We start from the raw sequence: 41,728 nt of genomic DNA, 5'->3' as shown, positions 1-41,728 counted from the left end.
ACATAGCTGGGCTCGCTGGGATCATCCTGTTGGGGCTCGGGGTGTATCGCTCGGTGAATGGGGAAGCTGACGCAAGGGCTGACAATCGGTAGCGTATCCTTTTGCGGACCTGGTTTCGGCTCGGCCACAGATCTCACTCAAGGCCACCAACCGCACTCCTATCGTAGAGTAACGTCGAATCATGTGCTGGCCACTCAGCGTACGATTAGTGTCCGATTTATCGAAAGACAGTACAGCGAATCGGCTGATTACGCAGTTCAAAAATGACAGGATACTTGAAGAACTCACCGAGAAAGAGCGGAATTGATTCTACTGGGCAAACAGAGTCTTCAAAATAATCAGCAAGCCGCTCAACCGACTCTGACGTACTGAGCAAAACAGGGTGTGAGGCGTATGCATTGAGAGCGCCAGTCTCAACTACTGTTCATATTGGAAGTTGAGACTACAGCGGGTTTAGCGGGGCTATGATGCGTGTTTTCGGCCGAATCGACGAGTGGTATCTGTTTCAGACCCCCTCTCCAAACGGGGATTCTTGATGAACTGGAAACTAATCCGAGACATTTCCGAGCCCTTGGATAGTGTAGCCACTCAGACGCCACGCTAACACAGCGAGAGCCACCTCACTATCCGATACCCGTTTCCTTCTTCAACAGCGTCAGCGTATTATCTGCCGTCACCATCTGAGAGTGTTCGTACTCACCAGTCAGTTCAGGGTATCTAGAATCGGTCAGTACTGTGGTATTGGACAGCAAAAGAGTGTGGTTCGGGCTCTGGAGGGCGATTCACAGTAGAATAAAAACTATGATGCCACACAGACAATTTTGGATATGGCTATCTTCCCGCTCACACAGCAAGAGCTCTGGATACTCCGAGCCCTCTTTGTGATTCCTGTTCTCGTTGGCATCGGTGGACGTGTGTTTGCCGGAGGCTCGATACTCGAAGTTGTAGTTGGTGGCGGGGTAATGGGAGGCCTCTCTTTCATACCGCTGGCATTCATTTACTTTATATACTTGTTTGGAAAACGCCTCTCGATCCAACACGCATAACAGCTGTGCTTAGTACGCACTCCTACTGAACGGCTGTTTCACTCCAAATCCGCTGGTGAGAACTCGCCTCAATGTGATAAGTCGCTTCGGTCAGTACAGATAAAGTACTTATCAATTAATGATAACGCTTAGTTGTGAATTCCGATATCGTAGCTGTGATCTACGTCGTGATGGGCTTGCTCATCATTGGAATTTCTGTGGCGACGCTTTCACCGGTGAGCGAACGGACGGTGGTTTCTGAAGTCGTCAGTGAAGGAGATTCACCGCCTAGTGCGACAGTAATCACTTTCCCATCTTGAAATCCGTCGTAATCACTAGCTGAACCCGATCTATATTCTCCAGTCCAGTAATCGCGGTAACCGTTTGTTCGGTAAGCGTTCCGACGTACCCATCGATATATTTCGAGGCACATTCAGAGAGTTGCTCGTAGTATTTGCGAATTGCTTTATTGGGTGCACGTTCATCAGAAACATACGTTGACTCGGGAACCACCATTTTTGTAGTTAGTTCGACACTGTGTGCGTAGGCAAGGCTGAACAGTGGCGCAAGCCGATTTGCCTTCCCGATAGTTGATGTGCTGCTCCTGATCTGCCGAAGAGCATTCGTTCCAGCGGGGGTACGTTTGAACTGGGACCCATCGACGTGCACCCAGTCGTACTCGCTGAATGCGTCCAAACATCGATGCACAGTGGAGCGGGAGGCAGATACTGTGTCTACAATGTCACGTTTCGTGCATAGGTCGGTCGGTACTGCTTTGAGGATCTCATAGCGGTGAAAGGAGCGAAACAGATTGCTCAACTCTTCCCAGCCGACGCGTACGGCAGCAGTTTCCGACATTAAATTGAATATCCATAGACAGTCGGTAGCGCATCGGCAAAAAGGGCGTTTTCGACGACTGTTGGAGGCGCAGCGAGACGATGTTGGAGTGTCCTGTGTCGTTCAACCCCACTGGCGAAGTCGTCTTGGTCCACTGTAACAAGTACGCCATCTGGCCCAACGAAGTGAATGGCATCCTCTGAGATAACCGGCGAACAGTCAGCGTTTCCGATTGCGAGTCCAGGGAGGTCTGCCACTGATTCTGCCCGAATAGTTTCAATGATGTCGCCCGTTTTGAGATCGAGAGCGTAGAGACGGCCATCTGAATCAGTGACGTAGGCTGTTGTATCTGATACTGCCGGCGAAAAGGCATGTTTTGTTTCAATTGATTGCCGCCATCGCTGTGATCCACTTTCCACATCAAGCGCGATGACTGCCCCATCGCCCGTCCCAGTGACGATAGTCTCGTTCGTCACAAGTGGGGCATCACCAGGCCGACCGTCGCTGATTGCTTGAGAAACCCACAGTTTCGTTTCCGCAATTAGGTCCATCCCCATAATGCCATTAGTTGTACGCACGACGACATTTTCACCGTTGGCAGCTACATTTCGCGGAGGTCTAGCGGTCTTGATGGTTGTTTGGTCCTTCTTTGGAGCATTTTTATCAAGTAATACAAACCGGTCCTGTTCAGAATTATCGATACCAACACCGACAGAGTCATCTATTAGGATCGGAGTTGTTGATATTGACCCTGTACCCGGTCTGTAGACAGTTTCCCGTCGTCCCTTCGGAAGCACAAACCGGTAGACAGCGCTTCGAGTGGAGAGGTAAAAAGAATCACCGAGCGCTGACGCTGACCCACGTACACGCTCTCCATCCGGAAGTTTGTGGCTCCACTGTCGCTGTCCTGTTTTTGTGTCCATCGCGGTCACAGAGGTTCCGCGAGTTTGCACTACGAGTCCACGATGAACGAGCGGTTGTTCAGGCGGGGACGTCACAGCACCGCTGAGCCTCTGCGACCAGCGGTACTCTTCGAGCGTTGGTGGCGAAGGAATCGTACCCCGGCGAGTATTAGAACCTAGCCTTGTCGGCCACGACCCACCCACTGATTCGATAGCGCTGGAAGTCGGCAACTCCCAGGAACCATTAGACAAGTTTGTAGCCGATGGCTCGGATGTTGTCTCTGGATTGGAATTGCTGGAAGAAATAGTACTACAGCCGCCAAAGGTTGTGGCAAGTGCTGACAGGAGGGCACGTCGTTGCACAGTTACTCAGTAGGATTTATGAACTATATGTCTATTTATTATTCATACTTGCCAACAATCCAAAATAGGCCGACTAATGCGTGGGATTTCAGGCGTCTCAGTGGTTGCGGTGGGTCGAAGATAACGCGAAATCGGCGCGTGATGAGTCTGTCAGCCGTGACGTGCCAATTGGAATCGACGACTGCCGGAAAATCCTCATAGACGGGCCAGCGGCAGCGCTGGCCCGCCGGGCAAACTCTACGGGAATCAAGTGATTATTCTGGTGGTCCGAGGCCAAGACCCTGCTTGGCGATGAGTGCGACAGCCACTGTGAACAGCGACAGACGGCCCTAGACCGCTCAATACTATCGAAAACAAACGGCTCAGTTATTTCATCCCGTAGCCCATCTTCCGGAGTTCGTCTTCTACGGTCTTATCGGGCTCACCAGCCGCGAGGATGACCGCCTCAAGAACGTCGATCTTATACACCGATTCGTTCTGGAAGGTCTCGTCCATCCGATCGACCAACTCGTCGACGTGAGTTTGGGCAACATCTCGGAGGAAAATGTTCCCGTGGTCACGGTCGTCCTGCACACCGTCGCGACGGTACTTGTACGGGAGATTAGAGGTCGTGTCGGCGGTATCAGTAGCTGACGAACCACTAGCGAGGCCGGCGTGGGACCTACCGGCCTCCTGAGATTCGTCGGCCGTCTCGGTTTCTTCAGCGCTCTCATCATCGTCGAAATCGTCTTCAAACGGAGAGCCAGCGCCAGACTTCATGCATCAAACGCCTCCTCGATGTCCGCTGCGAGGTCGTCATACTTCTCCAGAGTCGCGTGTTCTCGGTCGGGAACGCGTCGGACCCCTTTCTCACCGTCCTTGTAGGCGTCTTCCGCAACCTGATACGCGGTCGCGCGAGCGTCCCACATCTCCTGCATGAGTGACTCGCGTTTGCGGAATACCGCTGGCACGTCGTAGTCGACATCCTCTTCGAGCGTTGCGAGATGTTGCTGTTGGCCGGTCGTGTCGCCGAACGCGACGGGAACGATCCCCAGAACGCCGACTTCGATGCCGAGGTTATCCTCAAGCCCGTCGACGAGCTGCTCCAAGCCGTCGATACTGAGTGAGCCCTTGCCAGACAGTTCGACGGGGATGAGCACGGTCTGTGTCACCATCACCGCGTTGTAGAGGCCCTGCCCTTCGGACGCCTGAGGGTCGCAGATGATAGCGTCGTATGCTTCGTGGATGTCATTGCGGCCCAAGAGCTGGTACAGTTGTTCCTCTTCGACCCACTCCGCGTCAGGATTCATTTGTTCCTCGGTCTCTTTCGCGCGGCGCATCGTCGTGTCCAACGACGAGAGCATGTTGTGGGCCGGAATCACGTCAAGGTTCTCGACGCCGGTGTCTTCACGGATGAGGTCCACAAACGAGCCTTTGCCACGACCGACCATGTGCCGAACGAGGTTATCCGCGGCGCCGTCGTCGCGGTCGTCGTCGACGCCGAAGATGTAGGAGATGGACGCCTCCTGCGGGTCGAGGTCGATGACGAGTGTTTTCAATCCGTTCTGAGCGTGCGCGTGTGCGAGATTCGCCGCTGTCGTCGTCTTGCCGACGCCGCCGGCCTCACTATACGTCGTATATGCCAGCATGTGTTATTACTGTATGTTGCCACCACTAATAATTACCGTATGTTACTAACGCTCGTTACTAACGTATGTAACAAACAGTAGTAGTTAGCATTAATGGTCTATAGTAGTAATTAGCGCTAGTAGCAGATAGTAGTACCATATGGGAAGCGGAGGGGTCTGAGAACACATCGATAGCGGGGTGTTCGAGCTAACCAACACAAAGGCTACTTTCTCGCTCACTGTTGGTTAGCGTATGAGCGACGAAGAAAATGCCCACCAAGCCTTGTCGGCGCTGGAGCAGATCGACGCCGACGCGCTCGACCAGGACGCTCGCGATGCCCACGAACAGGCGGTCGCCGCCGTGGACGAGTTAGTCGTTGCGCTCGGAGAAGACGAGACCGGCGACGGAGTTGCCGTCGATGTGCCAGAGGAGTGGGCCGACGACGTAGAAGAATGGGAAGAGAAAATCGACAGGGCATATGAAGCGGCGGAGATCCCGCTCTCCAAAGGAACGCTAACGACGAAATCAATTGATGACCGGGAGTACTACTACCTACAGTGGCGCGAGGGTGAGAAAGTGAAGAGCCAATACGTCGCGCCTGTCAGCCCAGCGTAGGCAAGTTACTCCGGAAACAGTGGGGTATTTGCTCATTACATCGTGGCGAACTCCTCGCCAGAGTCGGGCAGGTACTCAATGATGCTTTGATGGGCTCCAAACTCACTGATAATCGTCTGGAGGGCATCAACGACAGTTGCGATATCGCGATTGAGTTCATGCTGGCGGTATGTGCCACCGTCCTGCCCGCGATGCTCCATCTCAGACAGTGTGAGGTTGAGGATTTCGAAATCTGAGAGGAAACTGCGCATTCGGCGCGCAGTCCGTGGTTCTCGGCCCTGGAACTCACAGAGCTCTTTGTATCGCTGATAGACGATTCGGGAGCGAGCTGGTGTTTCCCCCTCTGCAGCAAGCGTAGTCAGCGCGTAGAGGGTGAGTTGCTCATGTTCGGTGAGGTCGCGCATAATGTCCATGCTCTGTTGGGCTTCAAGTTTCTCTTGGGCGCGTTCGACGTGATCAGTCGTAACCGAGTTTGCGTTTTCAGTACGGGCGAGGTCGCCGGCCTTTCGAAGGAGCGTGATCGCCCGTCGAGCATCACCACCGTCTTGACGACCGAGCGCGGCACACAGCGGAATGACGCCATCCTCAAGGGCACTCTCGTGGAAGGCTATATCGGCCCGTTGTTCGAGGACCTTCTGGAGTTCTTCGGTGCCGTATGGCGGGAACGAGATTTCTGTCTCACACAGTGATGACTGAACCTTGGCATCGAGCTGTTCGCGGAACGTCGAATCGTTACTGATTCCGATGACACCAAGCTGGATGTTGTCGATATAGCCGTTGTTGTCGGCTCGGGTGATCTGGTAGAGGAAGGTGTCATCCGTGATGTGGTCAATCTCGTCGAGGACAATGATAACACTGCCAGAGAGCTTGTTGAGTTCATTCCAGAGGAGACGGTACACTTTGGACTGGGGGTGGCCAGTCTCGGCGATATGGTTTTCGTGGCCGCGGAGATTATTCACGAGGCTGATTGCAGCCTGATAGCTCGTACTCAGCCCATCACAATTCAGCGAGATGACGGTGAGATCGATTTCGAAGTGGTCCGCTGATTCCTGAAGTTCGTTGAGTAGAAAGTTCGTGACAGCGGTCTTCCCGACACCGGTCTTGCCATAGATGAAGATGTTATCGGGGTACTCACCATTGATGATTGGCTGCAGCGCGGCTTCGTATTCCTCGATTTCGTTGTCCCGGCCGACGATATCATCCGGTACGTACTCGACCTTGAGCGTATTCCGGCGTTTGTATAGCGTGTCGTCCGGTTGAAATCGAGGACCCATATTATGCATGAATGAGTCAGGCTACCACAATAGTTGTTTCGACCACCGTTTCCGCTATTTCCAGTATAACCAGTGCTGGGTAGCCCTTCCACTATAGAAGGGGCACCCCAGTATTTCCACTGAATCAGCTGTGCTCTGTCGCGGTGGGGCCGAAGTCCGACAGGATAGGATCAGATGGCTACGGGATACCTGCTACTTGGTTCGATGTGGAGCGATGTTACCCCACCATTTCCAGTAAATAGTGTGTCGTGGATATCTGGACACACCCCACCGTTTCCAGTAAACTGCAGTCATTTCGTAATGAGTGGTGACAGCTGGGGTGAACCACTGGGTTCCAGTATTTCCAGTAATCGCTTCTTTATATGAATTGGACACCCCACCGTTTCCAGTATATCTGCGGAGCGACTGTAATCACAAGATGGAAGTGGGAACGGTTTGCGTAGATCATCGATAGACCCTCCCCCCACTGTTTCCAGTAAAGAACAGTGAAACAGCGACAGCTGTAGAGAATGAACTTTGAATAAGAAAAAAGTTTATACATATGCCGTTATAGCTAGACCGTAGTAGAGCTAGAGCGGTGTTGTTGTGGGGACTAGTCTTGGTGGAAGAAACTGATAGTGCAGTCCGCTCCATTCATCTGCCTAGTTTTAGTGGAAATAGTGGGGGGTGGGTGCCCATTCCTAACTGTTCTATCCCGATGTGTCACCCTAATAGTGGAAATGGTGGGGTCTGACGCCCGTCTGACGATAGGGTTGTGACACTCTTCCGCAGGCTTCAACGATCTACTTCGCCGCATCATGAAGGTCGTCATGGCCGTCCAAATCTGCCCTCTTAACGCTGACCCGGATCTTGATCACTTGGTCCTCGGTGCACACGCCATGACCTGCAACTATGAGGGCAAAGATTGAGAGAACCAATCGGCGGTTCATGAGCATGCTGCCTGAAGACTGAAATAATCCTTGTCTATACGTACCGATACAGCCGTTTCAGGGGTTCACGTAAATCACGAAATCGCGCCGAGTACTACTACTAAGAGCAGTATAAGATACTTTCTCTCTACAGGCTGACAGGGCCCATTGGAAGAAGAAAGCCGCCACGGCGGGGATCGAAATAGCCGATATTCCGTCTTGTAAACGATGGTTCCAATAACCCAATGTCTAGTTCGGAGTCTTCCGCCAGAACTGCCCCTCGCAGCGTGTATTCCTCAGTCAGTGTGGGGTAGTCCTCGCCGAACCGGTCAAGATACATGATTAGCTGACCGAACGCTTCGTGAATGTCGTTGACGCCCTGAATCCGTTCATTCCGTGTTTTGACCTCGAAGATATCAATCGTGTCCTCTCGAACCATAATGAGGTCAGCGCTGCTAGTGTATGCTTGCCGCCCAAAACCGTGGTCTCGAGAAATGTCTTTACTTGTTGGGAAACCCTCAGGTTCACCTCCGTAACGCTCACTGAGAATTTCGTCTTTCGAGCGGTCGGAGTCAATCTCAATCCCGAATGCATCAGCAACACGCTGGAGTCCGAGTGGAACCTCGCTCTGAATGAACTGGTACGTTACAGGGTCTACATCAGCTTCGGCAAAAACCCACCTAACGCCCGCTGTTCGTTCTCGTTCGGCCTGTGGTGGGCCAACATTGGCACACCTTCCCAGTCACTCATGTTTACTCGTTCTGCCGAAGATTTCGCATGACTTCCTTTTGCCGTCTTTTTGCCTCTGCTTTGGCTATTTGCTCGAATCCTTTTTCCATTACATCTGCCTGCTCAAAAAACTCCAGATGCTGTTTACTAGGCTCATGGAGAATGCCCTGTTCTATCATGTCTTCGAGCAACCACTGTGCTCGATCGATGTTGCCACCACTGGCGAACGCCAACGGGATATCAAGACACTTCGGTACTCGCTCGATTTGACGGTTGGTGTCTATGCGTTCTTGTCGCTCCTCCCAGGTTGCTCCATTTAGTTCAGCAAAAAGCCGTTGAGCTGTAACTACTTCCAAATCTGGTGCCTCTTCACGATACTCACCTTCCTCAAGCCCATTGTAGATACGGTGTGCCTCAGCGATGGCTTCTAAGCTCACGCGGTCTCCCGCCTTGTTTGCGACTAAGTGTAGCGGTAGTTCAAAATTCTGCATATGATTGACTGCTGATGTCTCTATATACCTTAACATTACTATTCATATATTCCTTTTCGAACTACTTTATTAATCCACTTAAGATAAACTCGCGAGATATCTGGAAGCTAGTTCAAGCTCCGCCATGAGTAGAGAACTCGATTCATTGTCGTCGAAAACGGATACCGGATGTCTCCAAATGTGAGGTTCCGCGATTAATCTGTCTCAGTATTATGATAGGGTGCGGCTCATCCCACAGCGAAAAACCAGCTTTGATCAGAGGATTTCACACCTGCACAGAAAGCAAATAATGCCACCCTACATTCAGTTAGGAACACTAATATCTCAGTCGCTCTATCGACCCTTGTATCTATTTTGTTCTGCCTGTATTGTTGTTTATATAACCTCGTCTGCAAGAGTGGGTATGACGACGAGTGTCGAGGAAACGGACGTGATGGACCGCTCGCTTGGTGTCTTTCTCGGGTTGGCCTGTGGCGATGCCCTCGGTCGTCCTGTCGAATTCCGAACGTCCAGTGGTATCGAAGATGAGTACGGAACATTGACTGAGATGCGTGGGTACGGTACCCACAATCAACCTGCTGGGACCATTACTGATGATACCGACCTCGCGCTCCGTATCGCTCGGTCACTCGCTGAAAATGGTGGGTTTAATGGAGCGGATATCGCTGATCGATTCGTTGACTGGTATGACGATGGCCCATTCGACATTGGCGGAACAACGTCTGGCGCAATCCGCCGGCTCAAGAGCGGTGAACCATGGGATAGTGCCGGCCACAGTGAGTGGGAACAGAGCAGTGAGGGGAGTAACGCAGGCAACGGGAGCCTGATGCGAACGGCCCCTTACAGTATTGCCTACGCTGATGATATCGACCCGATCATCACCCACTCCCTCAAATCGAGTGCAATCACTCACGCCGACCCTCGATGCCAGGTCAGCTGTGCCATCTACAACATGGTCCTCGTTGATTTCATTCAGGGGAGACCTCCACTTGATATGGCGATAGGGGCGTACAATCTTGCTGTGAGAAATGGTGATGTCCCCGAATCTGAGGAGGTCATGGACGCTGTAACCAGCGTGAAGACAGGTGACATCCAAGGAAGTCCGCTAGAGAATTCCGGGTACGTCGTATCCACGCTCCAGACAAGTCTCTACCACGGCCTTACTGCCGACACCGCCGAAGATGCCATTGTGAACGCCGTCAATATGGGTGGAGATGCTGACACAATCGGTGCCGTCACTGGCGCTCTTGCTGGTGCTCGGTTTGGTGCGAGTTCACTTCCTGACCGTTGGCTCTCCGAGATCGACGAAACTGATGAAATTCGAGAGCTAGTCCATACTCTACATGAGCTCTGAATAGAAGAAGTGGGGCGGAGACGGTAAGATCGAAGGCCAGCACGGTAACCGTACCATTTTCTTCTCTTCAACAGACTACCTGTACTAGTCTGCTCTCTCCCGTCTCTCCCAGACGTAGTCCAGTCAGTATCGATGCGATTCCATCTTACACTTGTAGTAAGACCATATCACGTCGTGGATGTACGATACAGAACCGCTGCGGACCGCTTGTGGAATACCCACTTACAGCTGAACTAACTTCGGCGAGAGCGCAACTCTCGTTGTCCTACGGCGGCGGTTTTCGCCCCTGTTTACCGCCTGTCGTGATGTTCTGACGTGGCATCTTACACCCATCACCGTGGATTGGGCTTACTACAGGTGTAAGCGGAGTCTGTGGATTTGACATCTCTTACAGACCTTCTTGTTCGAGTTGGATTCGGAGTACTCGCACGCCCGCCGCTTCCCATCGTCAGTGATCGTCTAGGTGGCCTGTGGCCGTGCCGGCTCCCTTAGACACACTAATCCACCGCCCAGGTAGACCAGAAACGTGTAATAGACTTCGTTAACGTCCTGTCCGACAGCGGGCTGTCCATCCATGTCCAGTACTGCCCAAGAGCTGGATGTGAAAGTGTCCAAAGTCGGTAGGCACCAGAAAGACACCCTCCGTAGGGAGCAGTATCGAGGTCTGTATAGCGTTCATAGCAATCCAATTTAGTATTGCCCGGAACAGCCGGGTATGCGAGACGTAACATACCCGCAACTGTGGGCTGCCGTCCGAGCTGCACGGAAAGCTGGACAGACACTTCAGTCCGTTAAACCGGCCGCCAATCAGTTTCAGGTGAAAGATAACGGCGATATCGTCACTGAGGCTGACCGCACGGTTGAGGAGGCGATACTAGCGGAGCTAAGTGGGCAGTTCCCCGACCACACTGTCGTCTCCGAGGAGAGTGCTCCGGAGTTCACTACAAAACCCCGCTGGATCATTGACCCAATTGATGGCACGACGAACTTCCTCAACGGCATTCCTCATTATTCCGTTTCTATTGCCTTCGAGGGGGCTGGTGAACCTGATGTCGGGGTTGTCTATCATGTCCCCTCAGAGACGATGTACACTGCCATTGAGGGTGACGGCGCATATGCCAATGGCCAGCCGTTGTCGCTGTCGGAAACGACTGAAGTGTCCGAAGCCCTCATCGTCACAGGGTTCGACGCGGCGTCGATGCAGGCACAGGAGTACGACCACTTTCGCGCCATCCTTGAGGTGACACAGGGTGTCAGGAGGTTTGGATCGGCGGCCGGCGAATTAGCGATGGTTGCTGCCGGCCAGTTTGATGCGTTCTTTGAGCGGCAACTCTCTGTCTGGGATACCGCGGCGGGGGTCAAAATCGTAGAGGAGGCTGGCGGCGAGGTGACCCGCATCAAGGCTCTTGACGGAAAGAACAGCGAGATGGTCCTGGCCTCGAACAGAGTCATCCATCAGGACCTCGTTGCACTGGTGTCGGCTGGGACCGTCCCTGAGGTGGACGGGCAGTAGGGGCGAGGTGGGATAATTAGTCACTCGTCATGACCACATTCGTTTAAATACCCACCTTTGTAGATATATAGCTACGTATATCATAATATTATAAGATCTTTTTTATATACTTCTAATCCTTTCGGGTGATGACACGGAACAGCACCGCATCGCAGGGTGAGGCTCAACAGACGCGGCGACGGTTCATCACCGCTGCAGGTGCGGCAGGGGCGACGGCACTTGCCGGGTGTATCGGCGACTCAAGTGGCGGGTCCGGGGCACAGACGATCACACTCGCTGTGTCTAGCGGTGATGGGGAGTTGATCAAGCGATTGCTCAAGAACCACGTCGAACCAGAGGTTGGCGTGACGACCGAGACGACGATTCTCCCGAACGCGAACCTCTTCGAGAAGTTGTCGACGATGTTCCAGAGCGAAAAGGCGACCTATGACATCGTCGCCATGGACGACCCGTGGATGCCACAGTTTGCACAGCATCTCGCGCCGATCCGAGACCACGTTGACTCGCTGCCAACCGATCAGATTATTCAGCAGACTCTCGATATCGGGACCTGGCCGACGCCTGGTGAAGCAGTTCCACCGAACGCACAGGATGCCGAACCGGAACTGAAGGCACTGTGTGCGGTCGGGAACTCACACATCTTCGTTGTTAACGAGCGGTTGTATTCAGAGGTCGGTGAGGAGTTGCCTGAGACGTGGGAGGATGTCTACCGCGCTGGACAGAAGATTTCTGAGCAGGTCGACGGTGCAGAAGGGTACGCCATGCGTGGCAAGAGCGGGAACCCCATCATGTCCTCGTATTTCAGCGTCGGCATGAGCATGGCTGGGAATATGTTTGACGAGAACTGGGGCTACGACTGGGCCGATGACAGCGGTATCGAGGCAGCTTCCTTCTTCCTCAACGATCTTGGCTCCATCAGCCCGGACGGGGTCGCCTCTTTCGACAACAGTCAAGTGCTCTCGGGATTAGCTGATGGGAGTATTGCTGCGGCCCCGCAGTGGCCCTCGGGAACCTCGCTCCTGTTGAACGAGGACAAGGCGACCGAGTACGACAACATCACGTTCCTGCCGGTCCCAGAAGGCAAGGAGCGAGCGGCTCCCGTCCAAGGGAACTGGTTGCTGGGCATCAACAGCTACGCCGATTCGGGGACGAAAAGCGCCGCTGGGGACGTGCTCCAGTCGTTCGTCTCGAAGCAGGCCCAGAAGCAGTACGTTGACCTCGGTGGCGTACCGTTCCGCCACGATACATTTGAGGAGAACATGGACGCACAGCCGTGGTTCGAGGCTCTATATGGCAGCCTCCAGAACGCAAAACCACGGCCCCGGACACCACTGTGGAGCGAGATTGAGACCGCACAGGGGCAGCCACTGAACGCCGCGCTCGTCGACGATATGTCCGTCGAGGAGGCGATGGCTGAATCCGAATCACAGATTGAATCGATTCTTGATGAGAATGGCTACTGAATCGGATCAGGACAGCCAATAGCCATGTCGCTTCAATCCAATACAGCTGTCGGCGGCCACTACGAGAGTGCATTGCTGTGGGTTGAGGACCACCTCCGGTGGATACTGACACTTCCGGCACTCGCTGTGCTTGCGGCGTTTTTCGTGTATCCAGTCGGTCGCGCGCTGGTGCTTTCACTGTACCAGTTTGATACGGCCGGCCGGCATTTCGTCGGCCTCGGGAACTACGTGGCGATACTGACGGCGGGCGCATTCTGGCAATCGCTGTGGATCACAGCGAAGTTCATGTTCTTCGCCGTCTCGTTCGAGGTCGGCCTAGGAATCGCCATCGCGTTCGTTCTTAACAGCAAAGTCCGGTTCCGGGGTCTGGTCCAGACTATTGGCCTCGTCCCGTTAGTCATCTCGCCGACTGTCGTCGCGCTGCTGTGGCAGTTGCTGTATCAGAACGGCGGTGTCCTCGATTCACTGGTCGCCCCGCTGACGAACGGTCCGGTCCCGTGGCTGAGCGACCCCTCCATCGCGCTGTATGCGCTCGTCCTCCCCGATGTCTGGCAGATGACGCCGCTAGTGACGCTCATCGTGCTGGCCGGCCTCCAGTCGGTCCCTGACCATGTCCAAGAAGCGGCGATGATGGACGGTGCTGGGCGGATGCGGCGACTTATCGACGTGACGCTGCCGTACATCAAGGAACTCATCGTACTGGTCCTCATTCTCCGGATCGTCGGGACGATGCGCGTGTTTGCGAAGGTGTTCGTCCTCACCCGAGGTGGCCCGGCAAAGTCAACGGAGGTCATCAGCATGGCGATGTACCGGGAGGCGTTCAGCTACGGGAACTACGGCCGGGCGTCGACGATGGCGCTGCTCCTGTTGCTCATCGCCTTGGCGATCACCTACGCCTTCGCGACGGTGTCAGAGGTGGAGTTCTGAGATGGCGACCGACACACAACTGAACCGGGACATCGGCAGAACACTCCTTGCTGGTGTCGAGCGTATCCACGAAACCCTCGACAGCTACGGGCTCGTCCCGACCGTGACGAACGGCATCGCCCTGTTGTTCGTCGTCTGGACGCTGTTTCCGGTGTACTGGATGGTATCCGGGTCGCTCCGGACCCGGAGCGACCTGCTCGCGACGCCGCCGAAACTGGTCTCGACCGCGCTCACGGTTGGGAACTATCCGGAACTGTTCGTCCAGCGCCCGGCGTTCTACGAGTTCCTGTTTAACAGCGCCGTCGTGACGGTCGGCTCGACAGCCCTCGCAGTGCTGCTTGGGACCGCCGCGACCTACGGGTTCGTGAACTACGAGTTCCCGTACAACCTAGGGCGGTTTCACCTGCCCTTCCTCGTGTTGACGACGCGCTTTCTGCCGCCCATCGTGACGGTCATCCCGTTGTACGTCATCTTCGACACCGCGGGCCTGCTCAACACGCGGCTGGGCCTCATGCTCGCCTACGCGGCGTTCAACATCCCCTTCGTCGTCTGGATGCTGAAGGGCTTTTTCGCCGAACTGCCGGACAGCATTGTTGAAGCCGCTGTTCTCGATGGGCATACGGAACTCGGCGCGTTCTTCAAGATTGTGCTACCGATGGTGCGCCCGGGGCTGATCGCGGCGACCATCTTCACCGTCATCAACGCCTGGAACGAGTTGTTGTTTGCGGTCATTCTCACAAGCAACACTAATGCACAGACCCTCCCGGTCGCGCTCGCGACGTTCAAGACGGCCTATGCGATCCAGTGGGAGCTGCTGACCGTGGCGGGGACGATTGCGATGGCCCCCGTTTTGCTGTTCGCGTTCCTCGTCCGGGAGAAACTGCTCCGTGGGTTCACGATGGGGGCGGTCCGATGACGACGACACGGCACCGAGTACAGTCAATAACTAGCGACAAGCGGAGGGAACACTAATGGTACGCGTACGCTACGACGACGTGACGAAACGGTACGGCAATGAGATTGGTGCGAAAGACATCGACATCACCATAGACGACGGCGAGTTTGCCGTGTTGCTCGGCCCCAGCGGCTGTGGCAAGACGACAACACTGCGCTGTCTCGCGGGACTTACCGATCCCACCGAGGGTGAGATCCGCATTGATGGGACGGATATCACTGACAAGCATCCGAAAAACCGTGACATCGCGATGGTGTTCCAGGAGCTCGCCCTGTACCCGCATATGGATGTCGCAGCGAACATTGGCTACCCGCTCAAAGTCGAAGGCGTCGACAAGGCGACTAGGCGGGAGCGAGTCGAAGAGGTCGCTGAGACACTCGATATCGGCGAGCTACTCGACCGCGAGACAGACGAACTTAGCGGCGGTCAGCGCCAGCGGGTCGCCATCGGACGAGCGATCATTCGTCGTCCGAGCGTATTCCTGATGGACGAACCGCTGGCGAGCCTCGACGCGAAACTGAAAGTCGAGATGCGAAACGAGATCAAGAAGCTCCAACGGGAACTGGGCATCACGACATTGTACGTCACCCACGATCAGGAGGAGGCGATGACGCTGGGAGACACGCTCATCGTGATGAATGACGGGACCGTCCAGCAGGTCGGGACGCCAACCGAGGTGTACCACGACCCAGCAAACCAGTTCGTTGCCGGCTTCATCGGCAGCCCAAGCATGAATTTCCTGCAGGTCCGCCGCGAGGCGGTCGGCTCACAGCGAGTCGTGGCTGCCGACGACGCTACGTTTTCCTTCAGTGTCACGGGACTACCCACCGCTGTCGACGATACCGAACCGTTCGTTCTTGGCGTCCGGCCCCAGTACTTCTCGGTTCACCAGTCACCCGTTGACGGCGCAGCGAAAGCCGAGGTCACAGTAACGGAACCGATGGGTGATGAGCAATTGCTTACGGTCCAGCTCGCCGGTGACAGTAAAGAACTCGCAGTTCGGGCTCCGTTTGATGTGGCTGTTTCACGGGGCGACACCATCTGGCTGGGCGTCTCTGCTGACAGTGCCTACGTGTTTAACGCCGAGACAGGGGCGCGAATTCGACAGACTGAGGCGTCTCCCGACGCCGCGGTCCCAACCGGTAGCCGGCCATAAGATGAGGCGACATAACGCCGACAGAACTCGGCCTACTGAGGATAGCATCGCACAAACGAACGAGAGGCTCCAGACACCGCAATGGTAGATAACACGGACAACAGGCGACAGACGACGGATGAACAGGTCGTTGACGACGACTACCTGACGAGTCGGCGTACAGTGCTGCAGACGGCTGGTCTCGCGGTTGGTAGTACGGTACTCGGAGAGACAATAATGACGCAGATAGCAACAGCAGACAGTTCGTTCGAGACGAAGACGTGGCAGACGGACACCGTCCCCGAAACACCGGTTCGGGAACTGAGCTTCCCCGGGACTCATCATGCTGCAATGGTGACCAACCAGCCAGACTCGCCAGAGTACTACGACTGCCAAACTAGGGATGTCTACACGCAGCTCTCGGACGGAATCCGGTTTCTGGATGTGCGCGTCGAGTCACAGGGCGATGGAGATGAAACCGTCTTCTACGGTCATCACGCCGACGAGACCGGACAGTCCCTCGACGAGACAGTGTTCCCACAGATTGCTCAGTATCTTTCGGAGGCCGACGATGCCGGGGCCTCGGAGCTGGTCTTGCTCAAGCTCTCGCATTTCCATGATTCCGGGCCGTTTAGCGACGATGCATTCGAGGCCGACGATTGGGAGGCGCTATCGTCACTCTTGACCGACACGTTCGGGGAATACGTGTTCGACCTCGGCGCGGCGAGCAGCGCCGACGCCCTCCTTGATACGACGCTCTCGGAGTTCGACGGACCGAAGATAGCGATCTTCCATCGGACGGTCACGGACCACGACAGCCTGGTGTCGCTGCCCGATTTCACCGCGCAATGGGGCGACTGGGTGGCGAGTTCCTATCCAGACACAGCTACACCGGGGAACGTGTTGGCAAACGGCATCAGGACCGACCACACCGAGACGGACCGCCTCGGTGAAACCCAGTGGATCATCCGCGCGCCGACGGATCTCTACAGCGGCGCACAGCAGACGAACGCGATGTTATCCCTGTACGAGCAAGTTGTTAACGTCGCTCCCGAACTGAATCCGAACCTCATCCGTGTCGACTACTACGAAACATCTGACATCGTCCAGGTGTGCCGCCGACTGAGTGTCGCCGGGCTCGACGGAACAGCGAGTGACACCCTCCCGATTTCAGAAGGTGTCTACTCGATCCACTCGGCAGAGACGGACAAGGTCATTGAAATCACGGATGGGGATACCGCCGACGGCGCGAGCGCGGTTGAGGCCGACTGGACCGAGAGCGATAACCAGCGATTCAACGTCAAGCAGACTGACGACGGCACGTACCGACTCGAAGCAGTACACAGCGGCAAGGTGCTCGATGTGGAAAGCGAAGGGACCGAAGACGCGGTCGACATCATTCAGTGGCCCTGGACCGGGAATGCGAACCAGTGGTGGTACGCTGTATCAGTCGAAGACGACCGCTACGCGTTCATTAACAAGCATAGTGGTCGCGTACTCGACGGCGAACAACCCGGCGAAAACGTCCACCAGTGGCACTGGGAAGGGGACCCGAATCAGGAGTGGACGCTCCATAGTCGGTGACGGTCGTTGTAGAAGCACAGGGAGAAGGTGGGCAGTTGGGCTGGCGACCTATCTGACAGCGGTGTCAGCACTGTCAGCGTTGTGGACGCTGGCTTTCATCTTTTGCTTGGCCACGGTCAGGATGTGTGGCTTCCCAGGCCGGAAGTTGACGAGTCCATGCTCAGAGCAGTTATCGATGTCAACACAGTCCTTGTGGGCGTCCCCATCGACGATGGTGAATCGTTGAACGTCACGCATGACACGGCCAGCTGTCTTGGAGTACGACCGTGGCTTGAGTTTGATCGTCTTACACCCGGGTGTAAGATCGAAGCCAGAAGTAGAAGGGCCAAAGCTACCATTTCTTACGATTTAGGCTCATTCGAGAGCTTTGGGTGTAAGAGGGGTTGGTCAGTTCCGGAGTTGGCCACACATCTTACACCTGTAGTAAGATCAAAACGGTGCGAGGATGTACGAGACAGGACCGCTTCGGACCGCTTGCGGGATACGCACTTACACCTAACCAAACAAACAAAACAACAAACACCGAACCAACTTCGGCTAAAGCTCAACTAGAGTTGTATTGTGGAGGGGGCTTTGTTCCTTGCTTCCGGTCAGAAGTGGCGTTCCGGCGCTGGGTCTTACACCCGTCACTCCTGTCTGAGCTTACTACAGGTGTAAGCGGAGTCTGTGAATCTGACATTTCTTACAGCCCTTCCTGTTGGAGATGGATTCGAAGTACTCGCACGCCGTCGCCGTTCTTATCCGTCTTGACTTTCCGCGGTGAGTCCGCTGCCAGCTCGACAATCTTGTCAAACACATCGCCGACCTGTTTCGACTGGAGGTCCTCGTTCCTGACCAACTCCAGCTTCTCACGGACTTCTGGGCCTTTCAGCGTGATCCGGCGGCCAAAGGAGTCCTCGACTGCGGTTCCCCACTCCCCGGCGTGCAGGAGAACTTCACGTGCCCGCTCGTGAACAGCATAGACACGGTCGGTAACGTCCTCGGGACCATTCGCAATCATCCGCTGAATCTTATCCTGTCCAGCTACGTCGGCATCGTCAAGGTCAACACCGGACGCATCAGCAAGCTCGTTGATTTTCCGGTTGATCTGACTGTCCTGGCGAGATCGTGTTTTCTGTTCGTTGATGAGGTCCTCCCGGAGGTCGGCAATGGTCTCGCCGTCGCTCAGGTTAGCAAGCTGTGCCAGCAATGGTGGATTCTCTTCAGCGTACAGGCTGGCAGTATATTCTGAGCCAACGACCACGTCATCAAGATCGAATACCGGCTGCTGGACGATCTCCAACGTGTCTTCTAGTTCCTCGCGGCGCTGTCGTTCCTCTTCGAGTTGACCGTCGAGGTGCTCGATGTGGGCCTGTTGCTCTTTGAGCATTGCATACAGTTGCTCATTCAAGACCGACTCATCGCTGTCTTCGACGCTACCGTAAGGTGACTCAGTACTCATCGGGCCACCCCCGCTTGCGGACTCTCCCGAGCGCATCGAGTAGTACCCACTCGGCGTCGGCGTTCTCTTGATCCGCGACGAGATCGGCAATCTCGACGACGCGGTCGACGGTGGCGTCGGACTTACTCGCCATCGTTGTCCTCCTGGTCGCGTGGTCGAAGGTGCACGACGACGGTGCCCAGCTGGATGCGATATTGAACCTCGGTCACCCGGTAGTGGTCACTGTCCCACGTGACGGTCTCGCCTTCGCGGGGAATCGCAGCGCCGTAGTGCTCGATCGTCTCGGTGAAACTTTCGGGCGTGTCGGGTTTCTCGACGAGTTCGAGGCGGGTCATGCTGAGCCCCCCGTCGAGTCTTCGGGCACGTTGAAGCCGTTCTCGCGCAGGACATCGGCGGGCGAGCGCCCGGATTGGCCGTGGTTCCCGCGTGGGTCGGGGTCGTCGTTGACGGTGGCGGCACAGACACGACAGAGGCCATAGCGGTCCCGGTCGGTGTCATCGGCGACGCGGAAGGCCTCGTTGTCAGTGCTGACATCACACAGTGGCGTCGGGTCCTCCCGGGTCGCCTCGGGGGCTGGATGGTGGACTGTGGCGTCGTTCCACCGGGATCTGGGCATGACGTAGTATCCGGCGTCGGGATCGGGCGTCATGCACTCTCACCACCGTGGCAGTGATGTGGGCAGACGGTGGTGTTGAGTCGAAGCCCGCGAGCGTGGCCGTACTCAGCGCTGTTGCTGACAGTGACCCGACGGCGATACTCGGTACACAGCGCTTCGTTGCGAGCGCGTGTGATCGAGACCGTGGCGTTTTCGAGCGGGCGGCCATCGAGAGAGGCCGGGCGATGCCTGCTCATGCTGGGCCTCCGCTGACGGTCTGGCAGTACTCGCCTGGCTTCGCGCGTGCGTTTGGTCGTGGTGTCTGTCTGGGCCAATGCGAGCCGGGCTGCGCAGGCGTCTAATCGCGCCTGTGTGTGGCTACGCTCGTAGCCCGGCGGGTCGAGGACGGCCCGGCAGTACTCGACGACAGCGGCGTCGGTGTCAGCGTTGGTCAGCAGGCGCTTTGCGGCTCGGAGACGACGCTCCTGTCGTTCCTGTGCGGTATCGTTTTGTGGTTTGGTTGTCTCGGTCATAGTGCCGTACGCGACCGGGTCAGCGGGGCCCCAGCCCCGGTGGCTCGATTTTAGTAGCCGATTACTCCCCGACAAGTCGCGCATACTCGGTGATGTACCATCACAAGCACTTAGTGCTTTGCATAGATTAATGCAAATATGGGATTGAAAGTCGTAGAATGCATTTACTGCACGAGTTCCGGAACATTCGGTGGGAATAAGCGCCAAGTTACCGACGGTAGAGATATGCCCCCAGAGGCCCGTCGGAAACTGGTCTTGGAATTTGTCGTTCATCACGATATACCACTGCCGCCACTCGCCATCTGGGCTGGCTTGAACCGCCAACACCGAGTTACATTCTCGTATCGAACGATGCAAAATATTTTGAGCGACCTCGTGGATGATGGTGACTTGTTCAAAGTGGATACAGAGGAACTCCGTGACGGCGAAATTTCGAAGATTGAGGGCGACAGCTCCTCTCGACGAGCATACTACTTTGCAACGGAACAGGGCATAGAGCGAGTTGAGAATGAGATAGACGACAACTAACTCTATTTTTTCGTAGATAGACGAAATCACTAAGTGGCCGGAAGCCGTGATTATCGAGTAGGAACAGACGCGCCGCTGGGCGATTTCGTGTTTTCGAGAACACGAATCGCGCCGGGTGCTGGTACACCAGGCGCGTCGGTTCCTTCCGAAACCATGAGTAAGTCTGCATCGCCGACTAGTAAATCTGTCGGCACGACTGACGCACATCCACAGGAACGTACCGCCCGCGAACTGCTCACGCAGGGCCGCCCCTTGTTCTTGGGCGTCGACGGTGAAGGCGCAGCCCACTACTGGGACAGCTACGAGTTCGCCGTGGCCGTTGTCGCGACCGACGGCGACGCCGAGAAAGTCGCACTCGCCGAGACGCCCTTTGAAACACTCGCACAGTGGTGCGAGTACACGAACAACGAACGCGGCTGGGAGATCGGCCCGCACGTCGGCGGGTCGCTCGTCGATGATCTCGCCCGGGGGCTGGACGCATGAGCAAGAGCGTTCGCTGTACGGTTGAGAACCGCCAGCGTGTCCAGCGTGCCGCTCGTGCGCTCCGGGAGACCGTCCCGACCGTGCTGGTCGAGACGACGCCGCCGGTGCGTTCGGAACACGACGCGTGGACGCTCGACGCCGTGCTTCGAGACACCGACGGCGTGCCGCCCGAAGTGCTTCGTGAGCTGGCACTGGCTGACCTGACGCTGCAGCCGACGCCCTCCCAAGCCGGGCATCAACACCTCGTTGCGACGGCCCTGAAAGACCTCGCCACTGGCCTGTGCCTGTCGATGCTGTGCACGAACATCTGGTTGGTCGTCGGATTCGGTATCTGGAGGCTGCTCGTCGACGGACTGCTGTTCGGTACTCATGATCGGGAAACCCCTCACCCAGTGGGGAGTCAAAAAAACTAGCCAGTAGCCGTCTCTACGTACCGTTCCTGAATGTGGATTATTTCGTCACTTGACAGAATGTAAGGCAACTCAAGCTGTGATCGAGATATAAGCTCGCAAATTGTATCTCTCCTTCGACGGATCATCTCATGGGCGTTTTCGTTATTCTCTACAGAAACGAATATGACGGTATAGCCCTGTTTTCGGGGACTACGAATTGTTTGAATGGAAATCCCAATTCATCGGCCATAACTTGAAGTGCATTTACCGGTCCATTTTCGGTTGATATTTCTACACCAGCTATCAGCGATTCATCACAGGCTATAGTTGATCGATCTGATTTTCTATACTTTCTCTCTTGATTAGTCTTGCTCATTTGGTGATATTTCAATACATACTGGTGGGTAGACATGTCTGCCCCACCGAACTTCTCTTGTTGTTTTTTGAAGAACTCTCCAATTCGGATTCCCTTATCTGAGGGGAGTCTACAGGGCTCTGTCATTGTTTCATTCTCAGAAGGCTCACTAGTTTCGTTTCTAACAGTGCTGGTGCTATCGAAACATACCCCAGAGGATGGTTCTTATCAAACATTCGTCAAGGGATGTGGGATTATAGGATGCATACGTTACACTGGTTAAGGGGTGGGGCTTTCGCAATACTTACCCACTCGTCAGGGTAGAGGGGGAGGTAGAACAGGCTTTCAGTTTCAAGCTTCTGGGTCGGTCGCTACTTTTCTTGGCCAGCAAGCGAGGTTTGGACCGTTATCGGAACAGGATCAGGCCCAGCGTGATCGGTTAGGCTGGTAACGAAATGATTCTGAGTCGACAGTTGCTATTAGGGATAATAGCTTGAATCAAAGTGTGAAAATGTTCTGTCTCAATCATCAGGCGATGTATTCTCGTTCCCACTAAATTCGATTGTAGGCAAGACTGTGAGACCTCTGAAAAGCACATAGAGACTGGCGGTGAGGATTCCGGTTCGGGTAGAAGCGAGTTCAATCGTCTCAATTGTCGAATTAAATGTACTGTGTGACTGAAGAACCATAGAGAGCCCCGCAATTGTAAACCAAATGACAACGGGTACTGCCAGTACAACTGCTTCGCGAACAAATTCCTGTGTTGTCGGAGTTAGATTATTCTGCGTAGTGTGGATGGTACGAGAAAGCGCAACGCTCCGTAATAAGACGAACAAGATAGCGATAGCTGTTCCTGACAGAATGACGCCTTCGCGAACATAGTCGCCGACATAGACGAAAAACGCAATCTCATTGATGCCATTGATTACAGCACCAATTGTATACGAGATAAATAAGATGGAACCGATTCTAAGACTTTCTATCAAGAGGGATCGAACATCTATTGAGGACATACTCGCGTTACCTCCCGGAAATGACATGGGTGTTTTGCTTTCTGAATGACAATCAATACGCACATCCACTGTGCAGTTGTTGTCCTCAAATCAGGTAAAGTGTGACGAAGAGAGTGGGAACTGTGTTTCCCACTCCGGTTTATGTTTCCTGCCAGCAAGGAAACCGCGGCAATGCTCTTCCTCACGCATGAGGTAAGCGTTCTGGCTGTTCGTACGCGAAAAGAAGCAAACGACACACATCAGAGCGTATTTTCTGGATAACCGGTTTCGAACAGTCAGATCAGACTGCCTGGTCGACAAGTTCGTGCACCCAGTCAGGAGCGTCGAAGTCTACTGCGACGCCGTCCCACGCTGCAACGACTTCGTAGCCACCTATCCGTTCGATTTCGAGCCGCCAGCGGCGCGTATCGTCCTCGGCCTTGGGTTCGACTTCGAACTCCGCAGTGTCGTCGCCGGTTGCACCAAGGTACTGGACGGCGAGTTCAGTCCCATCATGCAGTTCGACCGTCTGGGCCTCTGTTGCGGCCATATACAACCAGATACGGGAGACTGGCTATTAAAATGGGTTTTACTTCCGGAGTGAGGATGTGGTAACCAACATTTGGTGATGAGAGTGGAAGTGTGTTAGTTAGTCAGAACCCGTTATTCGATCAGTACAAGCGGTTCATGACTCTGCCATATCACCGATAGTGCCAGCCATGCCAAGAAGCATGAGTCCATAGCCAGCAAGTCCAGCGGGGATTGATGCTTGGAGAAGCAGATACCCAGTAAATGCGCCAAGACCTCCGATAATACCCCCTCGCTTCCTCGATGACCGGGTGGACTTACCACGAGACAGAGAGAGCCACTGTTGTTTGTGTGCCAAAATCATCGACGTTACTGCACCGTAGAGTGGAAGAAGCGAGACCATGATCAGGTGGTCCGATGTGGCGAACTCTGCTGCAAGAACTGTGACTACTAATCCAACACCTAGTGAAATGGTGTATCGGAGGGCGGGACGCATAGATTAACTTACAACTACCAGAAATAAGTACGATACGAAATCTGAACACGAAATTCGCACGCTTACTGAACGGGCGTTTCACCTCTACAACTGAACAAAGAAACCGCAGTGGCAACTACTGATAAGCCGGTGGAATTCACTGCTTCACAGCACGTTTGACGTTGTAAACAACACACATCAGAGCGATTTCTCAGAACTCTCGGAACACCAGGAACACCCTCGCACGACGAAGCCGAGCGAGCGCTTCACAGCCGAATTGACGGTCTCAGTCATAGAAGACTGCTACAGACCGTTGCTATCCGTATTAGTCCGGTAAATATGACTCTGTAGAGTTAGGCGGTATGGACGACATCCACGTCAGCCAGTTCCAGAAGGGGCTCTTTGTCGAAATAGTTCTTGTTGTGAGTGATGAACGTGGCACCTTCGTTGTACGCGGTGGCGAGGTTCAGCAGGTCGACGGTGTCGAGAGAGCTGCCCTGCGACTGAAGGCGGTCCTGAAGATACGCGGCTTCGAGGGCCGCGTCGTCGGAGAAGTTCAGTATCCGGTCAAAATCAGATTGCAATCGCTGCTGTGCCTGCATCATCTTCTGTCGAGAGTCTTGGGCCTTGTACGACTCCCAGGCGACCAGTGACGGTATCGTCCACTCTTCGCCCCGATACTGTTTCAGGTGGTCGATGACCGCCTGATTCGATTCGACGAGTTTGACGAGTATATCTCGGTCGACAACAATCATTCGGTACGGCGCTCCAGCGATTCGTTCAGTTCTTCATGGGCTTCTTTCGTCTTCTTGGCGAAGTCGTCGCCACCAAGTTTACTGAGTGAGTCGGCTATGGCTTCAACATCTTTCTCGCTCCGGCTGAGACGGTCCAGCAGGTCGTTGAAGCTTTCGTCGTCCCGCTTCAGGTCACGCAGGCGTTCTTTCACCTCGTCGGTGACGCGGATAGTACTCATATGTATACGTTGTGTACAAGAGGTTGGTATCTGTTTCGGTGACTGAGAGAATTAGTCCGCTGTGTGGTGAGAACCGGACACACTCTGTCGCCCGGCCAGATGTACCGACCATCGCGATAGCGAATAGAACCTGCGCATAACAACCGACACTCAAACCGCCTCAGTCGGCAGCAGCAACTCCACGTCTGATTCCACGTCAGCATCCGTTGTGACATACTCGCCATGGCGGTTCTCACCGGTGTAGGACACAAGATCGTACGCTCGAAGCTTCCGTACCTTCACTCGCCGCTGGCTGTCATTCACTGGCGTCAGCTCATGATCTTCATACACTGCGTCTGCGACGGCCTGGCCGAGACAGCGATACTGCTACTTTTTTGCTGAGTTGCATGCGTTGCGGTGGTTCCTGAGCTTACCCGCTGACGGACCGCGACCCCGCGCCGGGGCTTGTCAGAGGTAGGTCCCACGACGGCGCGAGTGTGTATTCATAGTTGATGAGCGACGGGTATGTAAACCCCCTTTGGACTTCTGGAGTGCGGACTCGCTAACCAATACGCGGTGGCAGCACCGGCCAACTGTTGGTTAGCCAGAACCGGTTATTCGATCAGTACAGGGTGTCTAATCTGCGATTTATTTCCGCTCAAGCAACCGGTCAGAGCGGTGGAGAGATATATTGAAAACTGCTGTAACACCGATTGTCAAGACAGAGAACAAGCACAGCAACTGTGCACCTAACATAGACGTTTGTCGTGTGACCGACTACGGACGTACCTCCTCAGCAATCGCAATTTCACCAGCGGAATAATACACCCACGCACAAATAAGGACGATACCGACTGCTGCCCGTACAACCCATATCTCGATGGATTGCGCAAGCGATATATTTGCAATTTCTACAATGAAAAGCGAGGGGAGCGTCAACTCTGGATTCTGCGAGAAGGGCTGTTGAGTTAGTGTTAAGAGTGCCACCCCTCCGAAGTGGACGCCAATTGGCAACGACAGTTGTCCGCTCAATATGTAGGCTGTTCCGAATAGAAAACCCCCGACAAGGCTAGTGAGCACGGCAGACAATCCACCACCTAATAAATGCCAAATCCCGAATATCGGAGTGCTTGCAACGAGTGCAAGCATGACTGCTGTTCTTTTCCCTACAGACCGTTTTACGAGACCCTCTGCGGCATTCTGAATGAATATTGTCCTAAATACAATCTCTTCGAATACGTTATTTGAGAGAGAGAACACCAGCAGCGCAGCGACGACAAGAACTCCGAGGGGTATCGAATCAACTCCAACACCAGTCAGGTCTGTGCGAAGAGTTGCATATCCTCTCGCTACCTGATAGAGAACTGTACAGATCAAAGCGCTTACGCCGATTATTGTTCCGGCGAGGAAGTCCACTACCCACTGTGTAGACCAAGCGAATCCATAACTGGTGAGTGGACGGTTATCAAGCCGTGAGGCGACGGCGAGTGCAACGAGTCCGCTTGCAATCATGAGTGTAGCTGTTAGGATGAGCGGAGTCAGCGTCTGAAGGACGACACTCGTTCTAGAACCGTTCCCAATAACTGATTGGAATGCTATCCTCATTACGATCCGGCCGCCCAGATAAGTTACAAGAGCGGCGAATACCGGAATAACGACCCGCCAAGTGGCCCGTAGCCGCGTATCCTCTGAGCCATACAGAAGTCGATGGATGAAGTCTGTTATCCCTGAACCCACAGAAATATTTTCTGACACATTCACCCAATTTCATGTCTATGCATTAATGATTTTGACTCATTGCCACAATTCGACACGGCGTTCGTTTAGTCCCAACGGTGAGTGTGCACCAACCTTTCTGCCCCTACCCTCACAACATACTCAACTCGCAAATGTACTGAACAGGCGTTTCCTCGCTAGGACTGCCCAAAGAACCCAGATTGGCAACGGCTGGTCAGAGCGTATTACCGACACAAGTGATTTCAAACAGTCAGACTGCCCGGTCAACGAGTTCGTGCACCCAATCAGGAGCATCGAGGTCAGCTGCAACGCCGTGCTCCCACGCCTCGACGATCTTGTAGCTGCCAGTCCGTTGGATTTCGAGCCGCCAGCGGCGCGTATCGTCCTCGGCTTTGGGCTCGACTTCGAACTCCGCAGTATCGTCGCCGGTTGCACCAAGGTATGGACGGCGAGTTCAGTCCCATCATGCAGTTCGACCGTCTGGGCCCCTGTTGCGGCCATATACAACCGAATCCGGGCGACTGGCTATTAAAACAGGCTTGTACTTCCGGAGTGAGGACTCGCTAACCAACACGCGGTGGTGAGAGTGGGAAGTGTTGGTTAGTCAGATACCGTCATGAGCGGCCATTCTCCCACTGATATTAGTCAGTACAGAGTATGTAGCCACCACAGCATGTCCGATGATTTCTTGAAGTATTTTCTGACTCCGCTGTTAGAACCTGTCTGCATACCTTCCACCTGTTTGAAGTGTACTCAGTGTGTTCCAAAAGGTAGAATTTGGGAATTATGACTCACCGCTATTCGCGCCGGAGCCTGCTTCAACTCGCTGGACTTACTGCAGTATCACTTCTTGGTGGCTGTTCACTTTTTGAACCAAAAGGTATCGAATTGGGACCTATTCTTGTCAGAAATGGCTATTCAATTCCACTGAATGTCTGAGTGGAGCTTTCCCGTGACGGGGAACTTCTTTTAGAGGAAACTGTTTTAGTCGCTGCCCACGAGGTGGAGAAAGTTGAAGCGACGTGGACAAGCACTCCTGGGAAATACAGACTCCGCTATGCGGCTCATGGCCCGGATGTTGAACTCGACATTCGAGAGAGAGATTACAGCGGCAGACAAACGAGATGCTGACCAAGAGTGTGCGATTCCTGCAATCACTCTACTATCGAACGACATCCAATTCGTGAGAGTGGAGAATGCATCGACTCAGGGATTGAACTGTCCAACGACAGAAAGCAGTGAATAGAATTCCGAATAAAATGGGCACTCTCCCGCGATGCAGGCAGTGTCTAAAACCCCCACACTACGGCACCAGCACGTGCAGCTCCCATGGCGACGAGATTTACGGGTCACAGACCAGCAGATCCGCCCACCGCCACTGTCGCTGCGGTCGCCGAGGCCATAGAACCGAACTTCTGGAGGTCATGAGATACACACGACCTGAGCAACAGATAGCACAAGTGCAACCATTCCCGGCCTACACTGCCTCACGCCGCCGCTCGTACTCCTCACGCTCTACGGCCCACTTGTACGCACTGCCGGGCGTCGGGTCCCCAAGCCACTGCAGAAATCGCTCGGTCTCCGCGAAGGGCAATGCCAGCCGTCGATCCCACACCATAACTTCGTAGCCTTGCTCGGCAAGCGCCTGCTCGCACGCCTGTCGCTTCCCATCGTCGGTGATCGTCTAGGTGGCCCGTGGCTGCGTCGAGTCCCCCGGCCACACTCCGACTGCGACCCCACGCCGTGGGCCTGCGCAAAATAGGCCCGCCTAACGCCGCGAGGGTAGCCGATCCGACTGACTACTTTGCCGGTGAACTCTAGCTTGGTCGGTTTGTTGAAGTAGGACAAGACGTTATTGATAAGATAGAAGACACACTTGAGGATGGGGTTGATGAAATAGGGGATATAATAAATATGGGATAGGATTTCGTCCTCCAATAATACTATTCAGTAATTAGAAATTCCGCTCATTCAATAGTATGACAACATACCAAGTTTCGTGGTCGAATATAGCTGCCTATTCCTTTTTTTCGCTAATGATGGCTGGTCTGGTGTATGTTGGTGAGGCAGCTTTGGCAATGCTATATATTTCGGCAATAGCCATTGGATTAGTCTTGCGCGTTATTATTATAAAATATATGCAATGATCAGAGATTCGTCTTCAAAAACCAGCGTCTTAGATCCGAATAATATACTCAAAAATAAATCCAGAACAACCGCTTCAGCCTAAGCAACGGCCCCGGATGTTTATGAATCTGTGTGTACACTGTACATACATGACGACCCGGGTCAACTTTCGATTGCCTGATGACCTCGTGGAGAAGGCGGATGTCGCGGCTGCAGCAACGCACAAAAACCGGACAGAGATCGTCGTTGCGGCGCTGGAGGACTACTTAGATGAGATGGAGGATCAAGAGGCATTCAAGCAGACCGTCGTCGACCTCTATCTAGATGATGAGATCGGGTTTGAGTCTCTGAAGCAGGTTATCGGCCGGCAAGATGCCGAATCCGTCCGCGCCTCGAAGACCCTGCTCGCACAGGGCGAGGAGATGGCCGACGATCTCGCGCAACTGTAGTGAGCACTGTATGATTGTCGCGGATACAGCTGCCCTTATCTCACTCACGTCGGTCGACCTGCTTGAGACGCTGCTCACCGAATTCGAGGTTGCGACTACAGAGACAGTGATCGACGAACTCGACGCGACCAGTGACTACGACGACACCCACGGTCGTGCTGCACAGGCTGTGGTCGACAATACAGCGCAGATCACTGTCCGAGAGGTTGACGGCACGCTTTCCTCATCTCGGATTGACGAAGGTGAAGGGAGTTGTGCGCTTCTGTGCAACGATCTTGACGCAGCGTTCCTCATTACTGATGATTTCCGTGCCTTGCCCGAACTGCAGACTGCCGTCGACGCACAGGTCGCTATTTCGCCTATTGTTCTCAAAGCACTGGTAACTCGGCAGGTCCTGGATAGACAGACGGCTCTAGAGAAGCTTGACCACCTCGCCCAACAACGTTCCTGGCTTGGACAGCCGATCTATCGGCGGGCACAGAACTTATTTGAAGAAGAGTAATTTGCATGGGTTGCGGTGATTTCTGGACTGAACCGCTGACGAACCGCGACCCCGCGCCGGGACCTGGTAGGACAGACCCCATGATGGCGCGAGTATGTACCTGTTGCTGACGAGCGATTGGTATGTAAACCCCCCTTGGACTCCCGGAGTGGGGAGTCGCTAACCAACACACGATGGCAGTAGCGGCCACCTGTTGGTTAGTCAGAACCCGTTATTCCATCAGTACAGAGGATAGGCCTATTATCTACCAATCACGGAGACCGACCTCGTCTACTGTGTGAAGAACTCCACATCGAAGTTAGGCCCCAAGCTGATTATCAGAGACTCACTTGCCTCGCCTGTAGGATTCCATTGAGTGGTGCGTGGGTCGCTCTGTTGCTCCGTCTCGACGGACTCGAACGTGACTGTCACCTCGTATTCACCGGGAGGAACGACATCGGTGAGCGTCGAACGATAGGAAGATGTTGGTGGTTGTCTGGTTCGCGTCTGATAGACGGTTTGCGGGTCCGAAAGTAGTCCTCCCTCGCTCTGAATAGAAATATCTGTCCACACTTCCTGGCCGGTCTGATTAGCAATCTGGATGTTGTCACTCTCAGATGGAGAAAGCGAACACCCAGAGAGAGGGACAATCCCAGCAGCAGCGATGATAACGGACCGCCGTTTCATTACGAGCAGTTACTCGGCTGGGGGCTAAGTGAGTATTCGTTCCGGCCCACGTGTAACTGACTCGCTGATCAATTCGCACGCTTATTGAATAGGCATTTCACCTCTACAACTGAATAAAGAAACCGTATTGGCAACTACTGGTAACAGCGTTTTACTGGGATAGCAAAACGCTAAAATCGAATCAGATAGCGCGGTCCACAAGTTCGTGGACCCAGTCAGGAGCGTCGAGGTCAGCTGCAACGCCGTGCTCCCACGCCGCAACGACCTCGTAGCCGCCTGTTCGCTCTATTTCGAGCCGCCAGCGGCGCGTGTCGTCCTCTGCCTTGGGTTCGACTTCGAACTCTGCTGTGTCGTCGCCGGTTGCACCGAGATACTGGACGGCGAGTTCAGACCTATCCTATAGTTCTACCGTCTGGGACTCTGCTACGGCCATATACAACCGAATACGGAAGACTGGCTATTAAAACGGGCTTGGACTTCCGGAGTGGAAATTCGCTAACCAACACGCGGTGATGAGAGCGGGGCATGTTGGTTAGTCAGAAGCTGCGATGATTAGCTCATCAAATTCTTCAAGAAATGCTATCTGTATTTTGTTTAAATAATATATTATTCATCTGGACCCGCCCAATATCCGAGTGTAGCGCTGGTATCGCTATTGGGGGGCTCATAAACTACGTATAATTCTTGCCGATTCAAACTTGTCACGTCTCTATCCGCATCGTCGTCTGCGTCTTGTTGGATTGTAACCACGGTAACACTAGTTCCTGCAGACACCTTTTTCGGGGCCCCCATCTCTTCAAATGTCCATGTTGACCTGTAATTAAACCCTCCAAGGTTGCCATTATCTTTGATATATTTGATTCCATCACCGTATGTGCGAACTGCGAGACTGTTGCTATCTATAGTGTCTCCTGCGTCATGCGTTATCGTTACTTTATCAGCTGTATAGGAGTCATAATCTGTATTATACTCGACGTTGTCTTCTAAATCAAAACTGAACGTCGCTTGTGGGGCGACACTTGTGGTTGTATCTCCAATAACAAAGACAGATGTTGCGATTACAGCGGCTAGAATCACAGTTATCGCGACCATCAAAATCACGCTGATAACTGGACTCACTGCATTCTCGTCTACATAGACGCGACTAATATTCATGCAATTAGGCATAGTTGAATGTAGTTACTCTTTTTGATACTATTGAAAGCTGTGTCGCAACTCAGACACTTTATGTAGAAAATAATATATTAATAAAGCTTGAGACGCACGCTTGTCAAATGTCACTTCACGCTCTCCTTTGCTCGTAAGAGCGTGTGATATCAATTCGCTACAGAATCGGCACCCGCAAGTCAAGCGGCGACGAGAGTGACAAGTCACAGAACACGACGCGTGGACGCTCGACGCCGTCCTTCGAGACACTGAGGGAGTGCCACCCGAAGTCCTGCGTGAGCTGGCGCTTGCGGACCTGACGCTGCAGCCGACGCCCTCGCAGGCCGGGCATCAACACCTCGTTGCGACGGCCTGAGTTGGGTAGCGATACCTCTACCTTTTTGCCGAATTGCGTGCGTGTTTTGCATGGGTTGCGGTGGTTCCTGAGCTTACCCGCTGACGGACCGTGACCCCGTGCCGGGACATAGTGAGGCAGGTCAGACAAATGATTCTTCGATAGTCTTACTATTTGTAGCGTTTGCATTTCAGAAAAACAAGCTACTCTTTACTCCTCGCGTCCTCTGATGACGGATTTATTTGGGAACGTACAAGCCAATATGAACCGGCAACTCCTGATATTATGGAGGATAATATACCAAATCCAGGACCATTCTTTGACACAGTCTCACTTGCTGAGGTCTCAGAACCTGAGGGAGCCTGTTGAGACACTGTCTCTGGCTGTCGAGATTCTACCTCTGTCTGTGAATCCACAGTAACAGTCTTAGACGCCGAACCAACATTTCCATTATCGGAGATAGCTATTAAGCTTATGTTGTGATCACCAGTTTCATCAAGTGATAAGCTGATATTTGTCTTATTAGAGCTTATATTCTTTCCATCTAATCGCCACTCATAAACTGTACTATTCGCATTAGAATCAGCCGCACTTGCGTTGACTGTCATCCCTCCGCCCCGGGTTTTCGATGATTTGTTTAATTTAATAGTGGGGTCTGGTACTACTATCTTTCTTGTGTCGTAATCTTTCCCATCACTCATTTTATGTATCATATTCTTATAGTCGAGAAAGCATATCCCATTTTCATCAGCTAATAATTCAGACACTGGATGGTAATCTAAGTCAAGCGAATAGATTTTATTACCAGTGTTTCGTTCCAGTGCAATTATTTTATTATCTATATTTTCCAGATAACTAGAACTGGTTCTTTGATCAAAATCAACAAAACGGTTTACTACTGCGGTACTAGTAAATATGGCATTAGATGTAACAGTAAGCGGCGCTGTGACCCAATTACCGATCTTCGTTTCCCACTCAATATTTCCGCTTGACTTGTCTATTTTTAATACTGAAGATGTGTGTGATTCTTGATCAGCATACCCAGTTGCTGTTGCTGTGATATAAATAGAGTCAGCTGTTAACGCGGGCCTCGCCACGGAAACGCGAGGAAGGCCAATATTCAAAGACTTTAGATAATCGACCTCTCCCGTCCGTTTATTTATTCGGTAATACCGTGGCTCTAAGAAGTCATGAACTCCATATACGTATCTCTCATCAAGTGCTGGTGGCCCCATGTTCCTGTGATGAGCATCAGAATCAATGGTTGTACACCAGTCCAGATTACCATCAAGCGTTATTTTTGCCACCTCAGATCCACCAAAAGTAAAGAACAGTCCATCTGAGTCGGCAGCAGGCGTCAGGCCAAGATTATTTACATTTCGATATAATTCTGGATTGTCGGTTATCTCCCACTTGACCTCTCCCGTTTCGTTGTCAACAGCAATAATCTGATGTCGTTTAAGCTCTTCCTGAGACTTGCCAATATTATGATGGCCAGCTACTGCGTATGTCGTGCCATCAACCGATACGGGTGGGTGTTCTGGCTCTCCCTTGAATGAAGTGCGCCAAGCCTTCTGGCCAGTTTCTAAGTCTATTCCGTAAATATACCCACCCTCATAATCAAAATTTAGATTCTCACTGGTGAATTTAGTCGTATTCTTAGGCTGTAGGCCAACCACTATTCCATCAGAGACGGCAACACCACCGTCGAATGGCTGTGGAAACTCAGAAAACTCCCACTTTTTGTTCCCGGTCTTGCGATCTATGGCAACCACTCCACCTGTAGCACTATGTGGTATCTCGTAAGTATCTTCTAAATTATTTAATGGGCCAGTATACAATATAGTAGATTTAGTCATAACAAGACGCCTGACTTTCAGGTCCCACCACGGAATTTCGTCATCAAATGCAATATTATGGATGTCGCCAAGGTCCTGTAGAGTATTGATTGTCGTATGAGATGCCCCAGCGCTCGCAGTTGGGGTGGTTTTAGTGTATCCAACGTTACGTGAACTTCCTCCAAATTGTGCCCACCCAGTTGGTGAGGATTCAGATGAGCTCAGACCTGCACCAGTTACTGGCGTAATAGCAAGGCCCGCACCAGTGGAAAGAACTTCTCTTCGTTTCATGAAGTCACGAAGAACCAGATATTTAATAAATATTTTGCTGAATGTCCCTACTCTCTCAAATAATTTAATAATAGCTAGTTTGTGGCCTTCTATCCTTCGATCCCAAGCACAGCGGTGGCCGCTCAAGTAACCCCTTTTAATAACACTTTACTCACACATAACGCTAATTTACATACTAGTTGTTCCGAATTTCGGGGGATATTTTTTACATGCCAATCAAGCTGACCAGCCAGCGGCGCAAAGAGGCACGAGGGCTGGATAAAGGTCGGGTGCCAGGCCCTAGTAATGGTGCTCCACCCTCCGTCCTCTTCAGGGTCGTTCCCTGTCTCAGTCGGGTACTTTCTCCGGGTCGACTTCGTGAATCGCGTGGAGCAGCTCTTCGCCGGTCCATCTCTGAGCGATATCAATACCGACTTGAATCGATGTGGGAGTGATGTCGAATCTACGACCAAACAGTCCGAGGCCTGCACTGGGATTGAACCCTCTGCCAGCTTGACGAGCGAGATGCCGTTACAGCCCTTCTAAACCCAATTCTCTTGACTCGGGCAGGGGGAAGTATGAAGTGGCGCGGGGCCCCGCGCTAGTGGCGGTATCGCGCGACACCGAACAGTGTCAGCGTGATCACCCCGCAGCAACGTCGGTGTCACCGCTGTTGAGAGTAATCTCGGCGTCAATCGCGTCGAAGCGAACAATCGGCCGTTTTGAGCGGCCCGACTGCTCGAACTCGATAACGTTCAGTGCCTCTAGTTCGGTCAGGTTTCGATGCACGTCCTTGAAATCTCGCTCAACGAGGTCAGCTGCCACACGCATGCTCTCCGGCTCGTGCTCCCGAATCACTCGCATCAATTCGAGGTTGGTCGGACTAAGCAGGCGCTGCAGGTCAGCTTCATCGTCGAGGACGAGGACATGCCGGTCTTCAATGTCGTCACCACGCTCCATTGCTCGGAGTCGATCACGCGTTTCCTGTCTCGTCTGTTCCCCATCGCCTACGCGGACGGTGAGGGTGGTCTTGTCTGTCATTTTTTGAACCCCATCTAGATGGCACCCTGAGACTCAGTCACTACGGTGGGAGTTGGTTGATCTCTCTCCGGAACCGGTCGAACAAGTCGATGATCCCCGGAAATTCGATTTCCGTCACGTCGTCGCCAACGTGACGTTCGTGGCCGTGCGGCCGTTCGTGTGCATTATCGTATCGGAGTAGCGTCTCGCCGTCAGTCGTTCCGTAGTGCATCGTGTAGTCGTACCCACACGGCTACTGCTCAGCATCCGTTCGGCGAATGCGGACGTGCTCGACGTACCCGTCTGTTTCCCGGGTGTACTCTTCGACCGTCTCGTAGGGTGCCATCTACATGTGATGGGTCACCGCCCATCACTGTAAACGTATGGAGCTGCCCCCATCAAAGCAGGACCCGACCCGCCGGCGTCGTTACCACGCCCGACGTCCAGATGCAACTCTCACAAGTGGGACTCGGGTACGATCTCCAGAGAATTGATGATTTTGAGTAGCGCCATTATGCTGTGATTTCTACAGCGGCTTGTCTGCAGTCTCAATGTAGCAGGCAGCTCCCCACAGTGTCGGCACCGCTGTCACAACAATAGCCAGTTCACGCTGATTCGCAGGCCCGGATCACAATTTCTGGGTCATCAACAAGTTGGTTGACCGTATGTGCACCCTTTCCTTTCCCACGTCCCTTACGCTCCTGTTCAATCAGCGAGAGAAACGCGAGTTCGGAGAGGAGGTCACGGACACGTCGCATCTTGAGTGGATCAACACCAACGTCCTCGCACAAGCGTTTGTACGCTGGATAGACGGTTTTGGTCGACACTACAGGATTCTCGCCCGAGGTATCTTGCACCTGTAGCGCGAGTGCCTGGAGGAGGTACTTTGAGTGATCTGGTTGCTTTGCAATCAATTCAGAGAGTCTAGCCTGCTCTTCGCGTTCGTGAGCTTCGTCGACATATTTCTCTCGAACGGTGTCGTCGTCATGCTCATCGGCTATCTCTCCAGCGTATCGTAGAATATCGATAGCCTTCCGCGCATCTCCGTGTTCCTTTGCTGCAAGGGCAGCTACTTTCGGGATAACGCCTTGATCTAGAACCCCCTCACGAAACGCATCAGAGCGCGATTTCAGAATTTCCCGAAGTTGGTTGGCATCATACGGCGGAAAGACGAAATCACGCTCTGACAAACTCGACTTGACCCGCTCGTTGAGGGAATCTTTATATCGAATCTTGTTGCTGATACCAACTACACCCAAGGTGCTCTCTGTTACCTTCCCGGCTTCGGCAGCTCGCGATAGTTGCATCAGGACATTATCTCCTTCCAGCTTATCGATTTCATCCAAGATGACAATTCCGACGTCCAACCGCTCATCGAGGATATCCCAGAGGCGACGATAATAATCCGACGTACTGACGCCTGTATGTGGGACAGTTATACCAGTCTCTTCAGGGGCATTGAGCGATTGGGCGATTGTGCGAACTGTCTGTGTCTCAGTTGATTCCTGAAAGCAGTCTACGTAGGCGACGCCAATTTTCACACCGTTTTCAGCAGCTGCTTCTGTGAGATCGCGAGTGATATATTTGGAACAGAGACTTTTTCCAGTTCCTGTTTTCCCATAGATTAGTACGTTGTTGGGAGTGTCACCTCGCTGGGCGTCTTTAATCGCGCTTGCGAGCTTTTGGAGTTCGGTGTCACGACCGATGATTCGATCACCCTCCGGCAAATGACTGACTCTGAGAAGTTCCTTGTCAGCGAAAATGGGGTCCGGGTTGCCGAAAAAAGACTCTGAGTCGCTCATATCACCATGCTCTCAGGGTAGCCACATTAACTTAACCCACCGGATTGCCGCTGTATAGCCGGTGAAGAGGACTATCCAATATCGAAAACTGCCCACTCAGCCCCTCTTAATCGGTATGGCTGGATTAGACACCCCTCATTGCCGCTGTAAAGTTAGAAGGTGTGCGATCTCCCCCACCCCTCGTTGCCGCTGTAAAGAGTGAACAGAGTCTCCAAGTGAAAGACAACTCAATAGCGGACAACGGAGCGTCTGGAGTTACTTAGGGAAACTTTTGGTAAATGGGACTGCAACCAGTGTTTCGCGTTTTTGACGCTAAAGCGTCGTCACTCCAGCCTGCTAAAGTGCAGTATGGTAACAAAGTGCATGAGGGGTTATAAATCTAGGCCATTCATTCTTCCTCAGTGAAAAGTTCCGCTGGTTCTATCCGATTCCCCAGGTAGAATCGATCAGCAGGTGGTCTAGTAAACTCTTACAGCGGCAATGAGGGGTGTGTGGCGTGGGGCAAGTCTTGGATTTGCCACGAGGCAAGACCGTCGGTATTCAGTCTGTTGCCACCCAGGATGTCATTGACATCCTCCTCCGTCTGAAGAACAGTAATTTGCATGGGTTGCGGTGGTTCCTGAATCCAAACTGACTGACCGCGACCCCGCTTGTACCTTGGGGGCGTAGGTTGTATACAAAACAGTGGATATTCATGCTGTGTTGAATAGCGATGCTGGTCGGGACAGTAGAAATTTGAGTCGACTTGTCAGAGGCTGGTGCCGATGGTCTCAAAATCGGTGTCGTCTCACCGTGGTCCAGGGGGCGCTATTCAACACAGCACTGTAAAACACTCCCTTGACTGCCGTCCAGACTGACTTCTCACGATAGCTGCCGCGGTAAAAATAGTCTGTAGCCGTTTGCCAACCCTCGCTTAGAAAGACGATACCAGCTCCAGTGAGTGGCCACATCGGTGTGTTGGCTGTCTCTGCTGCGGCAACAATCGGGCCAGCGACCACCCCACCGAATCCAGCCCACACTACGCCGAGTAAGAAAATGATAATGACCTGTCCAGGAATGGTTCCGAGATAGATTGCAACCTCAGTTCTAGGAACTGGGATCTGCCACTCTCTCCAGCTACCGCTCTTGGATGTTGCATTCTCGTCACCATCTTCAAAGAACCCACTCGATAGAATAATATGTAATATCGGCCACTGGGAACTGTTGAACGGCTCACGATCGGTTTCCTCGCTGGGGAGTTTCCCGGCAAACGTGGCTCGTACAACGGCCCAGAGCATAGTCACGCCGAGCTCAAGCCAGTAGAACACCAACAGTGCTACCGCCGAGGTTCCGAAGAAAAGCAACCCGGCTACGAGCACACCATTGGCTAGAAATATAGAGACTAATTTTGCATCAGGCAGCGATGATCCAAGACTCATTTCGTTGCCCGATAGCAAGGAGCGCTATCCCGAACAAGTAACCGCGGGCTGGTTGGTCGTTGCCATTTGATCATACTCGTCGAATGCGTGATATCGAAGACTAGCCCAATAGAGTTGCCCGTCGTATTGGACGAGCCATGAGCCAGCCTGGTCAGTTGCCGAGACTGCTGTGTGGTCGTGGAACCGATCAAGAACTGACCGGAACGCCGCATCACTGGTGTTCTCCGCACGGTATGTCTCGTCGGTCGCCTCGGTTACGACAGCTCGTGTATCCGAATCCAGCCCGTTCAGTTCGAACGCATACGTGTCACGGAGACACGCAGAGTACGGACCAACACCGTTCGCGACTGGCACAGGCCGGTACCGGTACACTGTCAGGGGCTGGGACTCGCTCGACACGATATCAAGCTGAATCAGTGTGCCATCATACCTGACTGCGTCATACTGCCCGCTAGCAATCACTGACCGATTCAATTCAGCAGAAGAATATGTCTGTTGATATTTAATCGTTTCAGGTGGGGTTTCGTCCTCATCGGAACTGGCGTCTGACAAGGCGGATACAGGGGGCAGAAGCGCCCTTTGGTCAATTAGCGGGAGATCATGGTGGTTAACGACAGACTGGTCGTTCTGGTCGGTCTCATTGCCAGTCCAATTTAGACGGTAGGTCACTTCTCGGCCGGTCGTTGTGTTGACCGCAGTGTACGACAGAGTATAGAACCGACTATTAGCTCGGTATACCGTCTCGTTAGCACTATACGGTGGTTCCGTCGCAGTGACTGTAGTTGAATTGTTTTTGAATGACTGACGCATGATCTGCCCTCGATCTAAGTCCCCTGGATATTCCTCATCCATAGAGACATTCGTGCTGGCCTTATCAGCTAATTCCGTATCGTTCACTGGGTCCATTGAGAGCGAACCAGCGGGCTGTCCACAACCGGCGAGCGCAACAAGACAGAGTATTGCGGCGGTGATAACAACCGGTCGCGCTTGCACGTCGATCATGCTAGTTGGCTGGAGCTGTGATACTGATAGTCACCAAACCCTACGAGTGGGAAAAAGAGGACGTCAAGGAATGCGAGTCCAAGCCCGAACCCAATACCTCTTCCAAACGCCCGAGCCACTCCAGCGTGGATCTTGTACACTGCATAGAGGTTGACAACCGGGACAAACGTCAGCAGCAGCCACCACCACGCTTGCTCTCCGATCTGGAGCATCACGTAGAGGTTGTAAATCGGGATAATTGCCTTCCACCCTGCGTGGCCGGATTTACTGAACACTGCCCACATCCCAGCGGTTCGGACTGCGATGAGTACGAACAGAAATAGCAGTACTACTGCGGAGCCCACTGGAGCACCGATGATGTCGCTACTCTGGAGGGGGGCTTGCAATTCAAGCGGGACCATATTGTCGCCGCAGTGTTGAATGGTGAAAAGGTTAACTATTCTACCCTTACACTTGCCTGATTAGTATTCAGAGACCAGTCATGCTGAGATGGACCTCTCTTAACGACGCCGTTCTCAGTAGTGAATTGCTGCGGGTGGGTGCGTTGGAATTGACGCTGTCGCCGGTACCGTCACTGAAATCAAGAGAGAGCGTCCGATAGAGAATTATTGGCTTCGCTAATCCGGATACGTATGCGTATACGGATTCATATATGGATACTAGAACTGTTCGCTGGCATGACGAGCATTGGCGTCTCGGGCTGTCTCAACCACTTCTGGTGCTGCCTCCTGAATCCCAAGCCGTACTGCGAGACGGAGTAGTTCGCTTCGGTCAGTCATGGCTTCGTCATCATCACGGCCGAGTTCCTCTTTCAGGGACGTGCCGACATCATCGAGGCTACCAGTTTCTTCGAGTCCTCGGATGAGTGCAGTAAGCTGTTCGTCACGAACCGAGAGAGTTTTCGAGATGTCACCGCGCTCTACCTCACCGAGTAGCGTGACAATAGCATCCTCCAACCTATCTGTCCCGTCGCCGGCGCTTTCTGCTTCTGCCCGTGTTCCCACATCAGTCTGCTTTCGCAACTCCTCTAGTTCGTCATCAGCTCCTGTCATTCTTCGGCCCCCAGTCGGTCTACAAGTACCCCTGCATTGGTTTCGTATGCTTCGATCGCCCGGTCTGCTGTCTTTGAACGCCGGTCAAGTGCAAATAGTGTCCCACCGTTCATCTGTGCGTTCTGCACATCCTGTGACGATGGTATCTGTGTCGGCGCAAGTGCGTCTGGATATTCTGTCTGGAACTCTTCTAGATAGGTTTTCCCTGCTTTCGTTCGCTCGTCAACCTCGTTCAGCAGCACCATCATAAGCTCGATTGAGACTCCCTGTTCATCACGAATTGTCTCCAGATCCCGACGCAACTGTTCCGCTTGTCCAGCCTCGAATGGGCCAGGACGAACAGGGGCGACAACATGACCAGCTGCCCACAAACCGTTGTATGCGATGTTCGACGTACTCCCCGGTAAATCTAATAGAATCACATCGTAGTCATCGGCTACATACCCCGTGAGAAATTCATCGAGGCGACTGTATCGCTCTGCTGCATCGTCGATGTTGCCGAGCGTTGCGTCGAGCCCATCGAGACTCTCATGGGCGGGAATGAGGTCTGGTCCTTCCCCGGTCGGCATGATGAGATCCGCAACTGGTGTGGGAAGTTTCTCAGCAATCTTCTTCCATTGGTCTTGAAACACGGTCGTGATATTCGGCCAGCGGTCCTCGCCAGCTTGGACTTCCTCCCAGAGACCGAAGTGCTTAGCGAGGTCGCCCTGCTTGCCGGCGAGGTCAAGTAGGAGGACATCGTATCCTTGCTGGTCAAGAGCCACACCGAGGTGGGCTGTTGCGGTCGTCTTTCCGACGCCACCCTTGTCAAGAAATGTGGCTGCTCTGAATGCTGAGTCTGCCATATACGCCAACGTATACGTATATGGATACGTAAAGATACGTCAGACACGCCTGCTACTGTTTTCGCCAAAGCCACCAGTTGAAGAATACACCTCATGGGACCCATTGCACGACGGCTCGACAGTAGTTGAGACTGGCGCTCTCAATGCATACGCCTCACACCCTGTTTTGCTCAGTACGTCAGAGTCGGTCGAGCGGCTTGCTGATTATTTTGAAGACTCTGTTCGCCCAGTAGAATCGATTCCCTTCTTTCTCGCTGAGTTCTTCAAGTATCCTGTCATCTTTGAACTGCGTAATCAGCCGGTTCGCTGTACTGTCTTTCGATAAATCGGACACCAATCGTACGCTGAGTGGCCAGCGCATGATTCGACGTTACTCTACGATAGGAGTGCGGTTGGTGGCCTTGAGTGAGATCTGTGGTCGAGCCGAAACTAGGTCCACAAAAGGATACGCTACCGATTATCAGCCCTTGCGTCAGCTTCCCCATTCACCGAGCGATACACTCCGAGCCCCAACAGGATGATCCCAGCGAGCCCAGCTATGT

Annotated in this window: 44 protein-coding genes and 3 pseudogenes; 15 read left to right on the top strand and 32 right to left on the bottom strand. The window is 53.4% G+C overall.

Annotated features, from left to right (window positions below; translation table 11 throughout):
• Positions 1 to 827 precede the first annotated feature (827 nt).
• The gene (locus tag IEY38_RS20785; protein ID WP_188980917.1) at positions 828 to 1,046 is read left to right on the top strand and encodes a hypothetical protein; all 219 of its coding nucleotides are present in this window, start codon (positions 828 to 830) and stop codon (positions 1,044 to 1,046) included.
• A gap of 282 nt (positions 1,047 to 1,328) precedes the next feature.
• On the opposite strand, the gene IEY38_RS21955 is transcribed toward IEY38_RS20785, so the two are convergent.
• The 4 genes from IEY38_RS21955 to IEY38_RS20770 all read right to left on the bottom strand — a co-directional run bounded on the left by IEY38_RS21955 (position 1,329) and on the right by IEY38_RS20770 (position 4,755).
• Positions 1,329 to 1,883: a hypothetical protein gene (locus tag IEY38_RS21955; RefSeq protein ID WP_446685126.1), complete on the bottom strand. Its 555-nt coding sequence runs from the start codon at positions 1,881 to 1,883 to the stop codon at positions 1,329 to 1,331.
• On the bottom strand, positions 1,883 to 2,968 hold the full coding sequence (locus tag IEY38_RS20780) for an outer membrane protein assembly factor BamB family protein (RefSeq protein WP_268238784.1): 1,086 nt from the start codon (positions 2,966 to 2,968) through the stop codon (positions 1,883 to 1,885). The genes IEY38_RS21955 and IEY38_RS20780 overlap by 1 nt, the downstream gene beginning before the upstream one ends.
• 525 nt (positions 2,969 to 3,493) lie before the next feature.
• Entirely contained in the window at positions 3,494 to 3,886 is a 393-nt protein-coding gene (locus tag IEY38_RS20775) for a hypothetical protein (protein ID WP_188980913.1), read from the bottom strand.
• Positions 3,883 to 4,755, bottom strand: a complete 873-nt coding sequence (locus IEY38_RS20770; protein WP_188980911.1) for a ParA family protein — start codon at positions 4,753 to 4,755, stop codon at positions 3,883 to 3,885. Before IEY38_RS20770 ends, IEY38_RS20775 begins: the two co-directional genes overlap by 4 nt.
• Before the next feature lie 232 nt (positions 4,756 to 4,987).
• Here IEY38_RS20770 and IEY38_RS20765 point away from each other — a divergent pair, with 232 nt between their 5' ends.
• Positions 4,988 to 5,350 (top strand): hypothetical protein, encoded by a 363-nt coding sequence (locus IEY38_RS20765; RefSeq protein WP_188980909.1) that lies wholly within the window; start codon positions 4,988 to 4,990, stop codon positions 5,348 to 5,350.
• Between the two features lie 35 nt (positions 5,351 to 5,385).
• Here IEY38_RS20765 and IEY38_RS20760 read toward each other — a convergent pair whose 3' ends face one another.
• From IEY38_RS20760 to IEY38_RS20750, 3 genes are all read right to left on the bottom strand, one after another.
• On the bottom strand, positions 5,386 to 6,624 hold the full coding sequence (locus IEY38_RS20760; protein WP_188980907.1) for an orc1/cdc6 family replication initiation protein: 1,239 nt from the start codon (positions 6,622 to 6,624) through the stop codon (positions 5,386 to 5,388).
• Between the two features lie 1,056 nt (positions 6,625 to 7,680).
• Positions 7,681 to 7,971 (bottom strand): hypothetical protein, encoded by a 291-nt coding sequence (locus tag IEY38_RS20755; protein ID WP_188980905.1) that lies wholly within the window; start codon positions 7,969 to 7,971, stop codon positions 7,681 to 7,683.
• Positions 7,972 to 8,284: 313 nt separating this feature from the next.
• Positions 8,285 to 8,752 carry a hypothetical protein gene (locus tag IEY38_RS20750; RefSeq protein WP_188980903.1) on the bottom strand — a complete coding sequence of 156 codons (468 nt, stop codon included), beginning with the start codon at positions 8,750 to 8,752 and terminating at the stop codon, positions 8,285 to 8,287.
• Positions 8,753 to 9,155: 403 nt separating this feature from the next.
• Between IEY38_RS20750 and IEY38_RS20745 the strand changes: the two genes are divergently transcribed.
• The 7 genes from IEY38_RS20745 (at position 9,156) to IEY38_RS20715 (ending at position 17,683) form a co-directional block, all read left to right on the top strand.
• Complete coding sequence (locus IEY38_RS20745) at positions 9,156 to 10,106, top strand: ADP-ribosylglycohydrolase family protein (RefSeq protein WP_229775416.1); 951 nt, start codon at positions 9,156 to 9,158, stop codon at positions 10,104 to 10,106.
• A 715-nt stretch (positions 10,107 to 10,821) separates the two neighbouring features.
• Positions 10,822 to 11,619, top strand: coding sequence for an inositol monophosphatase family protein (locus IEY38_RS20740; protein WP_188980902.1), 798 nt, complete (start codon positions 10,822 to 10,824; stop codon positions 11,617 to 11,619).
• Between the two features lie 128 nt (positions 11,620 to 11,747).
• The gene (locus IEY38_RS20735) at positions 11,748 to 13,082 is read left to right on the top strand and encodes an extracellular solute-binding protein (RefSeq protein WP_188980900.1); all 1,335 of its coding nucleotides are present in this window, start codon (positions 11,748 to 11,750) and stop codon (positions 13,080 to 13,082) included.
• Positions 13,083 to 13,106: 24 nt separating this feature from the next.
• Positions 13,107 to 14,009, top strand: a complete 903-nt coding sequence (locus IEY38_RS20730) for a carbohydrate ABC transporter permease (RefSeq protein WP_188980898.1) — start codon at positions 13,107 to 13,109, stop codon at positions 14,007 to 14,009.
• 1 nt (position 14,010) lies between these two features.
• Positions 14,011 to 14,925, top strand: a complete 915-nt coding sequence (locus IEY38_RS20725; RefSeq protein ID WP_188980896.1) for a carbohydrate ABC transporter permease — start codon at positions 14,011 to 14,013, stop codon at positions 14,923 to 14,925.
• A 55-nt stretch (positions 14,926 to 14,980) separates the two neighbouring features.
• Positions 14,981 to 16,120, top strand: coding sequence for an ABC transporter ATP-binding protein (locus IEY38_RS20720; protein ID WP_188980894.1), 1,140 nt, complete (start codon positions 14,981 to 14,983; stop codon positions 16,118 to 16,120).
• An 81-nt stretch (positions 16,121 to 16,201) separates the two neighbouring features.
• Positions 16,202 to 17,683: an RICIN domain-containing protein gene (locus IEY38_RS20715; protein WP_188980892.1), complete on the top strand. Its 1,482-nt coding sequence runs from the start codon at positions 16,202 to 16,204 to the stop codon at positions 17,681 to 17,683.
• A gap of 48 nt (positions 17,684 to 17,731) precedes the next feature.
• On the opposite strand, the gene IEY38_RS20710 is transcribed toward IEY38_RS20715, so the two are convergent.
• The 6 genes from IEY38_RS20710 to IEY38_RS21505 form a co-directional block, all read right to left on the bottom strand.
• Positions 17,732 to 17,920 (bottom strand): hypothetical protein, encoded by a 189-nt coding sequence (locus IEY38_RS20710; protein WP_229775415.1) that lies wholly within the window; start codon positions 17,918 to 17,920, stop codon positions 17,732 to 17,734.
• A gap of 445 nt (positions 17,921 to 18,365) precedes the next feature.
• Positions 18,366 to 19,124: a hypothetical protein gene (locus IEY38_RS20705; protein ID WP_188980890.1), complete on the bottom strand. Its 759-nt coding sequence runs from the start codon at positions 19,122 to 19,124 to the stop codon at positions 18,366 to 18,368.
• On the bottom strand, positions 19,114 to 19,257 hold the full coding sequence (locus tag IEY38_RS20700) for a hypothetical protein (protein ID WP_188980889.1): 144 nt from the start codon (positions 19,255 to 19,257) through the stop codon (positions 19,114 to 19,116). Before IEY38_RS20700 ends, IEY38_RS20705 begins: the two co-directional genes overlap by 11 nt.
• A complete protein-coding gene (locus tag IEY38_RS20695; RefSeq protein WP_188980887.1) occupies positions 19,247 to 19,459 on the bottom strand; it encodes a hypothetical protein in 213 nt (70 codons plus the stop codon). Before IEY38_RS20695 ends, IEY38_RS20700 begins: the two co-directional genes overlap by 11 nt.
• Complete coding sequence (locus IEY38_RS20690) at positions 19,456 to 19,773, bottom strand: hypothetical protein (RefSeq protein WP_188980885.1); 318 nt, start codon at positions 19,771 to 19,773, stop codon at positions 19,456 to 19,458. The genes IEY38_RS20695 and IEY38_RS20690 overlap by 4 nt, the downstream gene beginning before the upstream one ends.
• Positions 19,770 to 20,252, bottom strand: coding sequence for a hypothetical protein (locus IEY38_RS21505; RefSeq protein WP_229775414.1), 483 nt, complete (start codon positions 20,250 to 20,252; stop codon positions 19,770 to 19,772). Before IEY38_RS21505 ends, IEY38_RS20690 begins: the two co-directional genes overlap by 4 nt.
• Before the next feature lie 138 nt (positions 20,253 to 20,390).
• Between IEY38_RS21505 and IEY38_RS20680 the strand changes: the two genes are divergently transcribed.
• The 3 genes and pseudogenes from IEY38_RS20680 to IEY38_RS20670 form a co-directional block, all read left to right on the top strand.
• Positions 20,391 to 20,780, top strand: a complete 390-nt coding sequence (locus IEY38_RS20680; protein ID WP_229775413.1) for a hypothetical protein — start codon at positions 20,391 to 20,393, stop codon at positions 20,778 to 20,780.
• Positions 20,781 to 20,933: 153 nt separating this feature from the next.
• Positions 20,934 to 21,263, top strand: a complete 330-nt coding sequence (locus tag IEY38_RS20675) for a hypothetical protein (RefSeq protein ID WP_188980883.1) — start codon at positions 20,934 to 20,936, stop codon at positions 21,261 to 21,263.
• Positions 21,260 to 21,520, top strand: a pseudogene (locus IEY38_RS20670) (hypothetical protein); the annotation flags it as partial. The gene IEY38_RS20675 and the pseudogene IEY38_RS20670, both read left to right, overlap by 4 nt.
• Positions 21,521 to 21,824: 304 nt before the next feature.
• Here the strand turns inward: IEY38_RS20670 and IEY38_RS20665 are convergent.
• The 8 genes and pseudogenes from IEY38_RS20665 to IEY38_RS21500 all read right to left on the bottom strand — a co-directional run bounded on the left by IEY38_RS20665 (position 21,825) and on the right by IEY38_RS21500 (position 28,312).
• Positions 21,825 to 22,157, bottom strand: a complete 333-nt coding sequence (locus IEY38_RS20665; protein WP_188980881.1) for a hypothetical protein — start codon at positions 22,155 to 22,157, stop codon at positions 21,825 to 21,827.
• 374 nt (positions 22,158 to 22,531) lie between these two features.
• Positions 22,532 to 23,023: a hypothetical protein gene (locus tag IEY38_RS20660; RefSeq protein ID WP_188980880.1), complete on the bottom strand. Its 492-nt coding sequence runs from the start codon at positions 23,021 to 23,023 to the stop codon at positions 22,532 to 22,534.
• A gap of 280 nt (positions 23,024 to 23,303) precedes the next feature.
• A complete protein-coding gene (locus tag IEY38_RS20655; protein WP_188980878.1) occupies positions 23,304 to 23,552 on the bottom strand; it encodes a hypothetical protein in 249 nt (82 codons plus the stop codon).
• A gap of 664 nt (positions 23,553 to 24,216) precedes the next feature.
• Positions 24,217 to 24,308, bottom strand: a pseudogene (locus IEY38_RS20650) (IS5/IS1182 family transposase); the annotation flags it as partial.
• Positions 24,309 to 24,358: 50 nt separating this feature from the next.
• On the bottom strand, positions 24,359 to 24,760 hold the full coding sequence (locus IEY38_RS20645; RefSeq protein ID WP_188980876.1) for a type II toxin-antitoxin system VapC family toxin: 402 nt from the start codon (positions 24,758 to 24,760) through the stop codon (positions 24,359 to 24,361).
• The gene (locus tag IEY38_RS20640) at positions 24,757 to 24,978 is read right to left on the bottom strand and encodes a DUF7557 family protein (protein WP_188980873.1); all 222 of its coding nucleotides are present in this window, start codon (positions 24,976 to 24,978) and stop codon (positions 24,757 to 24,759) included. The genes IEY38_RS20645 and IEY38_RS20640 overlap by 4 nt, the downstream gene beginning before the upstream one ends.
• A 756-nt stretch (positions 24,979 to 25,734) precedes the next feature.
• On the bottom strand, positions 25,735 to 26,712 hold the full coding sequence (locus IEY38_RS20635) for a CPBP family intramembrane glutamic endopeptidase (protein ID WP_188980871.1): 978 nt from the start codon (positions 26,710 to 26,712) through the stop codon (positions 25,735 to 25,737).
• 1,459 nt (positions 26,713 to 28,171) lie between these two features.
• Positions 28,172 to 28,312: a hypothetical protein gene (locus IEY38_RS21500; RefSeq protein WP_229775412.1), complete on the bottom strand. Its 141-nt coding sequence runs from the start codon at positions 28,310 to 28,312 to the stop codon at positions 28,172 to 28,174.
• Positions 28,313 to 28,970: 658 nt separating this feature from the next.
• Here IEY38_RS21500 and IEY38_RS20625 point away from each other — a divergent pair.
• Positions 28,971 to 29,270 (top strand): ribbon-helix-helix protein, CopG family, encoded by a 300-nt coding sequence (locus IEY38_RS20625; protein WP_188980870.1) that lies wholly within the window; start codon positions 28,971 to 28,973, stop codon positions 29,268 to 29,270.
• Between the two features lie 10 nt (positions 29,271 to 29,280).
• Positions 29,281 to 29,772: a hypothetical protein gene (locus IEY38_RS20620; protein WP_188980862.1), complete on the top strand. Its 492-nt coding sequence runs from the start codon at positions 29,281 to 29,283 to the stop codon at positions 29,770 to 29,772.
• A 270-nt stretch (positions 29,773 to 30,042) separates the two neighbouring features.
• Here IEY38_RS20620 and IEY38_RS20615 read toward each other — a convergent pair whose 3' ends face one another.
• Complete coding sequence (locus IEY38_RS20615; RefSeq protein ID WP_188980860.1) at positions 30,043 to 30,438, bottom strand: hypothetical protein; 396 nt, start codon at positions 30,436 to 30,438, stop codon at positions 30,043 to 30,045.
• A 244-nt stretch (positions 30,439 to 30,682) separates the two neighbouring features.
• Here IEY38_RS20615 and IEY38_RS20610 point away from each other — a divergent pair, with 244 nt between their 5' ends.
• Complete coding sequence (locus IEY38_RS20610; protein WP_188980858.1) at positions 30,683 to 30,841, top strand: hypothetical protein; 159 nt, start codon at positions 30,683 to 30,685, stop codon at positions 30,839 to 30,841.
• A gap of 203 nt (positions 30,842 to 31,044) precedes the next feature.
• On the opposite strand, the gene IEY38_RS20605 is transcribed toward IEY38_RS20610, so the two are convergent.
• From IEY38_RS20605 to IEY38_RS20560, 10 genes and pseudogenes are all read right to left on the bottom strand, one after another.
• Positions 31,045 to 31,557 (bottom strand): type IV pilin, encoded by a 513-nt coding sequence (locus tag IEY38_RS20605; protein ID WP_229775411.1) that lies wholly within the window; start codon positions 31,555 to 31,557, stop codon positions 31,045 to 31,047.
• 205 nt (positions 31,558 to 31,762) lie between these two features.
• The gene (locus tag IEY38_RS20600) at positions 31,763 to 31,936 is read right to left on the bottom strand and encodes a hypothetical protein (RefSeq protein WP_188980854.1); all 174 of its coding nucleotides are present in this window, start codon (positions 31,934 to 31,936) and stop codon (positions 31,763 to 31,765) included.
• Positions 31,937 to 32,142: 206 nt separating this feature from the next.
• Positions 32,143 to 34,068 (bottom strand): PQQ-binding-like beta-propeller repeat protein, encoded by a 1,926-nt coding sequence (locus IEY38_RS20595; protein ID WP_188980852.1) that lies wholly within the window; start codon positions 34,066 to 34,068, stop codon positions 32,143 to 32,145.
• Positions 34,069 to 34,689: 621 nt separating this feature from the next.
• Positions 34,690 to 35,088, bottom strand: a complete 399-nt coding sequence (locus tag IEY38_RS20590; protein WP_188980850.1) for an HVO_A0114 family putative DNA-binding protein — start codon at positions 35,086 to 35,088, stop codon at positions 34,690 to 34,692.
• Between the two features lie 40 nt (positions 35,089 to 35,128).
• A pseudogene (locus IEY38_RS21805) lies at positions 35,129 to 35,305 on the bottom strand (toxin-antitoxin system TumE family protein); the annotation flags it as partial.
• Positions 35,306 to 35,672: 367 nt separating this feature from the next.
• On the bottom strand, positions 35,673 to 36,869 hold the full coding sequence (locus tag IEY38_RS20580; RefSeq protein WP_188980848.1) for a Cdc6/Cdc18 family protein: 1,197 nt from the start codon (positions 36,867 to 36,869) through the stop codon (positions 35,673 to 35,675).
• Positions 36,870 to 37,639: 770 nt separating this feature from the next.
• On the bottom strand, positions 37,640 to 38,287 hold the full coding sequence (locus tag IEY38_RS20575; RefSeq protein WP_188980846.1) for a DUF6498-containing protein: 648 nt from the start codon (positions 38,285 to 38,287) through the stop codon (positions 37,640 to 37,642).
• A 998-nt stretch (positions 38,288 to 39,285) separates the two neighbouring features.
• Positions 39,286 to 39,690 (bottom strand): DUF5684 domain-containing protein, encoded by a 405-nt coding sequence (locus IEY38_RS20570; protein WP_188980844.1) that lies wholly within the window; start codon positions 39,688 to 39,690, stop codon positions 39,286 to 39,288.
• Positions 39,691 to 39,948: 258 nt separating this feature from the next.
• Positions 39,949 to 40,341, bottom strand: a complete 393-nt coding sequence (locus tag IEY38_RS20565) for a hypothetical protein (protein ID WP_188980842.1) — start codon at positions 40,339 to 40,341, stop codon at positions 39,949 to 39,951.
• Entirely contained in the window at positions 40,338 to 41,186 is an 849-nt protein-coding gene (locus IEY38_RS20560) for a ParA family protein (protein WP_188980839.1), read from the bottom strand. Before IEY38_RS20560 ends, IEY38_RS20565 begins: the two co-directional genes overlap by 4 nt.
• Positions 41,187 to 41,728 lie beyond the last annotated feature (542 nt).

Origin of the sequence: Haloarcula sebkhae (genome assembly GCF_014647415.1) — an archaeon.
Classification (GTDB): Archaea; Halobacteriota; Halobacteria; order Halobacteriales; family Haloarculaceae; genus Haloarcula; species Haloarcula sebkhae.
The sequence above is the reverse complement of the archived record's forward strand: the minus strand, read 5'-3'. Positions and strand labels throughout refer to the sequence as shown.

Bases quoted from the DNA above. Each gene is read 5' to 3' on its own strand.
- IEY38_RS20785 (WP_188980917.1), top strand. From the start codon at position 828: ATGGCTATCTTCCCGCTCACACAGCAAGAGCTCTGGATACTCCGAGCC.
- IEY38_RS21955 (WP_446685126.1), bottom strand. From the start codon at position 1,883: ATGTCGGAAACTGCTGCCGTACGCGTCGGCTGGGAAGAGTTGAGCAAT.
- IEY38_RS20775 (WP_188980913.1), bottom strand. From the start codon at position 3,886: ATGAAGTCTGGCGCTGGCTCTCCGTTTGAAGACGATTTCGACGATGAT.
- IEY38_RS20770 (WP_188980911.1), bottom strand. From the start codon at position 4,755: ATGCTGGCATATACGACGTATAGTGAGGCCGGCGGCGTCGGCAAGACG.
- IEY38_RS20765 (WP_188980909.1), top strand. From the start codon at position 4,988: ATGAGCGACGAAGAAAATGCCCACCAAGCCTTGTCGGCGCTGGAGCAG.
- IEY38_RS20760 (WP_188980907.1), bottom strand. From the start codon at position 6,624: ATGGGTCCTCGATTTCAACCGGACGACACGCTATACAAACGCCGGAAT.
- IEY38_RS20755 (WP_188980905.1), bottom strand. From the start codon at position 7,971: ATGGTTCGAGAGGACACGATTGATATCTTCGAGGTCAAAACACGGAAT.
- IEY38_RS20750 (WP_188980903.1), bottom strand. From the start codon at position 8,752: ATGCAGAATTTTGAACTACCGCTACACTTAGTCGCAAACAAGGCGGGA.
- IEY38_RS20745 (WP_229775416.1), top strand. From the start codon at position 9,156: ATGACGACGAGTGTCGAGGAAACGGACGTGATGGACCGCTCGCTTGGT.
- IEY38_RS20740 (WP_188980902.1), top strand. From the start codon at position 10,822: ATGCGAGACGTAACATACCCGCAACTGTGGGCTGCCGTCCGAGCTGCA.
- IEY38_RS20735 (WP_188980900.1), top strand. From the start codon at position 11,748: ATGACACGGAACAGCACCGCATCGCAGGGTGAGGCTCAACAGACGCGG.
- IEY38_RS20730 (WP_188980898.1), top strand. From the start codon at position 13,107: ATGTCGCTTCAATCCAATACAGCTGTCGGCGGCCACTACGAGAGTGCA.
- IEY38_RS20725 (WP_188980896.1), top strand. From the start codon at position 14,011: ATGGCGACCGACACACAACTGAACCGGGACATCGGCAGAACACTCCTT.
- IEY38_RS20720 (WP_188980894.1), top strand. From the start codon at position 14,981: ATGGTACGCGTACGCTACGACGACGTGACGAAACGGTACGGCAATGAG.
- IEY38_RS20715 (WP_188980892.1), top strand. From the start codon at position 16,202: ATGGTAGATAACACGGACAACAGGCGACAGACGACGGATGAACAGGTC.
- IEY38_RS20710 (WP_229775415.1), bottom strand. From the start codon at position 17,920: ATGCGTGACGTTCAACGATTCACCATCGTCGATGGGGACGCCCACAAG.
- IEY38_RS20705 (WP_188980890.1), bottom strand. From the start codon at position 19,124: ATGAGTACTGAGTCACCTTACGGTAGCGTCGAAGACAGCGATGAGTCG.
- IEY38_RS20700 (WP_188980889.1), bottom strand. From the start codon at position 19,257: ATGGCGAGTAAGTCCGACGCCACCGTCGACCGCGTCGTCGAGATTGCC.
- IEY38_RS20695 (WP_188980887.1), bottom strand. From the start codon at position 19,459: ATGACCCGCCTCGAACTCGTCGAGAAACCCGACACGCCCGAAAGTTTC.
- IEY38_RS20690 (WP_188980885.1), bottom strand. From the start codon at position 19,773: ATGACGCCCGATCCCGACGCCGGATACTACGTCATGCCCAGATCCCGG.
- IEY38_RS21505 (WP_229775414.1), bottom strand. From the start codon at position 20,252: ATGACCGAGACAACCAAACCACAAAACGATACCGCACAGGAACGACAG.
- IEY38_RS20680 (WP_229775413.1), top strand. From the start codon at position 20,391: ATGGGATTGAAAGTCGTAGAATGCATTTACTGCACGAGTTCCGGAACA.
- IEY38_RS20675 (WP_188980883.1), top strand. From the start codon at position 20,934: ATGAGTAAGTCTGCATCGCCGACTAGTAAATCTGTCGGCACGACTGAC.
- IEY38_RS20665 (WP_188980881.1), bottom strand. From the start codon at position 22,157: ATGACAGAGCCCTGTAGACTCCCCTCAGATAAGGGAATCCGAATTGGA.
- IEY38_RS20660 (WP_188980880.1), bottom strand. From the start codon at position 23,023: ATGTCCTCAATAGATGTTCGATCCCTCTTGATAGAAAGTCTTAGAATC.
- IEY38_RS20655 (WP_188980878.1), bottom strand. From the start codon at position 23,552: ATGGCCGCAACAGAGGCCCAGACGGTCGAACTGCATGATGGGACTGAA.
- IEY38_RS20645 (WP_188980876.1), bottom strand. From the start codon at position 24,760: ATGATTGTTGTCGACCGAGATATACTCGTCAAACTCGTCGAATCGAAT.
- IEY38_RS20640 (WP_188980873.1), bottom strand. From the start codon at position 24,978: ATGAGTACTATCCGCGTCACCGACGAGGTGAAAGAACGCCTGCGTGAC.
- IEY38_RS21500 (WP_229775412.1), bottom strand. From the start codon at position 28,312: ATGGTGTGGGATCGACGGCTGGCATTGCCCTTCGCGGAGACCGAGCGA.
- IEY38_RS20625 (WP_188980870.1), top strand. From the start codon at position 28,971: ATGACGACCCGGGTCAACTTTCGATTGCCTGATGACCTCGTGGAGAAG.
- IEY38_RS20620 (WP_188980862.1), top strand. From the start codon at position 29,281: ATGATTGTCGCGGATACAGCTGCCCTTATCTCACTCACGTCGGTCGAC.
- IEY38_RS20615 (WP_188980860.1), bottom strand. From the start codon at position 30,438: ATGAAACGGCGGTCCGTTATCATCGCTGCTGCTGGGATTGTCCCTCTC.
- IEY38_RS20600 (WP_188980854.1), bottom strand. From the start codon at position 31,936: ATGCCCGGCCTGCGAGGGCGTCGGCTGCAGCGTCAGGTCCGCAAGCGC.
- IEY38_RS20595 (WP_188980852.1), bottom strand. From the start codon at position 34,068: ATGAAACGAAGAGAAGTTCTTTCCACTGGTGCGGGCCTTGCTATTACG.
- IEY38_RS20590 (WP_188980850.1), bottom strand. From the start codon at position 35,088: ATGACAGACAAGACCACCCTCACCGTCCGCGTAGGCGATGGGGAACAG.
- IEY38_RS20580 (WP_188980848.1), bottom strand. From the start codon at position 36,869: ATGAGCGACTCAGAGTCTTTTTTCGGCAACCCGGACCCCATTTTCGCT.
- IEY38_RS20575 (WP_188980846.1), bottom strand. From the start codon at position 38,287: ATGAGTCTTGGATCATCGCTGCCTGATGCAAAATTAGTCTCTATATTT.
- IEY38_RS20570 (WP_188980844.1), bottom strand. From the start codon at position 39,690: ATGGTCCCGCTTGAATTGCAAGCCCCCCTCCAGAGTAGCGACATCATC.
- IEY38_RS20565 (WP_188980842.1), bottom strand. From the start codon at position 40,341: ATGACAGGAGCTGATGACGAACTAGAGGAGTTGCGAAAGCAGACTGAT.
- IEY38_RS20560 (WP_188980839.1), bottom strand. From the start codon at position 41,186: ATGGCAGACTCAGCATTCAGAGCAGCCACATTTCTTGACAAGGGTGGC.